This is a genomic window from Paramagnetospirillum caucaseum (assembly GCF_000342045.1).
GTDB classification, from domain to species: domain Bacteria; phylum Pseudomonadota; class Alphaproteobacteria; order Rhodospirillales; family Magnetospirillaceae; genus Phaeospirillum; species Phaeospirillum caucaseum.
In genome coordinates this window covers 1-47,295 of sequence record NZ_AONQ01000035.1, presented here as the reverse complement: position 1 = coordinate 47,295, position 47,295 = coordinate 1, and the positions used below count along the sequence as shown (strand labels likewise).

The 47,295-nt window shown below is 68.6% G+C and carries 50 protein-coding genes, 2 tRNA genes and 1 pseudogene; 26 read left to right on the top strand and 27 right to left on the bottom strand.

Annotated elements, in window-relative coordinates:
• The 6 genes and pseudogenes from H261_RS25465 to H261_RS13530 form a co-directional block, all read right to left on the bottom strand.
• Positions 1-629: pseudogene (locus H261_RS25465) on the bottom strand (hypothetical protein); the annotation flags it as partial.
• Between the two features lie 20 nt (positions 630-649).
• Positions 650-2,092 carry a hypothetical protein gene (locus tag H261_RS13545; protein ID WP_322096295.1) on the bottom strand — a complete coding sequence of 481 codons (1,443 nt, stop codon included), beginning with the start codon at positions 2,090-2,092 and terminating at the stop codon, positions 650-652.
• A 30-nt stretch (positions 2,093-2,122) separates the two neighbouring features.
• Positions 2,123-2,551: a hypothetical protein gene (locus tag H261_RS26640; protein ID WP_322096294.1), complete on the bottom strand. Its 429-nt coding sequence runs from the start codon at positions 2,549-2,551 to the stop codon at positions 2,123-2,125.
• Positions 2,548-3,117: a hypothetical protein gene (locus tag H261_RS13540; protein WP_008618468.1), complete on the bottom strand. Its 570-nt coding sequence runs from the start codon at positions 3,115-3,117 to the stop codon at positions 2,548-2,550. Before H261_RS13540 ends, H261_RS26640 begins: the two co-directional genes overlap by 4 nt.
• Before the next feature lie 221 nt (positions 3,118-3,338).
• The gene (locus H261_RS13535) at positions 3,339-3,608 is read right to left on the bottom strand and encodes a Rossmann-fold NAD(P)-binding domain-containing protein (RefSeq protein ID WP_008618466.1); all 270 of its coding nucleotides are present in this window, start codon (positions 3,606-3,608) and stop codon (positions 3,339-3,341) included.
• A gap of 13 nt (positions 3,609-3,621) precedes the next feature.
• Entirely contained in the window at positions 3,622-4,440 is an 819-nt protein-coding gene (locus H261_RS13530) for a phage capsid protein (RefSeq protein ID WP_008618460.1), read from the bottom strand.
• 337 nt (positions 4,441-4,777) lie between these two features.
• Between H261_RS13530 and H261_RS13525 the strand changes: the two genes are divergently transcribed.
• On the top strand, positions 4,778-5,212 hold the full coding sequence (locus tag H261_RS13525; protein ID WP_008618458.1) for a bacteriohemerythrin: 435 nt from the start codon (positions 4,778-4,780) through the stop codon (positions 5,210-5,212).
• 57 nt (positions 5,213-5,269) lie between these two features.
• Here the strand turns inward: H261_RS13525 and H261_RS13520 are convergent.
• Positions 5,270-5,345: transfer RNA gene (locus H261_RS13520), tRNA-Ala, on the bottom strand.
• Positions 5,346-5,462: 117 nt separating this feature from the next.
• Positions 5,463-5,846, bottom strand: a complete 384-nt coding sequence (locus tag H261_RS13515; RefSeq protein WP_008618455.1) for a TIGR02300 family protein — start codon at positions 5,844-5,846, stop codon at positions 5,463-5,465.
• A 186-nt stretch (positions 5,847-6,032) separates the two neighbouring features.
• Here H261_RS13515 and aroA point away from each other — a divergent pair, with 186 nt between their 5' ends.
• From aroA to rpsA, 3 genes are all read left to right on the top strand, one after another.
• A complete protein-coding gene (aroA, locus tag H261_RS13510) occupies positions 6,033-7,364 on the top strand; it encodes a 3-phosphoshikimate 1-carboxyvinyltransferase (RefSeq protein ID WP_008618454.1) in 1,332 nt (443 codons plus the stop codon).
• A 140-nt stretch (positions 7,365-7,504) separates the two neighbouring features.
• On the top strand, positions 7,505-8,143 hold the full coding sequence (gene cmk / locus H261_RS13505) for a (d)CMP kinase (protein WP_008618453.1): 639 nt from the start codon (positions 7,505-7,507) through the stop codon (positions 8,141-8,143).
• A gap of 140 nt (positions 8,144-8,283) precedes the next feature.
• Positions 8,284-9,981 carry a 30S ribosomal protein S1 gene (rpsA, locus tag H261_RS13500; protein ID WP_008618452.1) on the top strand — a complete coding sequence of 566 codons (1,698 nt, stop codon included), beginning with the start codon at positions 8,284-8,286 and terminating at the stop codon, positions 9,979-9,981.
• A 165-nt stretch (positions 9,982-10,146) separates the two neighbouring features.
• Here the strand turns inward: rpsA and H261_RS13495 are convergent, their stop codons facing one another.
• Together H261_RS13495 and H261_RS13490 are read right to left on the bottom strand one after the other, a co-directional pair.
• Entirely contained in the window at positions 10,147-10,590 is a 444-nt protein-coding gene (locus tag H261_RS13495) for a type II toxin-antitoxin system RatA family toxin (protein ID WP_008618451.1), read from the bottom strand.
• 7 nt (positions 10,591-10,597) lie between these two features.
• A complete protein-coding gene (locus H261_RS13490; protein WP_008618450.1) occupies positions 10,598-10,936 on the bottom strand; it encodes a cyclic nucleotide-binding domain-containing protein in 339 nt (112 codons plus the stop codon).
• Positions 10,937-11,109: 173 nt separating this feature from the next.
• Here H261_RS13490 and H261_RS13485 point away from each other — a divergent pair, with 173 nt between their 5' ends.
• On the top strand, positions 11,110-11,592 hold the full coding sequence (locus H261_RS13485) for a hypothetical protein (RefSeq protein ID WP_008618446.1): 483 nt from the start codon (positions 11,110-11,112) through the stop codon (positions 11,590-11,592).
• Between the two features lie 112 nt (positions 11,593-11,704).
• Here H261_RS13485 and H261_RS24535 read toward each other — a convergent pair whose 3' ends face one another.
• Positions 11,705-12,802: a hypothetical protein gene (locus H261_RS24535; protein WP_008618445.1), complete on the bottom strand. Its 1,098-nt coding sequence runs from the start codon at positions 12,800-12,802 to the stop codon at positions 11,705-11,707.
• A gap of 281 nt (positions 12,803-13,083) precedes the next feature.
• On the opposite strand from H261_RS24535, the gene H261_RS13475 reads away from it, so the two are divergent.
• A tRNA-Arg gene (locus H261_RS13475) sits at positions 13,084-13,160 on the top strand.
• A gap of 503 nt (positions 13,161-13,663) precedes the next feature.
• Here the strand turns inward: H261_RS13475 and H261_RS13470 are convergent.
• Entirely contained in the window at positions 13,664-14,338 is a 675-nt protein-coding gene (locus H261_RS13470) for an EI24 domain-containing protein (RefSeq protein ID WP_008618443.1), read from the bottom strand.
• A gap of 189 nt (positions 14,339-14,527) precedes the next feature.
• Between H261_RS13470 and H261_RS13465 the strand changes: the two genes are divergently transcribed.
• Positions 14,528-15,544, top strand: coding sequence for an adenosine kinase (locus tag H261_RS13465; protein ID WP_008618442.1), 1,017 nt, complete (start codon positions 14,528-14,530; stop codon positions 15,542-15,544).
• A gap of 11 nt (positions 15,545-15,555) precedes the next feature.
• The gene (typA, locus tag H261_RS13460) at positions 15,556-17,376 is read left to right on the top strand and encodes a translational GTPase TypA (RefSeq protein ID WP_008618441.1); all 1,821 of its coding nucleotides are present in this window, start codon (positions 15,556-15,558) and stop codon (positions 17,374-17,376) included.
• 141 nt (positions 17,377-17,517) lie between these two features.
• Here the strand turns inward: typA and irrA are convergent, their stop codons facing one another.
• The 3 genes from irrA to gpt all read right to left on the bottom strand — a co-directional run bounded on the left by irrA (position 17,518) and on the right by gpt (position 19,036).
• A complete protein-coding gene (irrA, locus tag H261_RS13455) occupies positions 17,518-17,937 on the bottom strand; it encodes an iron response transcriptional regulator IrrA (protein ID WP_008618440.1) in 420 nt (139 codons plus the stop codon).
• A 154-nt stretch (positions 17,938-18,091) separates the two neighbouring features.
• The gene (locus H261_RS23410; protein ID WP_008618439.1) at positions 18,092-18,517 is read right to left on the bottom strand and encodes an acyl-CoA thioesterase; all 426 of its coding nucleotides are present in this window, start codon (positions 18,515-18,517) and stop codon (positions 18,092-18,094) included.
• A gap of 63 nt (positions 18,518-18,580) precedes the next feature.
• Positions 18,581-19,036 carry a xanthine phosphoribosyltransferase gene (gpt, locus tag H261_RS13445; protein ID WP_008618438.1) on the bottom strand — a complete coding sequence of 152 codons (456 nt, stop codon included), beginning with the start codon at positions 19,034-19,036 and terminating at the stop codon, positions 18,581-18,583.
• A gap of 95 nt (positions 19,037-19,131) precedes the next feature.
• Here gpt and H261_RS13440 point away from each other — a divergent pair, with 95 nt between their 5' ends.
• From H261_RS13440 to gstA, 3 genes are read left to right on the top strand one after another with little or no spacing between them, the layout of a single operon-like run.
• On the top strand, positions 19,132-20,727 hold the full coding sequence (locus tag H261_RS13440; RefSeq protein WP_008618437.1) for a gamma-glutamyltransferase family protein: 1,596 nt from the start codon (positions 19,132-19,134) through the stop codon (positions 20,725-20,727).
• Between the two features lie 18 nt (positions 20,728-20,745).
• Positions 20,746-20,967 (top strand): hypothetical protein, encoded by a 222-nt coding sequence (locus tag H261_RS13435; RefSeq protein WP_008618435.1) that lies wholly within the window; start codon positions 20,746-20,748, stop codon positions 20,965-20,967.
• Positions 20,968-20,980: 13 nt separating this feature from the next.
• Entirely contained in the window at positions 20,981-21,586 is a 606-nt protein-coding gene (gene gstA / locus H261_RS13430; protein WP_008618434.1) for a glutathione transferase GstA, read from the top strand.
• A gap of 68 nt (positions 21,587-21,654) precedes the next feature.
• On the opposite strand, the gene gluQRS is transcribed toward gstA, so the two are convergent.
• Positions 21,655-22,488 carry a tRNA glutamyl-Q(34) synthetase GluQRS gene (gene gluQRS / locus H261_RS13425; protein ID WP_008618427.1) on the bottom strand — a complete coding sequence of 278 codons (834 nt, stop codon included), beginning with the start codon at positions 22,486-22,488 and terminating at the stop codon, positions 21,655-21,657.
• Positions 22,489-22,566: 78 nt separating this feature from the next.
• Between gluQRS and H261_RS13420 the strand changes: the two genes are divergently transcribed.
• Together H261_RS13420 and H261_RS13415 are read left to right on the top strand one after the other, a co-directional pair.
• Complete coding sequence (locus H261_RS13420; RefSeq protein WP_008618426.1) at positions 22,567-23,241, top strand: alpha/beta hydrolase; 675 nt, start codon at positions 22,567-22,569, stop codon at positions 23,239-23,241.
• A gap of 117 nt (positions 23,242-23,358) precedes the next feature.
• Positions 23,359-23,919, top strand: a complete 561-nt coding sequence (locus H261_RS13415; RefSeq protein ID WP_008618425.1) for an HNH endonuclease — start codon at positions 23,359-23,361, stop codon at positions 23,917-23,919.
• 76 nt (positions 23,920-23,995) lie between these two features.
• Here the strand turns inward: H261_RS13415 and H261_RS13410 are convergent, their stop codons facing one another.
• A complete protein-coding gene (locus H261_RS13410) occupies positions 23,996-25,018 on the bottom strand; it encodes a polysaccharide deacetylase family protein (RefSeq protein WP_161625034.1) in 1,023 nt (340 codons plus the stop codon).
• Positions 25,019-25,106: 88 nt separating this feature from the next.
• Here H261_RS13410 and H261_RS13405 point away from each other — a divergent pair, with 88 nt between their 5' ends.
• A complete protein-coding gene (locus H261_RS13405; protein WP_008618423.1) occupies positions 25,107-25,697 on the top strand; it encodes a malonic semialdehyde reductase in 591 nt (196 codons plus the stop codon).
• A 14-nt stretch (positions 25,698-25,711) separates the two neighbouring features.
• On the opposite strand, the gene H261_RS13400 is transcribed toward H261_RS13405, so the two are convergent.
• The 5 genes from H261_RS13400 to H261_RS13380 all read right to left on the bottom strand — a co-directional run bounded on the left by H261_RS13400 (position 25,712) and on the right by H261_RS13380 (position 29,451).
• The gene (locus H261_RS13400; protein ID WP_008618422.1) at positions 25,712-26,497 is read right to left on the bottom strand and encodes a DUF4197 domain-containing protein; all 786 of its coding nucleotides are present in this window, start codon (positions 26,495-26,497) and stop codon (positions 25,712-25,714) included.
• 2 nt (positions 26,498-26,499) lie between these two features.
• Complete coding sequence (locus H261_RS13395) at positions 26,500-27,333, bottom strand: hypothetical protein (protein ID WP_008618420.1); 834 nt, start codon at positions 27,331-27,333, stop codon at positions 26,500-26,502.
• 55 nt (positions 27,334-27,388) lie between these two features.
• Complete coding sequence (locus H261_RS13390; protein ID WP_008618419.1) at positions 27,389-27,883, bottom strand: CarD family transcriptional regulator; 495 nt, start codon at positions 27,881-27,883, stop codon at positions 27,389-27,391.
• Positions 27,884-28,216: 333 nt separating this feature from the next.
• Positions 28,217-28,546, bottom strand: a complete 330-nt coding sequence (gene fdxA / locus H261_RS13385) for a ferredoxin FdxA (RefSeq protein ID WP_008618411.1) — start codon at positions 28,544-28,546, stop codon at positions 28,217-28,219.
• A 134-nt stretch (positions 28,547-28,680) separates the two neighbouring features.
• Positions 28,681-29,451 (bottom strand): TerC family protein, encoded by a 771-nt coding sequence (locus H261_RS13380; RefSeq protein WP_008618408.1) that lies wholly within the window; start codon positions 29,449-29,451, stop codon positions 28,681-28,683.
• Between the two features lie 247 nt (positions 29,452-29,698).
• On the opposite strand from H261_RS13380, the gene H261_RS13375 reads away from it, so the two are divergent.
• The 3 genes from H261_RS13375 to H261_RS13365 all read left to right on the top strand — a co-directional run bounded on the left by H261_RS13375 (position 29,699) and on the right by H261_RS13365 (position 34,078).
• A complete protein-coding gene (locus tag H261_RS13375) occupies positions 29,699-32,245 on the top strand; it encodes a sensor domain-containing protein (RefSeq protein WP_008618404.1) in 2,547 nt (848 codons plus the stop codon).
• Between the two features lie 154 nt (positions 32,246-32,399).
• The gene (locus H261_RS13370) at positions 32,400-33,143 is read left to right on the top strand and encodes a J domain-containing protein (protein WP_008618401.1); all 744 of its coding nucleotides are present in this window, start codon (positions 32,400-32,402) and stop codon (positions 33,141-33,143) included.
• 131 nt (positions 33,144-33,274) lie between these two features.
• Complete coding sequence (locus tag H261_RS13365; protein ID WP_008618378.1) at positions 33,275-34,078, top strand: DUF2189 domain-containing protein; 804 nt, start codon at positions 33,275-33,277, stop codon at positions 34,076-34,078.
• Positions 34,079-34,152: 74 nt separating this feature from the next.
• On the opposite strand, the gene H261_RS13360 is transcribed toward H261_RS13365, so the two are convergent.
• The 3 genes from H261_RS13360 to H261_RS13350 all read right to left on the bottom strand — a co-directional run bounded on the left by H261_RS13360 (position 34,153) and on the right by H261_RS13350 (position 38,161).
• Positions 34,153-34,875, bottom strand: coding sequence for a Bax inhibitor-1/YccA family protein (locus tag H261_RS13360; RefSeq protein ID WP_040476470.1), 723 nt, complete (start codon positions 34,873-34,875; stop codon positions 34,153-34,155).
• Between the two features lie 77 nt (positions 34,876-34,952).
• The gene (locus tag H261_RS13355) at positions 34,953-37,475 is read right to left on the bottom strand and encodes an ABC transporter permease (RefSeq protein WP_008618363.1); all 2,523 of its coding nucleotides are present in this window, start codon (positions 37,473-37,475) and stop codon (positions 34,953-34,955) included.
• Positions 37,472-38,161 carry an ABC transporter ATP-binding protein gene (locus H261_RS13350; protein WP_008618351.1) on the bottom strand — a complete coding sequence of 230 codons (690 nt, stop codon included), beginning with the start codon at positions 38,159-38,161 and terminating at the stop codon, positions 37,472-37,474. Before H261_RS13350 ends, H261_RS13355 begins: the two co-directional genes overlap by 4 nt.
• Positions 38,162-38,266: 105 nt before the next feature.
• On the opposite strand from H261_RS13350, the gene H261_RS13345 reads away from it, so the two are divergent.
• The 4 genes from H261_RS13345 to H261_RS13330 all read left to right on the top strand — a co-directional run bounded on the left by H261_RS13345 (position 38,267) and on the right by H261_RS13330 (position 41,229).
• Positions 38,267-38,842 carry an arylesterase gene (locus H261_RS13345; protein ID WP_008618349.1) on the top strand — a complete coding sequence of 192 codons (576 nt, stop codon included), beginning with the start codon at positions 38,267-38,269 and terminating at the stop codon, positions 38,840-38,842.
• On the top strand, positions 38,839-39,960 hold the full coding sequence (locus H261_RS13340; protein ID WP_008618347.1) for an FIST signal transduction protein: 1,122 nt from the start codon (positions 38,839-38,841) through the stop codon (positions 39,958-39,960). The genes H261_RS13345 and H261_RS13340 overlap by 4 nt, the downstream gene beginning before the upstream one ends.
• Complete coding sequence (gene thpR, locus H261_RS13335; protein WP_008618345.1) at positions 39,957-40,493, top strand: RNA 2',3'-cyclic phosphodiesterase; 537 nt, start codon at positions 39,957-39,959, stop codon at positions 40,491-40,493. Before H261_RS13340 ends, thpR begins: the two co-directional genes overlap by 4 nt.
• Before the next feature lie 202 nt (positions 40,494-40,695).
• Positions 40,696-41,229 carry a hypothetical protein gene (locus H261_RS13330; protein ID WP_052004266.1) on the top strand — a complete coding sequence of 178 codons (534 nt, stop codon included), beginning with the start codon at positions 40,696-40,698 and terminating at the stop codon, positions 41,227-41,229.
• A gap of 58 nt (positions 41,230-41,287) precedes the next feature.
• Here the strand turns inward: H261_RS13330 and H261_RS13325 are convergent, their stop codons facing one another.
• Positions 41,288-41,527, bottom strand: coding sequence for a hypothetical protein (locus H261_RS13325; protein ID WP_008618343.1), 240 nt, complete (start codon positions 41,525-41,527; stop codon positions 41,288-41,290).
• Between the two features lie 213 nt (positions 41,528-41,740).
• On the opposite strand from H261_RS13325, the gene H261_RS13320 reads away from it, so the two are divergent.
• A complete protein-coding gene (locus H261_RS13320; protein ID WP_008618342.1) occupies positions 41,741-42,643 on the top strand; it encodes a DMT family transporter in 903 nt (300 codons plus the stop codon).
• 122 nt (positions 42,644-42,765) lie between these two features.
• Here the strand turns inward: H261_RS13320 and H261_RS13315 are convergent, their stop codons facing one another.
• Positions 42,766-44,430 (bottom strand): cation acetate symporter, encoded by a 1,665-nt coding sequence (locus H261_RS13315; protein ID WP_008618341.1) that lies wholly within the window; start codon positions 44,428-44,430, stop codon positions 42,766-42,768.
• A 256-nt stretch (positions 44,431-44,686) separates the two neighbouring features.
• Here H261_RS13315 and H261_RS13310 point away from each other — a divergent pair, with 256 nt between their 5' ends.
• The 4 genes from H261_RS13310 to cbiQ all read left to right on the top strand — a co-directional run.
• Positions 44,687-45,454 carry a DUF4198 domain-containing protein gene (locus tag H261_RS13310; protein ID WP_008618340.1) on the top strand — a complete coding sequence of 256 codons (768 nt, stop codon included), beginning with the start codon at positions 44,687-44,689 and terminating at the stop codon, positions 45,452-45,454.
• Positions 45,455-45,470: 16 nt separating this feature from the next.
• Complete coding sequence (gene cbiM, locus H261_RS13305; RefSeq protein WP_008618339.1) at positions 45,471-46,070, top strand: cobalt transporter CbiM; 600 nt, start codon at positions 45,471-45,473, stop codon at positions 46,068-46,070.
• Positions 46,067-46,585 carry a hypothetical protein gene (locus H261_RS13300; protein ID WP_008618338.1) on the top strand — a complete coding sequence of 173 codons (519 nt, stop codon included), beginning with the start codon at positions 46,067-46,069 and terminating at the stop codon, positions 46,583-46,585. Before cbiM ends, H261_RS13300 begins: the two co-directional genes overlap by 4 nt.
• Positions 46,582-47,295, top strand: a 714-nt coding sequence (gene cbiQ / locus H261_RS13295; protein WP_008618337.1) for a cobalt ECF transporter T component CbiQ, incomplete at its 3' end; no start/stop codon positions are given. The genes H261_RS13300 and cbiQ, both read left to right, overlap by 4 nt.

Genomic DNA, 47,295 nt, shown 5'->3' with positions numbered 1-47,295 from the left:
CCCTGGGCGGCGGAGGCCGCCGCCGCCGCCGCCCAGGCGGCCGAGGCCAGTTCCGCCGCCCCTGCCGCCGCTGCGCTCGCTGCCGCCGCGCCGGCCGCCGCCTGGGCGGTGGCCCCGGCGGCGGCGGCAAGGGGAAGGATGGCGTCGACATCACCGGCGCTGTTGGCCAGGCCGTCGCCGGAATCGTTCCAGCGGATGGCCCGGCCCGCCGCCGGTTCCGGCAGGGTGAGATCGGCGCTGGACAGGCTGCGGAACGAACGCTTCACCGCCAGGGCGGCATCGTCGGCCACCTCCTGCAGCGCAGCCACCTGGTAGTAGAGGGCGTCGTTGAGCGGCTTGGCCTCGATGGCGGTGTCGGGGAATTCCGCCGTGCGCTTCAGCGCCATGCGGCGGCGCAGCGTCACCCTGGTGGACGGCGGCGGCGGGGCGGTGAAGATCACCGTGCCGCCCACCGCCACGCCGACGCCCGACACCGAATAGGCGCCGGCGCTCTGCAAATTCTGATCGATCCACACTTCCATGTCCCCGGCGTCGAAGACCGGAAAGGTGAAGGGAAAGGCGGTCTGGACGCCGTTGGCCGCGTAATGGACGCGCGGCACGGCATCGACGACCTGGGTGTATGTGGTCATGATATGGTCTCCGTTGTTTCTTAATCCGCTCCCTTGATCTCGGTGGACACCGAAATCACCGTGCAGGGCAGCGGCAGGTCCTGCTCGATCCGCCACAGGGGCTGCATGACGTCGCGGGTCCAGCCGATGGCACGGACCTTGACGTCGCCGGAAAAGGCCGGCGGCCGGGTGGCGAAGCGGTCGGGGCCGCGCCGGCGGAAGGGAATGGGCGTGGCGCCGCGCCCGGTGTCGATGAACAGCGCCTTGGTGTCGAGCACCCGGAAGCAGGCCTGGACCAGACGGACGGCCCGTCCGGCGGCCATGGGCTGCCCGGCGGCGGCCTGGGGCGGCAGCGGCTCGATGCGGTGGGCATAGGCCAGCCCCGCCTCGATAGCGGCGGCGGGGGCCGGCAGGGTGATCTGCCCGTCGGCCACCATCACCTCGGCGACCGAGGTTCCGTCCATCAGCACCCGCACGTTCCGCCCCTCCAGATGGCCGAGACCACTCCAGGTGGCGGAGGGAGTCTCGCGGGTTCCGGCCAGGGCGGCATCCAGGTTGAAGGCGTCGTCGAAGCACTCGATGAACCACGCGCCGCCGCGCTCGACCAGCACGAAGGTTTCGCCGTCGACCACCGCCACCGCGCGGAAGGCGCCCAGGGTCTCGAACACCGTCCAGGCGGTGACCTTCTCGGCGCGGTAGACGGTCAGCGTCGCCATGGTCCCGTCCGCCATGACCACATGGAACAGGCGGCGGCCGGCATCGTAATCCTGGTCCACCGGATGGTTCATCACATGCTTGGCCACCATGGCCAGATCATTGGCCTGATAGGCCTGATCCACGTCGGCGAACAGGAACTCGCGCAGGTCGCGGCCGTTCCGGGAGACGAAATGGGTGGCGCCGTCCACGTCGCGGGGCGGCACCGAGCGGTCCACCGGCGAGCCCACCCTGGTCTGGCGGTTGAGCTGGATCTTGGTGGGGGTCAGCGGCGCACCCACCACCATCCATTCCGCCCCCGAGGTGAAGACCTGCAGGTGGCGGCCGGAAAACACCGCCCGGATGGCATCCACCTGATCGGACAGCAGGCCGAACTCGATGGCCTCGTCGTCCAGGCCGCTGCCCAGGTCGAAGTTGAACAGGTCCATGGATTTGGACAGCCACAGGCGGTTGGGCAGATCGCGCGAACCGCCGATGGCCAGACGGCCCTGGTGGAAGCAGGCCGAGACCGGCCAGCCGCGGAGCGTCGAGAACGATTGCTCCTCCCAGTCCTTGGTGGCGGCGGTGCCGGCCAGGGTCTGTTTGACCTCGGCGCCGGCCTGGGTTGCCGAGCTTATGCCGGTGATCAGCACCTGCTTGCCGCCCACCCGGAAGCGCTGCCCCACATGAGCGGCGTCGAACACCGGCGCCGAGGCGGACAGCGTGATGGAACCGCCGGTGCCGCTGGGGGTGAGCGTCACGGCGTCGGCGGCGAATTTGTGGGTGGGCACGAACAGGATTCCGTCCTCTTCGTGGAAACTTCATTCGGCGATGGTCCAGGCATCGACCCCGGTGCGGGTGATCTTGCGCGGCGCCACCTGGGGATGGACCACCAACAGGGTGTCGGCGCTCTGGGTCCAGTTCAGCTGGGCGATCTGGGCGGTGCTCCACGGCGTCTCCAGTTCGGCGACCTTGTCGCCCTCGGCGTAGATATCCAGCCGGCCGCCGGACAGCGCCATCAGGTAGGTCTGCTCGGTGTTGAACTCGAAGGCGATCAGCCGGCCCGCCCCGCAGGCGGCGGCCACATGGCGCAGGCCGGGACGGCGGCGGACGCCGCCGATGGGCGCCACCACCACGTTGCGCAGGCACCGCGCCCCGTTGGCGTAGAGCGCCAGGTCGCCGCGCCCGGCCAGGTCCACGTCGACCTCGCCGGCGGTGAAGCTGGTCTTGGTCAGGATGGGCAGGCTCATGACCGCACCTCCACCAGGGGAAAGTCGGTGATGGCCGACGGCGTATGGCTCTGGGCGTCGATCAGCTTGGCGCGGCGGAACTCGTCCTCGGCCAGGCGGAAGAGGAACTGGGCCCGCGTGGTGCTCTCGGTCAGCGGAATGCAGAACTCGGCGGTGAGGCGCGCCATCAGCATCTGGTCGAAATAGGGCGGGAAGGCGCTTTCGTCCGGACGGTAGACGTAGGTCAGCACCACCTCGTCGGCGTCGCACAGCAGGCGCTGGCCGCTGAGGCGGAACACCAGGCCGGAGCCGCGCCCGCTGGGCCCCGCCGACAGCACCCGCAGGAAATCGGCGGGCAGCTGGTAGGCATGGGCGAAATCGGCCAGGGGCTCGCCGGCCAGCCGGGCCAGGGTGATCTGGCCGGTGGCGAAGCTCCACGGATGGGACGACAGCGCCCCGTCGCGCAGCGGCGGATAGAGGTTGGCGGCCACTTCCGATTCGGCCGAGCCGTCGTCGAAGCCGGCGATGGGGGCGGCGCCCAGACGGATCAGGGCGCGCGAGCACAGGGCGATGGCGGACAGGGCCATGGCGGTTCTCCTGGGATGAGGAAGACGCGGAGAGAGGGGCTGGCGGAAGTTCCTATCCCCGCCCCCGCTGCGGATGAGGATCGCGCGGGGGCGGGGCGGCGGCCGGCGGCTGACACGGCGGGGGCGAGAGGGGAAACCCGCCGGAGCGCCAGGGCCGGAATCGTGATGGCGATGAAAGGGGCTCCCCCGGATCGCTCCGGGGGAGGAGAGGGCAAGCCGGATCAGCGCGTGTCGGCGCCGCCGATCTGGGTCAGGTCGTTGACGTCGACCACCCCGCCGGTATTGGCGGAGACCAGGAACAGGCCGGCCTTCATGGCGGCGGCGGTATCGACGTTGGCGACGACGATGTCGCCGACGCGGAGCATGGTCGAGGCGGCGTTGAAATAGCCGCCGGTATCGACGGCGTCGGCGGTGTCGGCGGTGGTGTAATGCCACAGCGTGAAGCCGTTGGCATAAGCCAGGACCGACAGATCCTTGGACTGGTAGGCCATGGGGTAAGCTCCCTTAGGATTCGAGGCAGCGCAGCGAGACCACGCCGGTCGCATCGACCAGCGCCGCGCCCTGGCTCATGAAGTTGTTGACGAACCAGGCGGCGCGGTCGCCCTGGTAGGTGATCTCCGACTTGACCTCGGCGCCGCAGGCGTGGCCCAGGGCGGTCTTGTGGTACCAGTAGCAGTAGCGGACACCCGACGAGCGGGTCAGGCCGGAATGGGGCATCCAGGTGGTGCCCAGCCACTTCTTGGCCTGGGTGCCCTTCCACGGCAGATCGCTGTCACCGACGTAATCGGTGCTGGCGAACTCCTCGATGCCCATCAGCTCGGACCACTGCTTCCAGCCGACGATGGCGAAGCGGCCGTCGTCGTCGGGGACGTCGGCATCGCCCAGCATCTCGAAGGCTTCCAGCACCTTGGCCCGGGTCAGGCCGGTGGTGCCGTCCAAGGCGTAGTTGGCGGACTTGTCCAACTCGGTGATGATCAGTTCGTCGGTCTTGCGGCCCAGCGCGTAGGCGCCGGCGTTGACCAGCACGGCGCGCTCGTCGTGCTCGATCTTCAGTTCGTCCAGCTTGTCCAGCCAATCGCCGGCGTAATAGTCGAACAGTTGGCATTCGACGGCGGTGTGGTCGATGTTCATCACCGGCACCTTGCCGTGGCGGGCCTTGGTGCTGGCGGCGCCCTTGCCGACCTTCTGGAAGACGGCGATGGCACCCTTGACGTTGTTGCGGCTCCGCACCGTGCTGCGGAGCTTGGTGCCCATGCGCTGGTAGGCGGAATGGACCTCGTGGCCGTACTGCGTGGAGTAGGCGTTGACGACGCTTGTGGACATGTTTTGTTCCTCTGCGAGGGGGCGTGGATGATGTCGTCGTCCCGCCGGTTCTGCCCGGCCGCGCGCGCCGGCGGCCGGGCGCCATCGGGACGACGCCGGAAATCCGCTGGGCCGGGCCGCTGGCCCGGTTGTCCGGTGGATGAGATCGGGAAGGGATCGGGCTCGACACCCCTGCGTCGGACGCAGCTCGGGTGTTGATAGGAATATATATATCGGCACTTAGGAACATTGTCAACAGTCTTTTTGGTGCCGCCACGAATCGTCACCAGTCGCGGCTGGACCTCGCCCGGATCATGCGTAAAAATACATATACGCGGAACAGGGATGCGAGGCTGCCATGCTGGTCTGGCGCGATGCGATGACGATCGGCCACCCCGAGGTCGATCATGCCCGCAAACATGTGATCGGGCGGATCAACGATTTCGAGCGCGCCCTGGGCAGCCAGGGGCCGCACACCGCCCTGGGGCTGTTCCTCACCGGCCTCTACGAGGAAACCAGCACCGCCTTCGGCCGCGAGGAGAAGGTCCAGCGCGAATGCTCCTTCCCCTTCGCCGAGCCCCACCACCGCGAGCACACCGAACTGCTGGAAAAGATCGAGCTCCTGAAGGAGCATTACGACGAGTTGGACGCCCGGGGCAATGCCACCCCCCTGCTGCGCGACCTGGCGGACCTGGCCAAGGAATGGATCACCGCCCATATCGTCCAGAGCGACCTCAAGCTGCGGCCCTACTGGCTGAACCACAACGGCATCTATCTCCGGGGACAGCGGTAAACCTTGCCCCGGAAAAAGCAGAAGGCCCGGTCATTGCTGACCGGGCCTTCGCTATTTTGGTGGAGCTAGACGGAATCGAACCGACGACCTCTTGAATGCCATTCAAGCGCTCTCCCAACTGAGCTATAGCCCCGAAACTTGTTCCCTGCGGGCTTGGGGCCCCGCCGGTGGAGGCGGAACATATGGTTTCCCGAATGGCCTTGCAAGCGAAAAATTCATCGCCCGCCAATCGGGAAACCATGAGGCCGGATCAGACCTCGTCCTCGATCTCCTCGTCCATGTGCTCCATGACCTCGGCCATGTCGTCGTCGTCCTCGCCCAGGTCGGAGGCGTCCTCGATCAGGCCGCTCTCGTCGTCGTCGGCCCCCTCGCTGCCGCCGTCGATGGCTTCGTCCTCGTCATCGACCACCGGAAGATCATCGGCATCGATATCCGCCACGACGGGCACCACCGCCGCCGCCACGGGGGCGGCCTTCTCCGCGGCTGCCGCGCTGCCGCGACGCACCTTGAAGGGCATCTCCGGCTCGACCGTCGACCCGCACTTGGGGCAGACGATGGGAGTGCGCGTCAGGTCATAGAAACGGCATCCGCAGCTTTGGCAGGTGCGCTTCTGTCCCCATTCCGGCTTTGCCACCTTCGTCCTCCTTCAACGTGTCACTCGAACCCGGTAAAGGGGCCATTTGCCATGTTCCCCACCCTGTGTCAAAACGAAAAAGCGTGGGCGGTGCAGCATGGCACGCGGGTCTATGACGCCGATGCCGCCTGTGCTAGAGCTTCGCCGGGCAGCTTTTGCCCTTGCCGCCGGTTTTCAGGAGTGATCATGGCCAAGCCGCTTTCATCCCGTCGGGCCTCGCCGTTGGCCGGTTCGGCGCGTGTCCCCGGGGACAAGTCCATCTCGCACCGCGCCCTGATGCTGGGCGCCCTGGCGGTGGGCGAAAGCGTGGTCACCGGCCTGCTGGAAGGCGACGATGTTTTGCGCACCGCCGCCTGCATGCGGGCGCTGGGCGCCGAGGTCGAACGGCGCGACGATGGCTCGTGGCGGCTGTTCGGGCGCGGCGGCGGCGGGCTGATGGAGCCTTCCGACATCCTTGACATGGGTAATTCCGGCACCGGGGCGCGGCTGTTGATGGGCCTGGTGGCCACCCACCCCTTCACCACGTTCTTCACCGGCGACGGGTCTTTGCGCTCGCGGCCCATGCGCCGGGTGATCGACCCCCTGACCCGCATGGGCGCCCGCTTCGTCAGCCGCGACGGCGGCCGGCTGCCCCTGGCGGTGACCGGCACGGCCCAGCCCACCCCCATCACCTACGAATTACCGGTGGCCTCGGCCCAGGTGAAGTCGGCCATCATGCTGGCCGGCCTCAACACCGCCGGCGAGACCACGGTGATCGAGCGGGAAGCCACCCGCGACCACACCGAGCTGATGCTCAGGAATTTCGGCGCCACCGTGCGGGTCGAGGATGCCGAGGGCGGCGGCCGCGCCATCACCGTGGCGGGCTTTCCCGAACTGACCGGCCGTCCGGTGCAGGTGCCCGCCGACCCCTCCTCCGCTGCCTTCCCGGTGGTCGCCGCCCTGCTGGTGGAGGGCTCGGAGATCCGCCTGCCCGGCATCGGCACCAACCCCTTGCGCACCGGGCTTTACCAGACCCTGCTGGAGATGGGCGCCGACATCCGCTTCGACAATCCCCGCGACCAGGCGGGCGAGCCGGTGGCCGATCTGGTGGTGCGCTCTTCGCGCCTCAAGGGCGTGGACGTGCCAGCCGAGCGTGCGCCGTCCATGATCGACGAATACCCCATCCTGGCCGTCGCCGCCGCCTTTGCCGAGGGCACCACCCGCATGCGGGGTCTGGGTGAACTGCGGGTCAAGGAAAGCGACCGCCTGGCCGCCATGGCGCGCGGGCTGGCTGCCTGCGGCGCGGCAGTGGAGGAGGAGCGGGATTCCCTCATCGTCCACGGGACGGGGCGCATTCCCGACGGCGACGCCACCGTCGCCACCCATTTCGACCACCGCATCGCCATGTCCTTCCTGGTGATGGGCATGGCCTCGGCCCGGCCTGTCAGGGTGGACGATGCCGAGGCCATCGACACCAGCTTCCCCGCCTTCGTCCAGCTGATGAACGGCCTGGGGGCGAAGATCGAGGTGGTGGAGTAGAAAACGGCCGCACTGGAGCGAGCCTGCGAGCGACTGGGCCGTTGAGGCCCCGCGGAGCGGGTTTGGAGCGCAGCGAAGAACGCATAGCGGAGCGTAAGCCAAGTGAGCGGAGCGAACGCCCGGCGTCTGAGGGACAGCATATGACCACTACCATCATCGCCATCGACGGACCGGCCGCCGCCGGCAAGGGAACCCTGGCGCGGCGTCTGGCCGCCCGGCTGGGCTTCGACTATCTCGACACCGGCCTGATCTACCGCGCCGTCGGCATGAAGCTGGCCCGCGCCGGCCTCGACCCTGCCGATATTCCCCTGGCCGAGCAGGCCGCCCGGGACCTCTCTCCCGCCGATCTGGCCGCCGATGACCTGCGCATCGACGAGGCGGCCCAGGCGGCCTCGAAAGTGGCGGCCATTCCCGGCGTCCGCACCGCTTTGCTCGACTTCCAGCGCCGCTTCGCCGCCTTTCCGCCGGGCGGCAAGGGCGCCGTGCTCGATGGCCGCGACATCGGCACCGTGGTCTGCCCCGAGGCGGGCGTGAAGCTGTTCGTCACGGCCAGCGTGGAAAAAAGGGCCGAGCGGCGGCTGAAAGAGTTGCAGGAAAAGGGCCTGGGGGCTATATACGGCACCGTCCTGGCCGACATGCGGGAACGCGACGAGCGCGACAGCAACCGCGCGGTCGCCCCGCTGATCCCGGCCCAGGATGCCGCCGTACTGGATACGTCCGACCTCGACGCCGATCAGGCTTTCGCCGCCGCGCTCGAGATCATTGGCCCCAAACGGTAGCGTTTAGAGCAAGCTGACGCCGCCCGGGCGAGTCCTGGGCGGTGGTTTTGTTTTTCGAGAAACGTCCTCTTTTTACCCAAAGACCGCCGGATTCAACCGGCAGGCCGGAAAGACACGATACGAAAGGAACTTCCCCAACAATGACCAATACCGCTATTGCGCAGGCCGTCGACGATTTCGCCGCCCTGCTGGACGAGACCCTCGGTGTGGGCGGCTCGTTCGAAGGCTCGGTGATCACCGGCACCATCGTCGAGGTTGATGGCGACTGCGCCGTGATCGACGTGGGCCTCAAGTCCGAGGGCCGCGTCCCCCTGAAGGAATTCGCCACCGCCGGCCGCGCCGCCGACATCAAGGCCGGCGACCAGGTCGACGTGTTCGTCGAGCGCTATGAAGACCGCAACGGCGAGGTTGTCCTCAGCCGTGAGAAGGCCAAGCGCGAGGAAGCCTGGACCCTGCTGGAGAAGTCGTTCGAGGCGCAGCAGCGCGTCACCGGCGTGATCTTCGGCCGCGTCAAGGGCGGCTTCACCGTCGATCTGTCGGGCGCCGTGGCGTTCCTGCCGGGCAGCCAGGTCGACATCCGCCCCGTGCGCGACATCACCCCGCTGCTGGGCACCCCCCAGCCCTTCCAGATCCTCAAGATGGACCGTTCGCGCGGCAACATCGTGGTGTCCCGCCGCGCCGTGCTGGAAGAGACCCGCGCCGAGCAGCGTTCCGAGCTGATCGAGAACCTCAAGGAAGGCCAGATCCTCGAGGGCGTGGTCAAGAACATCACCGATTACGGTGCGTTCGTGGACCTGGGCGGCGTCGACGGCCTGCTGCACGTCACCGACATCGCCTGGAAGCGCATCAACCACCCGTCCGAGGCGCTGCACATCGGCCAGACCGTCAAGGTCCAGGTCATCCGCTTCAACCCGGAAACCCAGCGCATCTCGCTCGGCATCAAGCAGCTTGACGCCGATCCGTGGGAGGGTGTCGAGGCCAAGTACCCGGTCAACGCCAAGTTCTCCGGCCGCGTCACCAACATCACCGACTACGGCGCGTTCGTCGAGCTGGAGCCCGGTGTCGAGGGTCTGGTGCACGTCTCCGAGATGTCGTGGACCAAGAAGAACGTCCACCCCGGCAAGATCGTCTCCACTTCGCAGGAAGTCGAGGTCATGGTGCTGGACGTGGATCCCCAGAAGCGCCGCATCAGCCTGGGCCTCAAGCAGACCATGAACAACCCGTGGGAAGGGTTCCTGGACCGCTTCCCCCAGGGCACCCTGGTCGAAGGCGAGATCAAGAACATCACCGAGTTCGGCCTGTTCATCGGCCTGCCCGGCGATATCGACGGCATGGTCCATCTGTCGGATCTGGATTGGGCGACTCCCGGCGAGCAGGCCATCCAGAACTTCAAGAAGGGCGACGTGGTCAAGGCCAAGGTTCTCGACGTCGACGTCGAGAAGGAGCGCATCAGCCTCGGCATCAAGCAGCTGGGCGCCGACCCCTATCAGGACGCCGTGGCGTCCATCAAGAAGGGCGACGTGGTCACCTGCACCGTGACCCAGGTCACCGAGAACGGCCTGGAAGTCACCGTCGAGGGCATGACCGGCTTCATCCGCAAGTCCGAGCTGTCGCGTGAACGTTCCGAGCAGCGCCCCGAGCGCTTCGCGGTCGGCGAGAAGCTCGACGCCAAGATCACCGCCTTCGAGAAGGCGGCGCGCAAGATCACCCTGTCGGTGAAGGCGCGCGAGGTCGAGGAAGAGAAGCAGGCCATGGCCGAGTACGGTTCGTCCGACTCGGGCGCCTCGCTGGGCGACATCCTGGGTGCCGCCATGCGCAAGGCCCAGGAGAAGGAGTAATCCTCCTCTTCCGGCTGAGCCGTTAATAGGGAAGGCCCGGTACCGCAAGGTGCCGGGCCTTTTCTTATGCTTGCTCCCCTGCCCCAGCGCGGCCCTCCGGCCGCTTGGCCGCCGCCTCAATGGCGGGGCTGGCCACCGTACCGGAGCGCGGACGTCCCGCCCACCCTACCGCCCGTAGACCCGGCGGATGCGCTCCTTGAAGTTCCGCACCACCTTGTGCTCCATGGCCGGCAGGGTCATGGCGGCCATGGAGTGCAGCATGGGCGAGCGCAGTTCCATCTTGTAGCTGGCCTCGACCCGGCAGCCCTCCTCGCCCAGGGGCGCGAACTCCCAGATCAGCCGGAAACGGCGGAACGGGCCGTCCTGGGAGGTGATGGTCAGGCGCTCCGGCGGTTCCTCCAGGGCCTGGGAGGTGAAGCGGGCCTGCATGGGCCCCAGGCCGAACAGGTTGTCCACCTCGATGCGGTCGCCGTCGCGTGCCCGGATGCGGGCCTGCTGGCACCAGGGCAGGAAGCGGGGATAGGATTCGATGTCCACCGCCAGGGCGTAAAGCTCCTCCGGCGTGTGGCGGGGCACGTCGATGCGCCAGCCGCCCTTCAAGGCATGCATGGCGGACTCAGCGGGTCAGGTTGCGGATGTTGCGCACGAAGATGTTGAGCAGGCCGCGGATGAACGGGTCGGCCTTGGCCAGCTTCTCGCGGAAGGTATCGCGCGAGATGATGATGCACGACACGTCGGACAGCGCCTTGGCGGTGGCCATGCGCGGCTGGTCGTCCACCAGGGCCATTTCACCGAACAGCTCGCCCTTGCCGATGGTCGCCAGCGTCATGCCGTGCTTGATGATCTCCACCTGCCCGTCCTGGATCAGATAGGCGCGATCGCCGCTGTCACCTTCATTGAAGATCTTCGCCCCGGCATAAAAGACTTTGCGCTCGAGAATCCTATCGTTACGCATGCCTGCCACCCCAGCCTTTACGATACGACTTTATTCGTGTTCGGCGTCCGAGTCACTCTCGAAGGCGTATATCAGGTAATCACCTTGACCCCATACCTCAACCACCGTCCTTCGCCATCGACAGAAGGGCGGGGGCGGGCATAGACTTTGCCGATGATCGCGAGGGCAGCGCCATGAACAACGACGACCGCGCCAGGGGGTTGGCCCGCCTGCGGGCGCTGATGGCCATGACCACCGTCAACGGCTGCACCGAGGAGGAAGAGCTGGCGGCGGCGCGCATGGTCGCCAAGGCGGTCGAGCAGTTGGACGGAAATCCTGTCGCCGCGCCGGCCACCGATCCCTCCTGGGCGGCGCGCGAGCGCGACAACCCGCAATATCAGCTGCTGCTGGAGAAGAACACCCTCGAAGGCATGCTGAAGACCACCCTGCAGGAACTGGCCCTGGCCCACATCAACACCGTCTCGCCGGCCAAGCGCAACCTGCGCGGCCAGCCGGTGGAATGGGTGCGTACCACCGAGCTGATGCTGCCCTATTTCAACATGATGCTGGGCAGCGCCGGCGCCTCGCGCCTGGCCCGCGGCATCGTCGAGGGCATGGTCGAGGAACTGATCCTCGACGGCCTGCTGCCCGACGCCCTGGCCATGCCCCGGGAGTGATCCCGGGCCATCGGCCCCAGGCGGGTATGGGCGACAGCCCACGCTGCCCCGTCCCAAACAAAAAGCCCCGGGCCATCGGCCCGGGGCTTCCGTCTTGTCCGATGGAACCGGCTTAGCGCACGAAGACCTGCACCTCGCCGCCCGCCACCGCCGGGCTGGTGGTGGACGAGGTCCGCACCCGGCTGGCCGGCAGGTTCATGTTGGTCAGCGAACGCAGCACCGAATCGGCGTTGCGCTTGGCGTTGGTGGCGGCCAGGGCCTGGGTGCCGGGGGTGTTGCCCACCGGCGACACGGCAACCACGTCGAAGGTGGCGCTGGGACGGCGGTCCAGCGCGCTCTTGATGGCGGCATAAAGCGCCGGCTCGTAATTCACGTTGGGCTTGTCGAAGCGGATGGTCACCAGCGGGGCCTCGCCCGAGGCCAGGGTGCGGGCCGGGCCGGTGCTCTCGTAGCTGGCGTTGACCCGCGAGGTCAGGCCGCCGGCGAACAGGGCGCCGTTCTTGATGCCCAGCGCCAGGGTGTTGAGGTTCTGCTTCTCCGAGGCGACGTACTGCTGCTGGCGGATGGAATCGCTGGTCAGCTCGGACAGCAGGCGCTCGACCATCACCACGGTGCGGTTGGTCTCGTCCTCGAGGATGCGCAACTGGCGGTGATCCTCGTCCACGGCGCCGGACAGCGAGCGGGCCGAGCGCACGGAATCCAGCAGGAAGCCGGCCATGGTCGACGACGCGGTCACGTCGTTGGTCAGGCGGTTCATCTTCAGCACGTCGTCGGTGATGCGGTCCAGTTCGCCCTGGGCGGCGTTCCACTGCTGGGTCAGCACCGGGTTGCCGGGGGTGGTGCCCACCTGCAGCCGGGCGTTGATGGCGGCGACGGTGCCGTGATAGCGCTGCGAATCCTGGACGGTCTCGTTCCTGATCTGCTGCAGCGACTGGTTCTGGCGGGCCAGGGTCGCCTGCAGTGCCTGGAGGTCGGCACGCAGCGCCATGACCTTGCCGCCGACGAAGGTGCCGGTGGGCGAGCCGGCGGTCACGCCGATGGGCTCATAACTGCCGGTTCCCATGGCGGGCGGGACCTCGCCGGCCACACCCTCGCCTTGGGCGGGAGCGACGGTTCCCGAGGTCGGAAACAGCACGTCCTCGGCAAACGAGCATCCGCTTGCCAGGAGGACCGCGCACAGGGCGGCGGCATGGGTCTTTTTCAGGGCCATGGGGATTGCTGATCCTTTGGGTCGCCAGTTCGGACAAGTACCGGCGGGAGCGGACTTCTGTAATCCACGAATGAATGTCCAGATTGCCCCCGCAAACTTTGGGGCGGATTTTACGCAAATGCCCATCCCGCCACAAGTACGCATTTCGATAAGTGGTACATTCGCAAGGCCCGAGTCCACAGGGTTTTGCGGTTTTTCCAGCGGTGAAAATTCACGCTTGCGGGCTGCCGGGGGTTTGTGTATGGTCCGCGTCCTCGCCGGGGGACATCCCGACGGAAAGTGCGCCCGTAGCTCAATTGGATAGAGCACCAGACTACGAATCTGGGGGTTGGAGGTTCGATTCCTTCCGGGCGCGCCACTTTCCTTAAAGCTTTACAAGCCCTTAGCCAACAAGACCCGCCCCTGACCAGGAGTGGGTCTTTTGCTTTGGCGACACCGCCCCGCCTAGCTGACCGGCATGCCGTCGCGGCGCGCCAGGACCTCGTCCAGGCAGGCCACGTCGCCCATGAAACCGCCATTGGGGGCGCGCACCGCATAGTGGGCCACGACCATGCGCCCCTTCTCCTCGTAGAGAAACAGGTCCAGCGTGCAGGCCTTGACCCGGTACTGCCAGATCTCGGCCGGCGGGTCGCGGCGGATGAAGCCCGGGCTTGCCCAGGGCCCGCCGGACGGCGCCGGCGCTCATGCCCTTCAGGGCCGACGGCGCCATGGTGCCGGGAGCGGGCGGCGTCATCAGCGCCAGTTGCTCCTCGTTCTCGGCGCCCGGCGCGCCGGTGACCGGGCCGCCCCCCGTGGCCGAGCCCCCGGCGCCGTTGCAGGCGGCCATCAGGAGCAGGAGCAAAGCCGAAGCAAAACGCCTGATCATTCTTTCCTCAGCGACTGGAAGACGTGGGTCATGAACGCGGCGGCCACCACCGGGGCAGTGAGGTTGAGCAGCGGAATCTGGAACAGCAGGTTGATCACCGCGCCGCACAGCCACAGCCGCCCGAGATTGTTGCGGAACGCTCCGCGCATGGCGGCGGGCTCGAGGCGCCGCGCCGCCACCATCTCGAAATACTCGCGGCCCAGCAGGTAGCCGTTGACCGCGTAGTTGAGGATGATGCCCAGCCCGAAGAACAGCAGCGCCAGATAGAACGGCGCCGCCACCATGGTGACCAGCACCATCGCCAGCAGGAAGCGCGAGGCCAGGCCGAGGATTTCCCCCCAGCCCATCTGCCGCGCCGGACCGAGGCCGGGATAGTGCTCCGCCTCGACGATGTCGGCCACGTCGTCGAGCCAGAAGCTCATGACGAAGGTGGCCACCGCCGAGAAGAACAGCATGGGCAGCACCAGCGCCGTCAGCCCCAGCGCGGCGTCGGCCCCCGTCTCGGCCCAGGAGTTCTCGAACCAGCGCACGTTGCGCAGCACCGCCGCCGCCGCCAGGGCCAGCCCGACCCAGCAGGCCAGCGCCGCCGCCACGCCCATCTTGAGGATACGGCGCAGGCGCGGATCGCTCAGTTGGGCGAAGGCCTTGTAAAGGGCGGCGGGGATGCTCATGGCTCGCGACGGTGGAATGGCGGGGAAACGGTCGATTCAAGCACGCTCCGGGCCATTCGCCAAGCGTCAAGGCGGTTTTTGTTGTTTATGGCGGCTCCATGGCTATACTGCGCCGCAAAATTGCCTCTGGAAATGGCGCACCTGCGCCCGGGGCACCGACTTTCCTTGCGAGAAGGCCCGTATTGAGCCATGGCGGACAAGACCATTCACGTCGCCGGTATCGGCAACGCGATCGTTGATGTGCTGGTGCATGCCGATGACCTGCTGCTGCATCGTCTCGGCCTGACCAAGGGGGTGATGACCCTGATCGACGCCGAGCAGGCCGAGTCCATCTATGCCCAGCTGCCGCCGGGCATCGAGTGCTCGGGCGGGTCCGCCGCCAACACCATCGCCGGCATCGCCGCCCTGGGCGGCCGCGCCGCCTATGTGGGCAAGGTCAAGAGCGACCAGCTGGGCCAGGTCTTCCGCCACGACATCCGCAATTCCGGCGTCCATTTCGAGACCCCCGCCGCCGATGGCGGCCCGTCCACGGCGCGCTGCTTCGTGCTGGTCACTCCCGATGCCCAGCGCACCATGCTGACCTATCTGGGCGCCTGTATCGACCTGGGGCCCGACGACGTGGATACCGGCCTGATCGCCGGCGCCGAAATCACCTATCTCGAGGGTTATCTCTACGACCCGCCCGAGGCCAAGCGCGCCTTCCTCAAGGCGGCCACCACCGCCCACGGCGCCGGCCGCCTGGTGTCGCTGTCGCTGTCCGATCCCTTCTGCGTCGACCGCCACCGCGACGCCTTCCTCGACCTGGTCTCCGGCCATGTGGACATCCTGTTCGCCAACGAGGCCGAGCTGTGCTCGCTCTACCAGACCACCTCGTTCGACGACGCGGTGCGCGCCGTGCGCGGCCATTGCCGCATCGCCGCCGTGACGCGGGGCGACAAGGGCTCGGTGGTGGTGACCGAGGACGAGATTCAGGTGGTCGCCGCCGACGACATCGACCAGCTGGTGGACACCACCGGCGCCGGCGATCTCTACGCCGCCGGCTTCCTGTTCGGCTTCACCCAGGGGCGCGACCTCGCCACCTGCGCCATGCTGGGCGGCATCGCCGCCGGCGAAATCATCTCCCATTACGGCGCCCGGCCCGAGCGTTCGCTCAAGGATCTGGCCCGCGCCAAACTGGGTCCCCATATTTTCGAAAATCTCCGGTAAGAACGAGTCCCATGGAACTGCGCAACATCGCCATTATCGCCCACGTCGACCACGGCAAGACCACTCTGGTGGATGCCATGCTGCGGCAATCGGGAACCTTCCGCGAAAACCAGCAGGTGGCTGAACGCGTGATGGATTCCAACGACCTGGAAAAGGAACGCGGCATCACCATCCTGGCCAAGTGCACCTCGGTCGAGTGGAAGGGCGTGCGCATCAACATCGTCGACACCCCCGGCCACGCCGATTTCGGCGGCGAGGTGGAACGCATCCTGTCCATGGTGGACGGCGTGGTGGTGCTGGTGGACGCGGCGGAAGGGCCCATGCCCCAGACCAAGTTCGTCACCGGCAAGGCGCTGGGCCTCGGCCTGCGCCCCATCGTGGTGGTCAACAAGGTGGATCGCGGCGACGCGCGGCCCCACGAGGTGCACGACGAGTGCTTCGACCTGTTCGCGGCGCTGGACGCCGACGACCACCAGCTGGACTTCCCCACCATGTTCGCGGTGGGCCGCGACGGCTGGGCCGACGATTCGCTGGAAGGCCCGCGCAAGGACCTGTCGGCGCTGTTCGACCTGATCGTCGCCCATGTGCCGCCGCCCAAGCGCGACCTGGAGGCGCCGTTCTCCATGCTGGCCACCACGCTCGAGGCCGATCCCTATCTCGGCCGCGTGCTGACCGGGCGCATCTATTCCGGCACCGCCAAGCTGAACATGCAGGTCAAGGGCCTGTCCCATGACGGCCAGGTGCTCGAGAACTTCCGCATGAGCAAGCTGCTGGCCTTCCGCGGCATCGAGCGCGTGCCGGTGGAATTCGCCGAGGCCGGCGACATCATCGCCATCGCCGGCATGACCAAGCCGACCGTGGCCGACACCATCTGCGCCCCCGAGGTCACCGAACCCCTCAAGGCCAATCCCATCGACCCGCCGACGCTGGCCATGACCTTCTCGGTCAACGACAGCCCGCTGGCCGGCCAGGAAGGCGACAAGGTCACCTCGCGCATGATCGGCGCCCGTCTGGCCCGCGAGGCCGAGTCCAACGTCGCCATCCACATCCGCGAGACCGCCGGCAAGGACGCCTTCGAGGTGTCGGGCCGTGGCGAGCTGCAGCTGGGCGTGCTGATCGAGCAGATGCGCCGCGAGGGCTTCGAGCTGTCCATCTCGCGTCCCCGCGTGCTGTTCCAGCAGGATGAGAACGGCAAGCGTCTCGAACCCATCGAGGAAGTGTTCATCGACGTCGACGAGGAATACTCGGGCGCCGTGGTGGAAAAGATGAGCCTGCGCAAGGCCGAGCTGACCGGCATGCGCCCCTCGGGCGGCGGCAAGACCCGCATCACCTTCCTGGCTCCGGCCCGCGGCCTGATCGGCTATCACGGCGAGTTCCTCACCGACACCCGCGGCACCGGCCTGATGAACCGCATGTTCCACGGCTACGCCCCCTACAAGGGCGCCATCGAGGGCCGGCGCAACGGCGTGCTGATCTCCAACGGCCAGGGCGACGCGGTCACCTACGCCCTGTGGAACCTGGAAGAGCGCGGCGCCATGTTCATCACCGGCAACGTCAAGATCTACGAGGGCATGATCATCGGCGAGCACAACCGCCCCAATGATCTCGAGGTCAACGCGCTGAAGGGCAAGCAGCTCACCAACGTCCGCGCCTCGGGCAAGGATGAGGCGGTCAAGTTGACGCCGCCCCGCAAGATGAGCCTGGAACAGGCCATCGCCTATATCGAGGACGACGAACTGGTGGAAGTGACCCCCAAGTCCATCCGCTTGCGCAAGCGCCTGCTCGACCCCAACGAGCGCAAGAAGGCCGACCGCGCCGCCAAGAACGACTGAACGAAAAGGGCGGCCCTGGGGCCGCCCTTCTTCTTCGCGTATCCACGCCCCTTATGAAACGATTCGGGGCGCCATCCTTGCGGAAGGCGCCCCGAACCGGTTCGTTCCCTTGGAAGACGAGGGAACCGTGAACTGAATTCCTCAGCCGTCCACCCGGACGATGACTTCCACCCGGCTGATGTTGAAGCCCTCGGGGGCGTCGGGCACCTTGGACACGGCGATCAGGTCGCCGGGGATATCGCACAGCTTGCCGCTCTTCTCGTAGAAGAAATGATGGTGGTCGCTGGTGTTGGTGTCGAAATAGCTGCGGCCCGCATCCACCACGATCTCGCGCAGCAGGCCGGCATCGGTGAACTGGTGCAGCGTGTTGTAGACGGTGGCCAGTGACACCCGGATGCTCGACGACAGCGCCTCGGTGTGCAGCTGCTCGGCCGAGATGTGGCGGTCGCCGCCGTCGAACAGCAGCCGGGCCAGGGCCAGACGCTGACGGGTGGGGCGCAGGCCCACGGCGCGGAGCCGGTCCAGGGCGTGGCTGTAGGGACGAACGGTGATCATGGTCATGGTGGCAACCGCCCTTTCGGGGTGGGATGGAATTGATCTATCTCAACGCTAACATGGAGTTCTTCAAGAAATAAAGTCCCTTAACGCCAATTTTTATGGGGGTTAAGGCTTTGGTATTAGCGGATTAGTCCTAAGTGCCATTTTTCATACATGGTTACGGGCGGCAGGCGTTTCCATAGGCCTCGATGCGGCCGCGCAACGGTTCGGGAATGGGTACCGCCTTGTTCTGGGTGAAATCGGTGATGCAGCCGACATAGCGGGCGCGGAAATGGAGGGTGCCGTCGGCGGCCACGCCCTCGATGATGAAATTGATGCTGGCCGTGCCGATCTTATCGACCAGCACCCGCACCTCCAGCTCCAGGCCGGGGGACATGGGCACCAGGTAGTCGCATTCGGCGTGGACGGTGGGCGAGCCCATGTTGTCGCGGCGGTTCATGGTCGGCCAGTCGATGCCCATGGGACCGGCGTACCAGCGCTCGATGGCCTCGGTGCAATAATCGAAGACGCGCGGCGTGTAGAGGATGCCCGCCGGGTCGCAATCGCCCCAGCTGACCCGTCTCGGGATGGAAAACACGCTCATGGACCCCGGCCTCGCTGAAATCGGTATCGCAGTGCCGATTATCCGCCGGGTTGGCCCCGCCCGTCAAACCTGTTCGATGGCTTCCCAGGGAAACACCAGCCAGGTCTCCTGTTCCACGTCGGCGACGCAGGTGTCCACCATGGGCTTGCCCGAGGGCTTGGCGTAGAGGGTGGCGTAGTGGCCGCCGGGCAGCATATCGCGCACCGCCTGGGCGGTTCGGCCGGTGTCCACTAGGTCGTCCACCACCAGCCAGCCGCCGCCGTCGCCCTGCACCCGCTTGAGCACTTCCAGGTCGTGGCGGGTGCTTTCGTCGTAGCCGGCGATGCACACGGTGTCCACCTGGCGGATATCCAGCTCGAGGGCCAGGATGGCGGCGGGGACCAGCCCGCCGCGGGCGATGGCGATGATGCCGGCGAACGGCCCCTTGTCCCTGAGCCGCCGGGCCAGCTGGCGCGAAACGGCGTGGATTTCCTCCCAGGACAGGGAGCGGGTACAGGAAAAGGCGGGGTCGATATCCATGGAACGGCGGCCGGATGATGATTGAGTGGTATCGCCACTCTGGACGGCGGGCGGCATTTTCGCAACAATCGCCCTGCCACAAAAGGACCCGCCCGATGCTTCATTCGCCCATGGCCCGCCGGGGCATGGTGACCTCGCCCCACCACCTCGCCTCCCAGGCGGGGCTGGCCGTGCTGCGCGACGGCGGCACCGCCATCGAGGCGGCCATCGCCGCCGCCGCGATGCTCGGCGTGGTCTACCCCCATATGACCGGACTGGGCGGCGACGCCTTCTGGCTGATCGCCGAACCGGGCAAGCCCCCCGTCTCCATCGACGGTTCGGGCGCCGCCGGGGCCAAGGTCGACCAGGAGTTCTACCGCAAGGCCGGCCACAAGCGCATCCCGACGCGCGGCCCCCTGGCCGCCGCCACCGTGGCGGGCGCGGTGTCCAGCTGGCAGCTGGCGCTGGACGTCTCCGGCCATTGGGGCGGGCGGCTGCCGCTGCGCCGCCTGTTCGAGGATGCGGTGTTCGCGGCGCGGGAAGGCTTCGCCGTGTCGCGCCACCAATCGGCCGCCACCCTGCGCAATCTGGCCGAATTGCGCCGCCAGCCCGGCTTCGCCGAAACCTTCCTGGCCAAGCGCAAGGCGCCCGCCGCCGGTTCCGTGCTGCGCCTGCCGGCCCTGGCCGACACGCTGGAGCGTCTGGCCAATGCCGGCCTCGATGACTTCTACCGCGGCGAGGTGGCCCGCGCCGTGGCCGCCGGGTTGCAGGCCGCCGGCTCGCCGCTGCGCGCCGAGGACATGGCCCGGCACCGCGGCATGCGCCGCCGGCCGCTGTCGCTCAGCCTGCCATGCGGCCACCTGTTCAACACCGCGCCGCCCACCCAGGGGCTGGCCTCGCTGATCCTGCTGGGCCTTTACCAGCGCCTCGGCGTCGCCGAGGCCGACGGCTTCGACCATATCCACGGGCTAGTGGAAGCGGCCAAGCTGGCCTACCGCATCAGGGACGCCCACGTCACCGATCCCTCGCGCATGTCCATCCACGCCACCACCTATCTGGAGGACGGAATCCTCGACCGCATGGCCTGGGAGATCGACAAGGCCAAGGCCAGCCCACTGCCCGGCGCGGCGGGCGAGGGCGACACCGTCTGGCTGGGAGTGATCGACGGTCAGGGCCGCGCCGTCAGCTTCATCCAGAGCCTGTACCACGCCTTCGGCTCGGGCGTGACGCTGCCCGGAATCGGGTTGGTCTGGCACAGCCGGGCCAGTTCGTTCAGCCTCGACCCCCTGCACCGCAATTCCCTGGAGCCCCGGCGGCGGCCCTTCCACACCCTGTCGCCCGGACTGGCGCGGCTGAAGGATGGCCGCACCATGGTCTACGGCACCATGGGCGGCGACGCCCAGCCCCTGATCCAGGCGGGGATCTTCACCCGGGTGGCGCTGTACGGCCAGGGGCTGCAGCAGGCGGTCTCGGCGCCGCGCTGGTGCCTGGCCCGCGCCCTGGACGGTGCCGCCGCCCCGTCCGGCATCCAGCTGGAGAACCGTTTCGACGCCGGGGTGATCCAGCGCTTGACGGCGGTGGGGCACAATGTCCAGGTGGTGGGGGAGTGGGATTCCCTGCTGGGCCACGCCGGGGCGCTGATGCGCCGCGCCGACGGCGTCATCGAGGGAGCCGCCGACCCCCGCGCCGATGGCGTGGTGGCGGCATTTTGACGAGAGGATCAGGACCACATGGCTACCATTGTGCTGAAACACGTTGCCGAGGACAGGACCAATGACCGCGAGATCGTCGATACCGGGGCCGCCATGTTCGGCCTGGGGGGCGACAACGTTCATTGCGGCGTCTGCGGCCGCGAGATGATGCACGACGTCCCCATCCGCACCATCAAGGTCAACCTGCTCTACCGCTGCGCCGGCTGCGGCTCGCTGAACGAGCTTCCGCCCGGCGCCTAGAAGGAGTCCGTCCATGAAGCTTTATTACAAGGCGGGCGCCTGCTCGCTGGCGTCGCACATCGCCCTGGAAGAGGCCGGCATCCCCTATGCCCTGGAGGCCGTCGACCTGGAGGCCAAGAAGACCGAGTCGGGCGGCGATTTCCTCGCCGTCAACCCCAAGGGCTATATCCCCGCCTTGGTCATCGACGACGGCGCCGTGCTGACCGAGGGCGTGGCCATCCTGCTGCGCATCGCCGCCATGGCCCCGGAAAAGGGGCTGGCCCCGGCGGTGGGCACCCAGGATTACATGAAGCTGCTGGAATGGCTGGTGTTCATCGCCACCGAACTGCACAAGCCGGCCGGTATCCAGTTCAACCCGGCCATGCCCGAGGACGGCAAGACGGCGCTGAAGACCGTCCTGGGCCGCCGCCTCGACTACCTGGACAAGGCGCTGGGCAAGGGGCCGTTCCTGATGGGCGAGCGCATCACGGTGGCGGATTTCTACCTGTTCACCGTGTTCTCGTGGCTGCCGCGCCTGAAGATCGACACGGCGGCCTGGCCCCATGTGGCCGCTCATTTCGAGCGCATCAAGGTCCGCCCCGCCACCCAGGCGGTGCTCAAGGCCGAAGGACTGGCCTAGAAAATGGCGGCCGGGACGGCCGCGCTCCATGCCTCGGAGCGCGGGCATCCTGCCCGCATTGGAGTGGCTCAGAACCCCGCCAGCGCCCGCACCTCGCCCGGCGTGCGCCCCGCCTCGCGCAGCGCCCGCAACGTCAAGGACTTGTCCCGCTTGGCATAGCGCCGCCCGTGCTCGTCGGCGAGCAGGCGGTGATGGTGGTAATCCGGCACCGGCAGGCCCAGCAGGGCCTGCAGCAGGCGGTGCACATGGGTGGCGTCGAACAGGTCCTCGCCCCGCGTCACCAGGGTCACCCCCTGCAGCGCGTCGTCCACCGTCACCGCCAGATGGTAGCTGGCCGGGGTATCCTTGCGGGCCAACACCACGTCGCCGAACATCTCCGGCCGCGCCTCCTGCCCGCCCCGCCCGCGGTCATGCCAGGTCAGACGCCCGACCCGCCGCACCGCGCCGCCCACGTCGAGGCGCAACGCGAAGGGCTGGCCGGCCTCGCGGCGCTCCCTTCGCTCGCCCTCGGACAGCTGGCGGCAATGGCCGGGATAGAGCGGCCCGTCGGGGCCGTGGGGGGCATGGCCGGCGCCTTCCACCTCGCGGGCGATATCCTTGCGGGTGCAGAAGCAGGGATAGAGCAGCCCCATGCCCTCCAGCCGGTCCAGGGCGGCGCGGTAATCGTCGAAATGTTCCGACTGGACGCGCACCGGCCGTTCCCACTCCAGGCCCAGCCAGGCGAGGTCGGTAAGAATGGCCCGGGTGAATTCGGGGCGGCAGCGGGTGCGGTCGATATCCTCGATGCGCAGCAGGAAGCGCCCATGGGCCGCCCGCGCCCCGGCGACGGCGAACAGGGCGGAATGGGCGTGGCCCAGATGCAGTTCCCCGGTGGGGCTGGGGGCGAAGCGGGTGATGGTCACAAGTTGTCGCTAGCTTTGGCGGGACAGTTGCGGCGAACCATACCATAATGCCGCCAATTCCATTCGTCAGGAGCCGTCATGTCCAACCCGTCGCCCGTCAAACTGTCCGGCCCCTCGGTGGAACCCGCCTCGGGCGGCCCCGCCGCCCAGCTGGTGGTGCTGCTGCACGGCGTGGGAGTGGACGGCTCGGACCTGATCGAGCTGGCGCCGTTCTTCGCCTCCATCCTGCCCGACGCCGCCTTCGTGGCGCCCGACGCCCCCTTCGCCTTCGACATGGCCCCCTTCGGCCGCCAGTGGTTCAGCCTGCAGGACCGCAGCATCCCCGCCATCTCCGCCGGGGTGCGCGCTACCGCCCCCATCCTCGAGGCCTATATCGACGAGCAGGTGGCCCTGTGGGGGGTGCAGCCCGCCGACGTGGCGCTGATCGGCTTCAGCCAGGGGACCATGATGGCGCTGCACGTGGCCCTGCGCGCCGCCACCGCCCCGGCGGCGGTGGTGGGCTTTTCCGGCGCCCTGGTCGATCCCGACGCATTGCCCAGGGAGATCACCGCCCGCCCCCGCACCCTGCTGATCCACGGCGCCGACGACGAGGTGGTCAACCCCAACTGCCTGCAGGCCGCCGAGCAGGCGCTGACCGCCGTGGGCGTGCCGGTGCTGACCGAACTGCGTCCCGGCCTGGGCCACGGCATCGACGGCCCCGGCGCCGAGATGGCCATGGGCTTCCTCGGCCAGGTATTCGGTATTTCCGCCTGACGCCAGACCGCCATTGAGGGCGGCAACAAATCACCGAAACATCACGAAAAGGGGTATGGAACAACAATAGCGAATACTATATTTTGTGAAGGTCTCTCGTTAGGAAGGGAGAGGGGTTTGGTCGCATTCGACAGCCATCCTGCCCTGGTGCTGAACGCCGATTTCCGGCCGCTCAGCTACTTCCCCCTGTCGCTGTGGTCCTGGCAGGATTCCATCAAGGCGGTGGTGTCGGACCGGGTGGCGGTGGTGTCCCAATACGACCGCGTCATCCATTCCCCCAGCCAGTCGCTCCGCCTGCCCAGCGTCATCGCGCTGAAGGAATTCATCCCGGCGGCGCGCCGGCCCGCCTTCACCCGCTTCAACGTCTTCCTCCGCGACCGCTTCTCCTGCCAGTATTGCGGGGAGTGGTTCCCCACCCACGACCTGACCTTCGACCATGTGCTGCCGCGCTCGCGCGGCGGGCGGACCACCTGGGACAACGTGGTCACCGCCTGCGCGCCGTGCAATCTGAGAAAGGGCGACCGCCTGCATTCCGAGGTGGGCCTGGCGCTGCTCAGCCGTCCCGGCCCGCCCTCGGTCCACCAGTTGCAGGAGAACGGCCGGGCCTTTCCGCCCAACTACCTGCACGAATCCTGGCGCGACTTCCTGTACTGGGACAGCGAGCTGGAGCCGTTCTGATTCCACATGCCCTCGGGCACCGGGCGGCCCCTTGGGCCGAACCAAAGCTCGGCGACCGAGCTTTGGCGTATATTCCTCAGGGCACCGAAAATTGCCAGCCGAACCAGCGCCAGCGGCCTTCCAGGGTCGGCAGGGTGCAGTTGAGCCGTCCACGGCCCGGGGGAATGGGCTTGGACATGCGCACCTCGACGCGCGGCCCCAGGCGCTCCACCTTGACCTGCCCCTGGTGCGAGGCGAAGCACGACAGCCCGTCGATGCCCGGCACCTCCTCGGCCAGGGTGAAGCCGAAGGCCGGGGGATTGGCCTTGATGGCCGGGTCTTCCGGAGTGATGTCCACCGCCGGCAGCGGCAGGGCGCGCGCCGCCAGGCGGAAGCGCTGCAGGTCGCCATAGGCCGAGCTTTGGGCGAAACGGGGCAGGAAGAAGGGATCGCCCTTGGCCCAGGCGGCGCCGGAATGCTGGCCGAAGGCGGCGGCGAAGCCGGAACGGCGAAGCACGTCGCCGGCCTCGGCGCTGGCGTCGCCCCACGGCCAGGCGAACAATTCGCTGCCCCGCCCCAACTCCTTGTGCAGGCGGGCGCCGGCACGGGCCAGGTCGGCGGAAATCTGCTCGGGCGGCGCCCTGGACAGGCGCAGGCGGGCCGCCCCCTGCAACCCGATCCCCAATCCGGCGGCGGCCAGTTCGCGGATCTGGCCCCAACTCATGACCTCGGGGCCGCCGCGATCCACCTCGTCGGTGGCCAGGAACAGGGTGACGGGCAGCCCCGCCTTGCGCAGCAGCGGCCAGGCCCGGTCGTGAAAGCCGGCCGAGGCGTCATCGACGGTGATGGCCACCGCCTTGTCGGGCAACGGCCGGCCGGCCCGCAGCGCCGAGACGATCTCGGCCAGCGGCAGCACCGCGTAGCCGCCGGCCTTCAGTTCCGCCACATGGATGGCCAGAAGCTCGGTGGTGGTGTTGAGGGCGGGCACCCGCTCGTCGTCGAAGCGATGGTAGACCAGCACCACGGCGGACTCGGCGGCCCACGCCTTGCTGCCGGAAAGCGGCGCGGCCACGGCCGCCGCCAACCCCAGCAACAGCGCCAAGACAACAGACTGTTTCACAACGGCCCCCTGTTGGGCGCCGCCCCCGGCGCCTACATTGTCGATGTTTGCCGCATTCGCGGGTGAAAACACAAGAGGAGAGGCGGACATGGGCGACATTCTCGACGACCGGGCGCGGAGCATCCTGTTCCAGGCGGCACGCACCCACTCGAAATTCAAGGACACGCCGGTACCCGACGACGTGCTGCGCCAGGCCTGGGACCTGGCCCGCATGGGACCGACCAGCGCCAATTGCCAGCCGGCCCGCATCGTCTTCGTGCGCTCGCCCGAGGCCAAGCAGCGCCTGAAGCCCGCCTTGGCCCCCGGCAACCTGGACAAGACCATGGCGGCCCCGGTCACCGCCATCATCGGCCACGACATGGAATTCTACGAGCGCCTGCCGGTGCTGTTCCCCCACGCCGACGCGCGCTCGTGGTTCTTGGGCAACGAGACGATGATCCAGGGCACCGCGTTGCGCAACGGCACCCTGCAGGGCGGCTACTTCATCCTGGCGCTGCGCGCCCTGGGCCTGGATTGCGGCCCCATGAGCGGCTTCGACAACGCCAAAGTGGACGCAGCCTTCTTCGCCGGCACCCCGATCCGCTCCAACTTCCTGATCAATATCGGCCACGGCGATCCCGCCGGGCTGTACCCCCGGGGGCCGCGGCTGGATTTCGCCGAGGCCTGCCGGATCGAGTAAGGATCAGCAGAGCGTCAGCCGCCGAACACCTTCTTCAGCAGGTCGGTGGAGCGGCTGGCCGGGTTGGTGCGGATGGCCGCCTCTTCCTGGCCGAGATAGTTGAAGATGCCCGACAGCGCGTAGTCGAGCACGTGGTCGGTCAGCATGGAGGGACCGGATTTCAGCGCGTCGCCCACCAGGGGCAGGCCCTTGGCGGCGCCGGCCATGCCGGAATAGGACTGCACCGCGCCCGATTGCGCGACGGTGCTGTCCACCACCGGCCGCATGGCGGTGCGCAGATCAGGGCTCATGGTGCGCTTGAAGTACTGGGTGGCGGCGTCCTGGGGGCCGTTGAGAATGCCGCGCGCGTCGTCGAGCGTCATCTTCTGCACCGCGTCCCAGAAGATCTGCCTGGCCTTGGGGGTGGCGGCCTCGGCGGCGCGGTTGAGCTTCAGCTCCAGGTCGTCGACCATCTGCGACTTGCCGGCCAGGGCCAGCGCCTGCTTCACGCTGGCCAGCTTGTCGGGCAACGGAATGTGCACCGCCGGATCGGCGTTGAAGCCGTCGGCCCGGCCCAGCCGCCCGGTGACCTTGTCGGCGGCGACGCGCAGCGCCTCCTTGAGGCCGGAACCGATCTCGGAGGTGGACAGCGACGCCCCCGCCCCGCCGCCGCCCGGCGAGGCGCCGCCGGCCCGCTGCTCCAGTTCCTGCTTGATCATGCCCTTGCCCAGGTCCATCAGGCCGCCCTGGGCCAGAACCGGTGAGGCGCAAAGCAGCACGGCCGCGGCGCCCAGGCACGCGGTCTTGGTGAAAATGGTCATTTTCAAGCCTCCAGGATCTGCAGGATGCCGCCGTCGGGACCGAAGCAGGCGGCGGTCAGCGTGCCGCCCTGGCCGGAGCCGGAATCCAGGGTGGCGGCGAAGGGGCCGAACATCGTCCCGCCATGCCGTCGGTCGGCGCCGCGCACCACCAGCCTGAAGCCGGAATAGGGCTCGTCCATACCGGCAAACAGGCTGGAGCCCCACCAGAAGGCGTCCACCTGGGCCGAGAGCGGCCGGGTGGGATCGAGGCCGGCATGGGTGAACAGCAGCGTGTTGTCGTCGGTGAAGGCGGCGTGCTTCAGCACGCTCATCAGCGTGGTGTGGCCGTCGTGATTGCGCATGGTCTGGCGCAGTTGGCTGGTCCAGCGGGTCAGCGCCAGGATGCCTTCGCGGATGGCGTTGCCGCCGTCTTCCACCGTGCCGCCATAGGCGGCGACGGTGGGCGCGATGCCGTGGTCGACCATCCAGCGCAGCACCTCGGCGGGATTGGGGGCGAACTGCAGCTGCAGCAGCTTCTGCCACATCTCTTCCTGGGTGCCGCGCAGATAGGCCACGTCGTCCACCCCGACGCCGGGGGTGGCGATGAAGGCGCGGCGAAAGGTCAGCAATTCGTCGACGGTCTGCAGCACCGGGGCGCCGCAGCCGAGATAGTCGCCGAGATAGACCAGCTGGTCGCCGGGGTGCAATTCCCGGCCCAGGCGAGCGTGCAACGCGCACAGACGGGCATGCTCGCCCCGAATGGCGGCGACGGCCCAGATACGGCCGCCGCCCCTCAGGGTGGCGAAGACATTGGAATCAGCCAGAGTCGTAGACGGCCGTTCGGCTTCGACGTTCATCAATCCGCTCGGTTCTGCCAACCGGACGACATGGTCGCAGCCGACGCGTTAAACATCAAGCCGCTTCGAGCAGGCCCTGCAGCTTCTCGGTCGCCGCCTGGGTGTCGATGCGCTCCACCGCCGCCAGTTCGGACGCCAAGCGCTCCAGCGCGGCCTCGTAGATCTGGCGCTCGGAATAGGACTGGTCGGGCTGATTGGCGTTGCGGTGCAGGTCGCGGACCACCTCGGCGATGGACACGGGGTCGCCGGAATTGATCTTGGCCTCGTATTCCTGGGCGCGGCGGCTCCACATGGTGCGCTTGACCTTGGCGCGGCCCTTCAGGGTGGACAGCGCGGTATCCATCACCGAGCGGGACGACAGCTTGCGCAGGCCCGACTTCTGGGCCTTGGTCACCGGGACGCGCAGCGTCATGCGGTCGCGGTCGAAGGTGATGACGAACAGCTGCAGCTTCATGCCGCCGATTTCCTGGGTTTCGACGGCCACGACCTGACCGACGCCGTGGGTCGGGTAGACCACATAATCGCCCTGGGTGAAAGAAACGATCGTCATCTTCAACAATTCCCTCGACAGAAGGTCTGGATCCGGCAAAAGCGCCCGATACGCCCAACCAAGAAACGAAAGATACTCGCCAGCCGCGCCCTTGACGGGCTGGTGCAAATCTCGCAGCTTGTCTTGGTGGGCGAACTCCCGCCCCGATGGCTATGCCAGTAAGCTGTCCGTCGGCACAGTTCGACGGACTTGCCCTTATAGCACAGGCGCCCTCTGTGAAGAACAGGAAAATTCCCCGAGGCCCTGCGTTTCCGCCATATCTCCATGCGCAAACGCCGCCCCACGACCCTGGGGGCCATGGGGCGGCGCCGGCCACAATATCTTGCGGAAAGCTCAGCGGCCCGGATTGGGCGACAGCAGCTTGGTCTTGTCGGGCTTGCCCTTCCACTCGTCGGCGTCGGCCGGGGCGTCGCCCTTGCGGGTGATGTTCGGCCAGGAACCGGCGTACTGGCGGTTGGCGTCGGTCCAGGCGGCGGCCTTGGGATCGGAATCCGGGAAGATGGCCTCGGCCGGACATTCCGGCTCGCAGACGCCGCAATCGATGCATTCGTCGGGGTTGATCACCAGGAAGTTCTCACCCTCGTAGAAGCAGTCCACCGGGCAAACTTCGACGCAGTCCTGATACTTGCACTTGATGCAATTCTCGGTGACGACGTAAGCCATGTCGTTCTCCAATATCCCTTGAAACGGTGATGCGGCGGGCAAGGCGTGCCTTCCGCCGGAAGAAAATCCGGCGGAAGCGATAGCACAGTCACCCCCGGCGGCTCAACCCCGGCGGCGAAAGGGGTATCGCGGCCTTACGGCACCGGGTTGCGCAGCTTGACCGGCGTCCGCTTGCCGCGGCGCGCCACCAGATTGAGGACCTCGATACCCAGCGAGAAGGCCATGGCGAAGTAGATGTAGCCCTTGGGCATGTGGAAACCGGTGCCGTCGGCCACCAGGGTGGCGCCGATCAGCAGCAGGAACGACAGCGCCAGCATCTTGATGGTGGGATGCCGGGTGATCAGGGCGGACAGCGGATTGGCGGCGACCACCATCACGGCCGAGGCCAGGATGACGGCGGCGACCATCACCCACAATTCGCTGGCCATGCCCACGGCGGTGATCACCGAATCCAGCGAGAAGACGATGTCGAGGATGGCGATCTGCACCACCACCGAGGCCAGCCCGGCCTGGGTCACCTTGGCGGCCGTGCCGTTTTCCCCGTCGGCCGGAACCGGCTCCTCCTCGCCTTCCAGGCTGCCGTGGATCTCGTGGGTGGCCTTGGCCACCAGGAAGGTGCCGCCGGCGATCAGGATGATGTCGCGCCAGCTGACCGGATGGTCCCAGACCACGAAGACCGGCTCGACCAGTCCGACGATCCAGCTGAGCGACCCCAGCAGGGCGAGGCGGGTCACCACCGCGAAGGCCAGACCCAGGCGCCGTCCCAGCGGGCGCAGCCGCTCGGGCAGCCGGTTGGAGATGATGGCCAGATAGACCAGATTGTCGATGCCGAGCACGATCTCGAGCAGCGACAGGGTCGCTAGGCTGAGCCATATCTCGGGGTCGGAGAGCCAGGCCATCATCATGAACGTCCTCGATACTTCGTTGGGCTGGGCGGAATGTAGGGGATTTGCGCGGGGAATCCACTCCGATGTCGCCTAAATTCCCGGTAACCTTCGGGACGCCGTTTCCGAGAAATGGGTTTTGACCGCGGCCCCAACCCCCGATACCATTGCCTCCACAGGTATTTTTCATTGTCCCCGGCCCCCGTGTTGGCCGGGAGAGGGCCCAAGGGTGACACGCAGCAACGATTCCGGCAACGGAGGGGGTCCGGTGACAGCGCAGGGGCTGCCCGGCCGGGAGCCTTGCGCCCCCGCCGAGGCGCTGCCCCGGCTCGCCGAGGCCGAGGCCCGCCTGGACGGCCTGACCGCCAACCTTCCCGGCTTCGCCTTCCAGCGCGTCCTCGGGGCCGATGGCGCCGCCATCCATTACCCCTGGATCAGTTCCAGCATCCGCGCCGTGCTGGGCTTCGCCCCCGAGGCCATGGGCGTCAATTCCCAAGGCTGCCTGCACGCCATCCACTGGGCCGACCGCGACGCCCACCTGGCCGAGATCCGCCGTTCGGCGGCGGCGCAGGACACCTGCCGCGAGGAATTCCGCGCCATCACCGCCCATGGCGAGGTCCGCTGGCTGAAAGGCGCCGCCGAACCCCGCCGCCAGGACGACGGCAGCGTGGTCTGGGACGGGGTGATGGTCGACGTCACCGACGGCCGCCGCGCCGAACTGCGCCTGGAAATGCTGATGGACCATGCCGGCGATTCCCTGATCGTGGTGGAATCCGACGGCACCATCGACAGCGTCAACGCCGCCGCCGAGGCGCTGTTCGGCTGGAGCATGGCGGAACTGGCCGGCCAACCCTTCGCCACCCTGCTGCCGCCCGACCTGCACCTGGACGATCTGCTGGAATCCGCCGAGGTCTCGGCGGGCGGCATCGTCGGCGGCGGGGCGCGCGAGCTGATGGGCCTCAGGAAGGACGGCTCGACCTTCCCCCTGGAACTGTCGACCACCGAGGTGCGGCTGGAAGGCCAGCGGCTGTTCGTCGGCATCGGCCGCGACATCACCGAGCGCAAGCTGACCGAGGCGGCGCTGCGCGAATCCGAGGAGCGGCTGCGCGCCATCGCCGCCAACGTCCCCGGCATGGTGTTCCAGCGGGTGCTGCGCACCGACGGCAGCCTGGTCTTCTCCTATGTCAGCGAAGGTTGCCGCGCCATCCTCGGCCTGGGGCCGGAACAGCTGATGGACAATCCCCAGCTGTTCCTCTCGCTGATTCCCGAGGACGAGCGCCAGAGCTTCTATGCCGGTCTGGGCCGCTCGGCCCGCACCATGGAGCCCTTCGACGAGGAGATGGCGGTCCCCGGCGCCGATGGCCGCCGCCGATGGCTGCGCGGCCAGTCGCGCCCGATGCTGCGCTCCGGCGGCGACGTGGTGTGGGACGGGGTCATGCTCGACGTCACCGACCGCAAGCAGGCGGAACAGCGCCTGTCCTTCCTGGCCTATTTCGACCCGCTGACCCGCCTGCCCAACCGTACCGCCTTCCTGGAGCGCTTCGCCGCCGCCCGCGAGGCCGCCGCCCGCGATCAGGCCATGCTGGCGGTGGTCAGCATCGGGCTGGACCGCCTGGGGATCATCAACGCCACCATGGGCCACGGCATCGGCGACCAGGTGCTGATGGCGGCCAGCGACCTGCTGCGCGCCGCCCTGTCGGCCAACGACGTCATCGCGCGGACCTCCGGCGACCGCTTCCTGGTGCTGATCACCGGTCTGGGCTCCAAGCGGGAAGCCATGGAGGCGCTGGAGCGCCTGCGCTCCTCGGCCCACGCCACCGTGGCGGCGGCCGGACAGGATTTCGACGTCTCGGCCGCCATGGGCGCCGCGCTCTATCCCCGCGACGGCGACGACCCCGAGACCCTGATCAAGAACGCCGACGCGGCGCTGCAGCTGGCCAAGGCCCAGGGGCCGGCCTCGCTGCAGCTGTTCACCAAGGAAATCAGCGCCCGGGCCGCCAAGACCCTGTCGCTGCAGACCCGCCTGCGCCGCGCCATCGAGCACGGCGAACTGACCGCCCATTACCAGCCTCAGGTGGACCTGCTCGGCGGCGACATCGTCGGCATGGAGGCGCTGGTCCGCTGGAACAGCCCCGATCTCGGCATGGTCTCGCCCGCCGACTTCATCCCGGTGGCCGAGGAATCGGGCCTGATCGACGGCATCTGCGAGTTCATGCTGTGGGAATGCACCCGCCAGAACAAGCAATGGCAGGACGAGGGGCTGCCGGCCATTCCGGTGGCGGTCAACGTCTCGGGCCGCCAGTTCCAGTATGCGCGCCGCCTGCTGTCGGCCTGCGAGCGGGCCCTGGTGGACAACCGCCTGGACAGCCGCTGGCTCGAGGTGGAGCTGACCGAAAGCTCGGCCATGCGCGACGCCGACAACGCCATCGCCGTGGTCAACCAGCTGAAGGACATGGGCATCGCCTGCTCCATCGACGATTTCGGCACCGGCTATTCCTCGCTGTCGGTCTTAAAGCGCTTTCCCATCAGCAAGCTGAAGATCGACCGCTCCTTCGTGCTCGACGTCACCACCGATCCCAACGACGCCGCCATCGTCGACGCCATCATCGCCATGGCCAAGGCGCTGCGGCTCAAGGTGGTGGCCGAGGGCGTCGAGCACCAGGAGCACCTGGACTTCCTGCGCAACCTGGGCTGCGACCAGATGCAGGGCTATTTCTTCAGCCGCCCGCTGCCCGCCGACGGGTTGCGGGCCCTGCTGGCCGAGGGGCGGCGCCTCAATCTCGGCCCGCCGCCCCGCCAGGCGGCCAGCGCCTGACGGCCGGCAAAGAATCACTATATTTCAGCGCTCTTTCCCCGGACTCTTCATTCAAGCCCTCAACGGCCAACATTGGCAGTTGACGGAATCGACCATTTAGCCCTATTCATTTCGGGTGGGTGAGGGCACCCGATTGGGCCATAGAATCCGGACCATGAAAGATCATACCGCGACCGCCGCCACCAATACGGTAAAGCATTCCTACACCATCCCCTGCGCCAGCGCCTTCCGCGACGCGGTGGACAAGCTGGCGTTGCGCCGGCGGGTCAACGTGGGCGACATCGCCCGCTCGGTGCTGCTGGTGGTGCCGCCGGAAACCATCGCCGCCTTCCCCGACCCGGGCGAGCCCGAACCCGACGACCGCGAGACCGTCATCCTGAAATCCGGCCCGGCCGAGGGCCGCCCCTGGCGGCGCAAGCCGCGCCTGCAGGTGCGCATGGCGCCGGGCTACAGCGTCGAGGCCATCCGCCGTGCCCTGGCCATGGCGCTGTCCATGGCCCAGGGCGACGTCCGCCTGCGGGTCGAGCGGCCGGGCGAGGAGATCGCCGCTTCCCCTCCTCCCCCTCCCCCCGCGCCGCCGCCCGAGGAGGTCTTTCCCAAGGTCGAGCGCCGCAAGGGGGTGCGCGAGCAGGCCACCGTCATCGCCGCCGCCGACGAGGAGATCGAGCGGTTGCGCGCCATCATCAACGTGCTGTCCTTCGAGCCGCTGCCCGGCGGGGTGATGTCCCGGGCCGAGGCGCTGCACGTCCTGGGCTTTCCGCCCGGCGCCGCCCCCGACCGCCGCACGGTGCGGGCCAAATTCCGCATGCTGGCCACCATCCACCACCCGGACAGCAACCACGGCAACCACCACCGCATGAGCCAGCTCAACCAGGCCATGGAAGTCCTGCGGGACTGACGGGTTGCGGCCGGGACGGCCGCACTCCAATTCCTTTCCCTGAGCGCGGGCATCCTGCCCGCCGCCTCTTTCCGCCGCATCCCCCCCTTCCCATATGCCCTTGACCAAGGACACGAGAGGGGAGGCCGCCCATGGCCGTCACCGAGACCGTCGCACCCCAGGCCGTTCCCGTCCGCCGGGAAAAGGTCCGCGCCGTCACCGCCGCCCAGGTGGTGGGCTGGATCGGCGCCGGCTGGCGCGACACCAGGCGGGCCGCCCCGCTCAGCCTGCTCTACGGCGGCGTCTTCGTGGCCGCCGGCCTGCTGCTGACCGGCGGCCTGGCCCTGGCCGGGATGGAATACCTGATCACCCCCCTGGTCGAGGGCTTCATGCTGGTGGCGCCGCTGCTGGCGCTCGGCCTCTACGAGATTTCGCGGCGGCTGGAGCGCGGCGAGGCCCTGGAGTGGCGGCCCATCCTCGCCTGCTGGCGGCCCAACCAGTTCCACATGATGACCGCCGGGCTGATCTACATGCTGTTCCTGATGATCTGGGCGCGGCTGGCGGTGATCATCTTCGCCGTTTGCCTGCCCAACCAGCCCACCGACTGGCGGAGCCTGATGGCGGTGCTGCCCACCCTGGACGGCATCGCCTTCATCATCACCAGCACGGTGTTCGGCGGCGCCCTGGCCACCCTGGCCTTCGTCACCAACGTGGTGACCCTGCCGGCCATGCTCGATCGCCGCACCGACTTCTTCGCCGGCGCGGCGCTGTCGGTGCTGGCGGTGGCGCGCAATCCCGGCCCCATGGCGCTGTGGGCCGCCCTGCTGACCGGCATCACCGGGCTGGGCCTCGCCCTCGGGCTGGTGGGGCTGGTGGTGGCCCTGCCGGTGGTGGGCCATGCCAGCTGGCACGCCTACCGCGCCCTGGTGGTGCCGGAGGCGGCGCCCGGCGATTGAGGACCACGATAAGGACAACGAAAAGCCCGCCCCTTTTCAAGGGCGGGCCCGTTCGTTTCACATGGTCCCGGCGGCTACTCGTCGCGGCGCACGCCCAGGAACTGCAGCATGAACATGAACAGGTTGATGAAGTCCATGTAGAGCTGCAGGGCGCCGAACACCGCCTTCTTCTGGGCGACCTCGGAGTGATCGCCCTCCCAGTACATCTGCTTGATGTTCTGGGTGTCGTAGGCGGTCAGGCCGGCGAAGATCAGCACGCCCGCCGCCGAGATGACGAACTGCATCATCGAGCTGGCCAGGAAGATATTGATGATGCTGGCGATGATCAGGCCGATCAGCCCCATGATCAGGAAGCTGCCCATGCCGGACAGATCCTTCTTGGTGGTGTAGCCGTAGAGGCTGAGGCCCGCGAAGGCCGCGGCGGTGATGAAGAACACCCGGGCCACCGACGCGCCGGTGAACACCAGGAACACCGAGGCCAGCGAGGCACCCATCAGGCCGGCATAGACCCAGAACAGGGTCGTGGCGGTCGACGCGCGCAGGCTGTCGATCTTGGCGCTCATGAAGAACACCAGACCCAGCGGGGCCAGCATGAACACCCATTTGAGCGGCGAGTACACGGCGATGGCGGTCAGGGCGGGGACGCTGGCGATCACCCAGGCGACGATGCCGGTGAGAGCCAGGGCCGAGGCCATGTAGTTGTACACGCTGAGCATGTACTGCCGCAGACCCACGTCGATCTGAGCAGCCTCCGCCTGGGCGGCACTCATGTATCTGCGGTCTGATCCGAAAGCCATGGTCGTTCCTTTGAACACTCAGTTGAACCTGAACACCAATATGAGGCAGTTGGGGCAGGAATCAAGTTTCAGCCGATTTATTCGTTGCGCAGCAACGGCGCCGCCTTGGCACCCAGGGCCTTCCAGGTGCCGATGAAGCCGGCCAGCAGGCTGGCGGCCATGCAGGCGGCCAGCGTCAGCGCCGTCGCCCCGGGCAGGAACACCCAATCGGTCTTCATGACGTGGATCAGGATGGCGCGCGCCGCCAGCGACCCCACCAGCGCGGCGAACAGGCCGGTGACCAGGCCGATCAGGGCGAATTCCGCCAGATGGGCCCGCCACAGCTGGCCGCGCGTCGCCCCCACCACCTTCAGCACCACCGCCTCCCACACCCGGCGGCGATGGCCGGCCATCACCGCCCCGGCCAGCACCAGGGCGCCCGCCGCCAGGGTCACCACCCCGGCCAGACGCACCGCCAGATCGGCCTCGGCAATGATGGCTTTGACCGCGTCCAGCGCCTCCTTGACCCGGATGGAGGAGACGTTGGGCAGGCGGTCGGTCACCGCCTTCTCCACCGCCGCGTCCATGGCGGGCGCGGTGCGCAGCGTGGCGATGTAGGTATGCGGCGCCCCGTCCAGGGTGCCGGGCGACAGCAGGAAGGCGAAGTTCATGGACAGGTTCGACCAGTCGATCTGGCGGAGCGACGCCACCTCCACCTCGATCTCGCGGCCCAGCACGTTGAGGCCGAGGCGGTCGCCGACCTTGAGGCCGAAGCCCTTGGCCACCGCCGCGTCCACCGAGGCCAGCGGCGGGCCCTGGTAATCCTCGGGCCACCACCGGCCGTCCACCACCCGCGAGCCGGACGGCTGGATGGCCGCCGAGGACAGGCCGCGGTCGCCCCTGGCCGCCCATTCCGCCTCGGGGGCGATCCTGGCCTGGCCCACCGGCACCCCGCCGATGGACGAGATGCGGCCCCTGACCATGGCGGCCTTGGACAGGGCGGCGGCCGGATCGGTGGCCCTGACCACCCGTTCCAGTTCGTCCACCTGATCGGGCTGCACGTCGATGAAATAGAAGGACGGCGCCTGCTCGGGCAGCCTTTCGCCGAACTGGGCGGCCAGATTGCCCTCGACCAGGGCGATGGTCACCAGCACCGACAGGCCGAGGCCCAGCGACAGCACCATGCCCACCACGGCGGAGCCGGGGCGGTGCAGATTGGCCAGCGCCATCCGCCAGGTCGGCCCGGCCCGCCGGCCGTGACGGGCCGCCAGCACCGCCGCCGTCCGCGACAGCCCCCAGGCCAGGGCGCGGAACAGCACCAGGGTGGCGGCGGCGGCGGCGACGAACCAGGCGGCCAGGGGACGGTTGGCGGCGGACAGCACCGCCAGCCCCGCCAGCCCGCCGCCGGCCAGCACCAGGGCGGCCAGTACCGGCTTGCCCACCGGTCCCGGCGCGGGCGCCACCAGACGGCGGAACAGCAAGGCGGCGGGCACCGCCTTGGCGCGGGCCAGCGGCCACAGGGTGAAGACCAGGGCGGCCAGCCCGCCGAAGCCGGCGGCGATCATCAGCGGACGGGGATAGAGCCCGGTCTTCAGCGCCAGGGGAATGCGCTCCGCCCCCAGTTCCGCCACCAGCGGCACCAGGGCGGCCCCCGCCGCCAGCCCGAGGACGATGCCGACCCCGGCCAGCAGGCCGACCAGCAGGAAATAGGTGGCGAAGATCAGCCCCGAGGGGGCGCCCAGGCATTTCAGGACGGCAATGGTGCCCAGGCGGCCGTCGAGATAGGCCTTCACCGCGTTGGCCACGCCGATGCCGCCCACCAGCAGGGCGGTCAGCCCCACCAGGGACAGGAACGAGGCCATGGTGTCGAGGAAGCGCCCGACCCCGGGCGCCGCCTCGGCGGCGTCGCGCACCTGCCAGGGGGCCTCGGGAAAGCGCCGGGCCAGCTCCGCCCTGGCCGCCGCCGCCTCGCCGCCGGGGGGCAGAAGCAGGCGCACCGTATGGCGCACCAGGGAACCGGGACGGATCAGCCCGGTGGCCTCCACCGCACCGTTGGCCACCATCAGCCGGGGGCCGAACGACAGCGCCGTGGCCACCCGGTCGGGCTCCTTGGCGATGATTGCGGCGATGCGCAGGGTGGCGTCGCCCAGACTGACGCGGTCGCCCAGACTGAGCCCCAGCCGGTCGAGCAGGTTGGCCTCCGCCGCCGCGCCCCAGGCGCCGTCGTGGAAGGCGAAAGGCGATTCGGCGGGCGGCATCAGATCCAGCCGCCCCACCAGGGGATAGACGGCATCGACGCCCTTCAATTCCACCAGGGAGCGGCGGGCGTTGCCGTCCACCTGGACCATGGCGCGCATCTCGACGCCCCCGGTGACCTTGCCCAGGCCGGCCAGGGCGGCCAGCATCTCGGGCGCGAAGGGCTGGTGGGTCTGGCGGATGTCCAGGTCGCCGCCCAGCAGGGCGCGGGCGTCCTCGGAAAGCGCCGCGTCGAAGGCGGCGCGCAGGGACCCGGCCCCGGCGATGGCGGCCACCCCCAACGCCAGACAGGCCACCAGCACCCGGAAGCCCTTGAGCCCGCCGCGCAACTCCCGCCGGGCGAAAGTCAGAGCCAAGGTGATCACGGCTTGATCTTCCCGTCCTCGACCCGCACCACCCGCGAGCAGCGCGCCGCCAGGGCATCGTCGTGGGTGACCAGCACCAGGGCGGTGCCGAAGCGGGCATTCAGGTCGAACAGCAGATCCATCACGGCGCGCCCGGTGGCGCCGTCCAGATTGCCGGTGGGTTCGTCGGCCAGCAGCAGCCTGGGATGCGGCACGAAGGCCCGCGCCAGGGCGACCCGCTGCTGCTCGCCCCCCGACAGCTGGCCGGGATAATGATGGAGCCGCCGGGCCAGCCCGACCCGGTCCAGTTCCTCCGCCGCCGCGCCGAAGGGATCGGCATGGCCGGCCAGTTCCAGGGGCACCGCCACGTTCTCCAGCGCCGTCATGGTGGGGATCAGGTGGAAGCTCTGGAAGACGATGCCGACGTGATCGCGGCGGAAGCGGGCCAGCCCGTCCTCGTCCAGGGCGGAGAAGTCGGCGCCGGCCACCGCCACCCGGCCGGACGAGGGGCGTTCCAGTCCGGCCATGACCATCAGCAGGGTGGACTTGCCCGAGCCCGACGGCCCGACCACACCCAGGGTCTCGCCGGGAGCCACCTGCAGGTCGATGCCATCGAGGACATTGACCTCGCCGGCCAGGCTCGCCAAGTTGAGATGGACGGCCTCCAGCGAAACCAAGGGAAGGCCGGCGATGGGACGCTGATGCATGCGAGGGCGACTTTCTTGGACGAACACGGGATAGGCCGGAGACGACGTGCGGTCTTGCGATATGGGGCCGCCCTGGTGCTTGTCAATGTGCTGAAAGGAACAGCCATGGCCGCGGCGGCCACCGCGCCCCGCATCCTGGTGCTGGGGGATTCGCTGACCGCCGGCTTCGGCCTCGCCCCGGAAGAGGCCTTTCCCACCCGGCTGGAGCGGGCCTTGCGGGCCGAGGGGCGCGAGGTCAGCCTGATCAATGCCGGCGTGTCGGGCGACACCACCGCCGGGGGCAAGGCGCGGCTGGACTGGGCGCTGGCCGCCCGGCCCACCCTGGCCATCGTCGAACTGGGGGCCAATGACGGGTTGCGCGGCCTCGATCCGGCGCTGACCCACGCCAATCTCGACGCCATCCTGACGCGCCTCAAGGCGGCGGGCATTCCGGTTCTGCTGGCCGGCATGCTGGCGCCGCCCAATTACGGCAAGGGCTTCGAGGCCGAGTTCAAGGCGGTCTTCGCCCGCCTGGCCGCCCAGCACGACGTGATCTTCTATCCCTTCTTCCTGGACGGCGTGGCCGGCGATTCCCGCCTCAACCTACCCGACGGACTGCACCCCAACGCCCGGGGAGTCGAAGTGATCGTCGAACGCATCCTGCCCTCGGTGCGCAAATTGCTGGAAAGGGGAAAGCCATGACCGCCGACCCTTCCGCCGCCCTCGCCCCGTTCCGCGTCGCCCTGGGCCGGGGCGACCATTGGGGGCCGGCCGCCAAGGCCTGTTTCGACCGCCTGGGGCCGCTGCCGCCCGGCGCCAATTTCGGCTTCCTCTACGCCACCGAGCCCTTCGCCCCCAACCTCTCGTCGCTGCTGACCTTCCTGCGCGAAACCACCCGCATCGAGCATTGGGTGGGCGGCATCGCCCCCGGCCTGTGCATCGAGAGAACCGAGATCCGCGACGAGGGCGCGGTGGCCGCCATGGTCGGCCACCTGCCCCCCGACCAGTTCCGCGTCTTCATCGACGATGCCGGCGACTGGGCCAAGCGGCATTTCCCCTGCGTCGGGCTGGTACACGGCGACCCCCGCGACCCCGAGGTTCCCCGGGCCATCGTCGATCTGGCCGCCGAGGCCGGGTTCCTGACCGGCGGCCTGATGTCGGCGTCGGGTCCGGCGGCGCAGCTGGCCGGCATCGCCACCGACGGCGGGCTGGCCGGGGTACTGCTCGGCGCCGGGATCGAGGTTCTGACCGGCATGAGCCAGGGCTGCTCGCCGCTGGGCGGAACCCACACCGTCACCGAATCCTGGCAGGGCGTGGTGATGGCCGTCGACGGCCGCCCGGCGCTCGACGTGCTGAAGGAGGAGGTGGGCGAATTGCTGGCCCGCGACCTGCGGCGCATCGCCGGCTACATCCATGTGGGCCTGCCGGTGGAGGGCGACGACGGCCACGACTATCAGGTCCGCACCCTGATCGGCATCGATCCCAACCAGGGCTGGATCGCCATCGGCGACCATGTCGAGGAAGGCGGCACGCTGATCTTCGTGCGCCGCGACGCCAACGCGGCCCGCGCCGACCTGCGCCGCATGCTGTCCGGGCTGAAGGAGCGCCTGGACGGGCGGCCCATCCGGGCGGGGCTCTACGTCTCGTGCACCGGGCGCGGCGAGAACATGTTCGGCCATCCCGGCGCCGAGCCGGAACTGCTGCACGAGGCGCTGGGCGATTTCCCGCTGATCGGCTTTTTCGCCAACGGCGAGATCAGCCGCGACCACCTCTACGGCTTCACCGGCGTGCTGACCCTGCTGCCGGGGCCCAAGCCGTGATTCGCCTGTTCGTCGGAATCGGCTTCGACGACGACCTGACCGCCCGCATCGCCGCGCTGCAGCAGGGCCTGCCGGGAGCCCGCTGGATCGCCCCCGCCAACCTGCACCTGACGCTGCGCTTCATCGGCGAGGTGGACGAGGAAGTGGCCGAGGAAATCCACCACGGGCTCAAGACCCTGGCCGAACCGCCCTTCGCCCTGACGCTCTCCGGGCTGGGCCTGTTCGGCGACCGCCACCAGGCCCATACCCTGTGGCTGGGGGTGGAGCGCTCGGCGGCGCTGTCGCGGCTGGCGGCGCGCGTCGACGGCGCCGTGGTCCAGGCCGGCGGCCGGCCCGAGCCGCGCAGGTTCAATCCCCACGTCACCCTGGCCCGGCTCAAGGACACCCCGCCGGGGCGCATCCAGGATTTCATGGACGCCACCGGCCCGTTCCGCGAGGACCATCTGGCGGTGGAGCGCTTCACCCTGTTCCGCAGCACGCTGGGCCGCCAGGGCGCGCAATACGACGCCCTGGAGCATTATCCCCTGGGATGAACAGTCCGTCATCCCGAGCACGGGCGAGGGACCTCCTCCTGATCCGGCGGTTCGGATTCGCCCTCATTTTGCCAAGCGGAGATTCCTCCTCCCGCTGGTCGCCGGAATGACAGGCAGGAAAGGTCACCCACATCTTGGGCCGCCGCGACAAAACGCAAACATTCCCTTGTTCGGCCCCGGCCTTCACAGTATTTTCAAGGCCATGAACGGTTCGTCCCTCCGCCTTGTCCTGTGCCTTGCCGCCGCCCTCGGGCTGGCGGGATGTTCGCGCGGCACCGACCTGCCGCCGTCCTCGGCGGCCGGCGCCGGCGGCGAGCCGCAGCCGGGCAATTTCCAGCTGGTCACCGACATCCCCATTCCGTCGGGCGCCACCATGGACAACGACCGCTCGCTGATCCTGTCGGACCGCGACCGCTGGACCGGCCGGGTGGTGATGACCCTGTTCAATTCCGCCAACGAGGTCACCGCCTTCTACCAGCAGCAGATGCCCAATTTCGGCTGGCAGCCCATGATGAGCGTCACCGCCGAGACCAGCGTGCTGACCTATGTGCGCGGCGACCGCGCCGCCACCGTGCAGGTGGAGCGGCGCACCGTCTACGGCTCGGTGGTCTCGGTGACCGTGGCGCCGAAGCAGTCGGAAAGCGGCGGCGGTTACGATGCCGCCCCCATGCCGCGTCCGGCGCCCTCGGGCGGCGTGCGGGCCGAGCCGCTGGCCGCGCCCTCGTCCCGCCGCTGATTCCCCAGCAAAAAGCCCCCTTGCGGGGGCCTTCGCGTCACCGGGAAACGGAAGCTTCCTACAGCAGGCGGCCACGCACCTCGGCGATCAGCGAGTTCAGGGAATCGAGAGCCACGCCGTCGCGGGCCATCAGGCGGTGTACGATGGGGTCGGCCATCACCTCGTCCAGACTCGGCTCGATACCGCCGCCACGATAGGCGAAGGCACGGGTGGAGCGGCCGCCGATCGAGGCACCCAGGCGGCGCACGACACGGATTTCGGCCGGTTGCGGGGTGGATCTGTACGCGCTTGACAGCATGGCAGCCCCCTTTTTCCGGATGTGATCTCAAGGCGGACTATACAGGAGCCGCCCAGCAATTGACAGAGTCGCTTTAGTATCAATTATTTTGCAATTTTACGAATTTCGCATCGCACCAAGTATTGTGCACTGCGGTAACTGTCTGTGACTGGCCGTCTTTTACGCGCCTGCATATGGTCATCAGCCGTTCGGCGATCAAGGGATAACATCGCGGTGTCATCCGATTTTCATACCGGCCCCCGGGCCCATCATCTGGGCGGCATCGCCGCCATGCTGGCGGCCACCTCGCTGTTCGCCTCCATGGACGCCATGGTCAAGCTGCTGATGGCCGAGCATTCGGTGATCCAGGTGCTGTTCTTCCGGGCGGCTTTCGGGCTGATCCCCCTGGCGCCGCTGTTGTGGCAAAGCGGGATGCGGGCGGTGGCCACGGCGCGGCCCTGGGCGCATGCGGTGCGCTCGGCCATCGGCCTGCTGGCGGTGGGCTGCTTCTTCCTGGCCTTCGCCCGCCTGCCGCTGGTCCAGGTCACCGCCATCGGCTTCGCAGCGCCGCTGCTGATCACCGCCCTTTCTGTGCCGCTCCTGCAGGAGAGAGTGCCGCTGCAGCGCTGGCTGGCGGTGGCGGCGGGGTTCGGCGGCATCCTGATCGTGGCGGGGCCGGACGCCTGGGCCGGCGAATTGCCGGGAGCCGGGGCGGTCTTCGCCGTGGCCGGCACCGTCCTCTACGCCCTGGTGATGGTGCTGATGCGCGCCATGGGCCGCACCGAGGCGGCGGTGACCACGGTGTTCTGGTTCTCGGTCCTGACCATGCTCCTGACCGGCGCCGCCCTGCCCTGGGCATGGCGGACGCCCGACGCCGGGGAATGGGTCCTGTTCGCCGCCGTCGGCATCCTGGGCGGCACCGGCCAACTGCTGATCGCCCGAGCGGTGCGCCTCGCCCCGGCCTCGGTGGTGGCGCCCTTCGACTATTTCCACATCGTGGTGTCGTCCAGCCTGGGCTGGCTGGTTTTCGCCGAGATTCCCACCGCCAACACGCTGGCCGGCGCCATGGTGGTCATGGCGTCCGGCCTTTACGTGCTGAGAAACGAGAGGAAACCGACGCCCCTCCAGCCCCCCTAAAGCGTGATGTCTTAAATGTGCATCACGCTTTAGTTTTATTTGTTTTGCCCTCGCCGGGCGGGCGCCTTATGGCGCGGGAGCCAAGCGCGCGGCCAGCGCGCGCCCGGCGCCTGAGGGACACGTCAATGACTCGCGGCCCCTTCCGCCCCCAACCCGGTCTGCGAGCGGATGAACTGGGCGTCGAACTCGGCCCGCTCGCGCGCCGCCCGCTCGCTGGTGTCGGTGACCGAGAAGAACCAGGTGGCGGCAAAGCCGGCGACCACCGAGAACAGGGCGGGATTGCCCCAGGGGAAGATGGGCTGGGGATAGCCCAGCACCGATTTCCACACCGCCGGCCCCAACACGGTCAGCACCACCGCCGAGAGCAGTCCGATGGACCCGCCCAGGATGGCGCCGCGCGAGGTCAGGCCCGGCCACAGCATGGACAGCAGCAGCAGCGGGAAGTTGGCCGAGGCGGCAATGGCCAGTGTCAGGCCGGCGAGATAGGCGATGTTCTGCTTCTCGAACAGCATGCCGAGGATGATGGCCACCACGCCGAGCCCCAGGCTGGCCAGGCGCGAGATGCGCAGCTCGGTCTCCTCCCTGGCGTGGCCGCGGGCGAAGACGTTGGCGTAAAGATCGTGGGAGATGGCCGAGGCCCCGGCCAGGGTCAGCCCGGCCACCACCGCCAGGATGGTGGCGAAGGCCACCGCCGAGATGAAGCCGAGGAACAGGTTGCCGCCCACCGCGTGGGCCAGCCAGATGGCGGCCATGTTGCCGCCGCCCTTCAACGCCTTGCCGTCGGCGAGATAGGCGGGGTCGGTGGCCACCAGGGCGATGGCGCCGATGCCGATCACCACGGCCAGCACGTAGAAGAAGCCGATGAAGGCGGTGGCGTAGAACACCGACTTCCTCGCCTCGCGGGCGTCGGGAACCGTGAAGAAGCGCATCAGGATGTGGGGCAGCCCCGCCGTGCCGAAGGCCAGCGCCATGGCCAGCGAGATGGTGTCGATGGGGTCCTTGAACAGCAGGCCGGGCGACATGATGGCGTTGGAGCCCTTGACCTCGACCGCCTTGGCGAACAGCGCCTCGGGCGAGAAGCCGAAGCGGGCCAGCACCGCCCCGGCCATGAAGGTGGCCCCGGCCAGCAGCAGCACCGCCTTGATGATCTGCACCCAGGTGGTGGCCGCCATGCCGCCGAAGGTGACGTAGACCATCATCAGACCGCCCACCAGGAACAGGGCGTGCAGGTATTCCATGCCGAACAGCAGCTTGATCAGCTGCCCGGCCCCGACCATCTGGGCGATCAGGTAGAACACCACCACGGTGAGCGAGCTGAACGCCGCATAGGTGCGCACCGGCACCTTGGCCAGGCGGTAGGCCACCACGTCGGCGAAGGTGTACTTGCCCAGGTTCCTCAGGGGCTCGGCGATGAGGAACAGCATCAGCGGCCAGCCCACCACCACGCCGACGGCGTAGACCATGCCGTCGAGGCCGGTGCCGTAGAGCAGGGCGGTGACGCCCAGGAACGACGCCGCCGACATGAAGTCGCCGGCAATGGCCAGACCGTTCTGGAAGCCCGAGATGCCGCCGCCCGCCGTGTAGAAATCGCTGGCCGACTTGGTGCGCTTCGACGCCCAGTACGTGATGCCGAGCGTCAGAAGCACGAAGGCCACGAACATGATGATGGCGTGCCAGTTGGTGGCCTGCTTGGCGGCCTGGCCGAGATCGGCGCCAGCCGCCAGGACGGGCAGCGACGGCGCCAGCAGCAGCAGGGCCAAGGCGCCGAGGCGAAGGACATGGGACATGGAAACGGCCTCTCCGGGCTAAATATGGTAATTCGGTGCCTGTTTACTTATTTGATACCGCAAGCGCAAGAGCCTCGGACCGATCTGTATCGCTTTCCCGCCCGTGACCCGGGGCGGACCGCCACGCCGCCGGCTATCCTCTGGTTCATAGGCCGTTCGGCGCGGCCGGAATTTGCTTGGCCCACCCGGCGGGGCCGCGTATGCTCGGCCCGACAGATAACGAAGTCGCATAATCTTTGGGAGAGGGAGGGGGCCGATGCGTCTGGCCGCAAGCATCATCGCCTGTGCCGTGGCCTTGCTTCCCGCCATGGCCGCCGCCCATTTCCAGGAGTTGATCCCGTCCGCCGACATCGTGGCCGAGCAGGGATCGCGCGACATCCGCCTCGACCTGGCCTTCACCCATCCCATGGAGCGCGGCCCGGTGATGGAGATGGCGCCGCCGGTGCGTTTCGGCGTGGCAAGCGGCGGCAAGACCCGCGACCTCAAGGCCAGCCTCAAGCCCGGCAAGCAGGACGACCGGACGGTGTTCAGCGCCGAATTCCGCCTCGACACGCCCGGCGACCACGTGTTCTTCGTCGAGCCCGCCCCCTATTGGGAGAAGGCCGAGGGCAAGTGGATCGTCCATTACACCAAGGTGGTGGTGGACTTCGCGGGCGGCGGCGGCGGCTGGGACAGACCGGTGGGCCTGCCGGTGGAGATCGAGCCGCTGGCCCGGCCCTACGGCCTGTGGACCGGCAACCTGTTCCGGGGCATCGTGCGCCGGAACGGCAAGCCGCTGCCCTTCGCCGAGATCGAGGTGGAGTGGCGCAACGACGGCTCGGTCAAGGCGCCGTCCGATCCCTTCGTGACCCAAGTGATCAAGGCCGATGCCTCGGGCCAGTTCGCCTATGCCATGCCGCGCGCCGGCTGGTGGGGCTTCGCCGCCCTGGCGGAGGGCGACAAGCCGGCCAAAAGCCCCGAGGGCAAGCCGGCCAAGACCGAACTGGGCGGCCTGATCTGGGTGCGCGCCCAGGACATGAGATAAGGGAGTTCCTCCACCCATGGCCCATATTCCCGATGGCGTGCTGTCCAATCCGGTGCTGGTGGCGGGGGGAATCCTCGCCATGGCCGGGGTGGCGCGCGGCCTGAGGGAATTGGAGCCGGTGCGGGTGCCCAAGGTGGCCATGCTGTCGGCGGTGATGTTCGTCGCCTCGCTGATCCATCTGCCCGCCGGCCCCGCCTCGGTGCACCTGCTGCTCAACGGCATGGCCGGCATGGTGCTGGGCTGGGCGGCCTTTCCCGCCCTGCTGGCCGCGCTGCTGCTGCAGGCGGTGATGTTCGGCTTCGGCGGGCTGCTGGTGCTGGGCGTCAACACCCTCAACATGGCGGCCCCCGCCGTGCTGGCCGGCCTGGTGTTCCGCCGGCTGTGGAATCCCGCCCAGCCGCGCCGCGCCGCGCTGGCCGCCGCCCTGTGTTCGGGCGGCGCCGTGTTGCTGACCGGGCTGATGGTGGCGGGTTCGCTGGCGGCTTCGGGCCGCGAGTTCGAGGCCGCCGCCCGGCTGGTGGTGCTGACCCATCTGCCGGTGATGGGGATCGAGGCGGTATTCGCCTCCGCCGCCATCGGCCTGCTGGCCCGGGTCAAGCCGGAGGCGCTGGCATGATCCGGCTGCTCGTTATTCTCTTTACGCTGCTGCTGGCCGCCCCGGCCGGCGCCCACAAGCTGAAGGTCTTCGCCTCGGCGGAGGGAACCGACATCGTCGGCTCGGCCTATTTCGCCGGCGGCGACAAGGCCGCCGGCGTTCCGGGGCGCATCCTGGGAGCCGATGGCTCGCTGGTCGCCGTCTTCGCCACCGCCGCCGACGGCACCTTTCGCCAGGGCGTCACGGCGCGCATGGACCACATCATCGCGGTGGAATCCGAGGACGGCCACGCCGCCCGGTTCACCCTTCCCGCCGCCGAACTCCCGTCCTCGCTGCCCGAGGGCAAGGCCGCCGCCGTGAGCGCCGACACCGCCGCCCTGGAGGCAGCCGTCGCCCGGCAGATCCGCCCCTTGCGCGAGCAGTTGGATTCCTATGAGGAGCGCATCCGCCTGCACGATCTGATGGGCGGCATCGGCACCATCTTCGGGCTGTTCGGCTGCTGGGCCTGGCTGCAATCGCGGCGGAGGGGGCCATGACGCTGATCGACCGCCTCGACCCCCGTACCCGGCTGGTCGCCGCCCTGCTGTTCAGCCTGGCCGTGGTGCTGGTGCCCTCGCTGGCCGCCCAGGGGCTCGGCCTGGGACTGGCCGTGGCCGCCGCCCTGGTGGCCCGCCTGCCCCTGGGCGCCACGGCGCGCCGCCTACTCGGCCTGGAAGGCTTCATGCTGCTGGTGCTGGTCATGCTGCCCTTCACGGTGCCCGGCCGCGCGGCGTTCAGCCTGTGGGGGCTGCAGGGCTCGGAGGAAGGCTTACGCCAGGCGGCGGGCATCGCGCTGAAGGCCAACGCCGTGGCGGTGGCGCTGTTCGCCCTGGTCGGCTCCATGGAGATGCCGGTGCTGGGCCGCGCCCTCGCCCGGCTGGGGGTGAGCGGCCGCTTCGTCCATCTGCTGCTGTTCACCACCCGCTACCTGTCGGTGCTGGAGGACGAATACCGCCGCCTGCGCCTGGCCATGCGGGCGCGGGCCTTCCGCCCCGCCACCGGCCTCCATTGCTGGCGCTCCATCGGCCATCTGTTCGGCATGCTGATGGTGCGTTCGCTGGAGCGGGCCGAGCGCATCGACGCCGCCATGCGTTGCCGCGGCTTCACCGGCCGCTTCCCCTGCCTGGACGACGAGACCCAGGCCGGACCGGGGCGCCTGGATCTGGGCTTCGGCGCCGCCTCGGCCGCCGGTCTGGTCCTGGTCATC

What these genes read in the sequence shown, in the direction of transcription:
- H261_RS26640 (WP_322096294.1), bottom strand. Translation starts at nt 2,551, where the DNA reads ATGAGCCTGCCCATCCTGACCAAGACCAGCTTCACCGCCGGCGAGGTC.
- H261_RS13540 (WP_008618468.1), bottom strand. Translation starts at nt 3,117, where the DNA reads ATGGCCCTGTCCGCCATCGCCCTGTGCTCGCGCGCCCTGATCCGTCTG.
- H261_RS13535 (WP_008618466.1), bottom strand. Translation starts at nt 3,608, where the DNA reads ATGGCCTACCAGTCCAAGGATCTGTCGGTCCTGGCTTATGCCAACGGC.
- H261_RS13530 (WP_008618460.1), bottom strand. Translation starts at nt 4,440, where the DNA reads ATGTCCACAAGCGTCGTCAACGCCTACTCCACGCAGTACGGCCACGAG.
- H261_RS13525 (WP_008618458.1), top strand. Translation starts at nt 4,778, where the DNA reads ATGCTGGTCTGGCGCGATGCGATGACGATCGGCCACCCCGAGGTCGAT.
- aroA (WP_008618454.1), top strand. Translation starts at nt 6,033, where the DNA reads ATGGCCAAGCCGCTTTCATCCCGTCGGGCCTCGCCGTTGGCCGGTTCG.
- cmk (WP_008618453.1), top strand. Translation starts at nt 7,505, where the DNA reads ATGACCACTACCATCATCGCCATCGACGGACCGGCCGCCGCCGGCAAG.
- rpsA (WP_008618452.1), top strand. Translation starts at nt 8,284, where the DNA reads ATGACCAATACCGCTATTGCGCAGGCCGTCGACGATTTCGCCGCCCTG.
- H261_RS13495 (WP_008618451.1), bottom strand. Translation starts at nt 10,590, where the DNA reads ATGCATGCCTTGAAGGGCGGCTGGCGCATCGACGTGCCCCGCCACACG.
- H261_RS13490 (WP_008618450.1), bottom strand. Translation starts at nt 10,936, where the DNA reads ATGCGTAACGATAGGATTCTCGAGCGCAAAGTCTTTTATGCCGGGGCG.
- H261_RS13485 (WP_008618446.1), top strand. Translation starts at nt 11,110, where the DNA reads ATGAACAACGACGACCGCGCCAGGGGGTTGGCCCGCCTGCGGGCGCTG.
- H261_RS24535 (WP_008618445.1), bottom strand. Translation starts at nt 12,802, where the DNA reads ATGGCCCTGAAAAAGACCCATGCCGCCGCCCTGTGCGCGGTCCTCCTG.
- H261_RS13470 (WP_008618443.1), bottom strand. Translation starts at nt 14,338, where the DNA reads ATGAGCATCCCCGCCGCCCTTTACAAGGCCTTCGCCCAACTGAGCGAT.
- H261_RS13465 (WP_008618442.1), top strand. Translation starts at nt 14,528, where the DNA reads ATGGCGGACAAGACCATTCACGTCGCCGGTATCGGCAACGCGATCGTT.
- typA (WP_008618441.1), top strand. Translation starts at nt 15,556, where the DNA reads ATGGAACTGCGCAACATCGCCATTATCGCCCACGTCGACCACGGCAAG.
- irrA (WP_008618440.1), bottom strand. Translation starts at nt 17,937, where the DNA reads ATGACCATGATCACCGTTCGTCCCTACAGCCACGCCCTGGACCGGCTC.
- H261_RS23410 (WP_008618439.1), bottom strand. Translation starts at nt 18,517, where the DNA reads ATGAGCGTGTTTTCCATCCCGAGACGGGTCAGCTGGGGCGATTGCGAC.
- gpt (WP_008618438.1), bottom strand. Translation starts at nt 19,036, where the DNA reads ATGGATATCGACCCCGCCTTTTCCTGTACCCGCTCCCTGTCCTGGGAG.
- H261_RS13440 (WP_008618437.1), top strand. Translation starts at nt 19,132, where the DNA reads ATGCTTCATTCGCCCATGGCCCGCCGGGGCATGGTGACCTCGCCCCAC.
- H261_RS13435 (WP_008618435.1), top strand. Translation starts at nt 20,746, where the DNA reads ATGGCTACCATTGTGCTGAAACACGTTGCCGAGGACAGGACCAATGAC.
- gstA (WP_008618434.1), top strand. Translation starts at nt 20,981, where the DNA reads ATGAAGCTTTATTACAAGGCGGGCGCCTGCTCGCTGGCGTCGCACATC.
- H261_RS13420 (WP_008618426.1), top strand. Translation starts at nt 22,567, where the DNA reads ATGTCCAACCCGTCGCCCGTCAAACTGTCCGGCCCCTCGGTGGAACCC.
- H261_RS13405 (WP_008618423.1), top strand. Translation starts at nt 25,107, where the DNA reads ATGGGCGACATTCTCGACGACCGGGCGCGGAGCATCCTGTTCCAGGCG.
- H261_RS13400 (WP_008618422.1), bottom strand. Translation starts at nt 26,497, where the DNA reads ATGACCATTTTCACCAAGACCGCGTGCCTGGGCGCCGCGGCCGTGCTG.
- H261_RS13395 (WP_008618420.1), bottom strand. Translation starts at nt 27,333, where the DNA reads ATGAACGTCGAAGCCGAACGGCCGTCTACGACTCTGGCTGATTCCAAT.
- H261_RS13390 (WP_008618419.1), bottom strand. Translation starts at nt 27,883, where the DNA reads ATGACGATCGTTTCTTTCACCCAGGGCGATTATGTGGTCTACCCGACC.
- fdxA (WP_008618411.1), bottom strand. Translation starts at nt 28,546, where the DNA reads ATGGCTTACGTCGTCACCGAGAATTGCATCAAGTGCAAGTATCAGGAC.
- H261_RS13380 (WP_008618408.1), bottom strand. Translation starts at nt 29,451, where the DNA reads ATGATGATGGCCTGGCTCTCCGACCCCGAGATATGGCTCAGCCTAGCG.
- H261_RS13370 (WP_008618401.1), top strand. Translation starts at nt 32,400, where the DNA reads ATGAAAGATCATACCGCGACCGCCGCCACCAATACGGTAAAGCATTCC.
- H261_RS13365 (WP_008618378.1), top strand. Translation starts at nt 33,275, where the DNA reads ATGGCCGTCACCGAGACCGTCGCACCCCAGGCCGTTCCCGTCCGCCGG.
- H261_RS13360 (WP_040476470.1), bottom strand. Translation starts at nt 34,875, where the DNA reads ATGGCTTTCGGATCAGACCGCAGATACATGAGTGCCGCCCAGGCGGAG.
- H261_RS13350 (WP_008618351.1), bottom strand. Translation starts at nt 38,161, where the DNA reads ATGCATCAGCGTCCCATCGCCGGCCTTCCCTTGGTTTCGCTGGAGGCC.
- H261_RS13345 (WP_008618349.1), top strand. Translation starts at nt 38,267, where the DNA reads ATGGCCGCGGCGGCCACCGCGCCCCGCATCCTGGTGCTGGGGGATTCG.
- H261_RS13340 (WP_008618347.1), top strand. Translation starts at nt 38,839, where the DNA reads ATGACCGCCGACCCTTCCGCCGCCCTCGCCCCGTTCCGCGTCGCCCTG.
- H261_RS13330 (WP_052004266.1), top strand. Translation starts at nt 40,696, where the DNA reads ATGAACGGTTCGTCCCTCCGCCTTGTCCTGTGCCTTGCCGCCGCCCTC.
- H261_RS13325 (WP_008618343.1), bottom strand. Translation starts at nt 41,527, where the DNA reads ATGCTGTCAAGCGCGTACAGATCCACCCCGCAACCGGCCGAAATCCGT.
- H261_RS13315 (WP_008618341.1), bottom strand. Translation starts at nt 44,430, where the DNA reads ATGTCCCATGTCCTTCGCCTCGGCGCCTTGGCCCTGCTGCTGCTGGCG.
- H261_RS13310 (WP_008618340.1), top strand. Translation starts at nt 44,687, where the DNA reads ATGCGTCTGGCCGCAAGCATCATCGCCTGTGCCGTGGCCTTGCTTCCC.
- cbiM (WP_008618339.1), top strand. Translation starts at nt 45,471, where the DNA reads ATGGCCCATATTCCCGATGGCGTGCTGTCCAATCCGGTGCTGGTGGCG.
- H261_RS13300 (WP_008618338.1), top strand. Translation starts at nt 46,067, where the DNA reads ATGATCCGGCTGCTCGTTATTCTCTTTACGCTGCTGCTGGCCGCCCCG.